A 56812-nucleotide genomic window follows, 5' to 3' on the forward strand; every position below is an offset into this window, starting at 1 on the left:
TCGTCTCTTCCCTGGCGAGGAGGGCGCGCTCCCGCGCATTCTCCCTCTCCCGCCTCGCGGTATCCGGTTCCCAAGGTACCCGCCTGCGCGGCTCGGCGCCGCGCGGCAAGGAGATATATTGCCAGAAATCCTGAGGGCTGCAAGTGTCGATTGATGCCTTCACATTTCCGTCACATATCCTCTTCTTTGGGCTTTTCCTCCGCTCGAACGTCTCTCTATATATGTTCGATCGTCTTGGCGGTGGCTCTTCGCTTCGCCCTCTTATATCTCTATGAGACCGATCTGCGATGAGCTGCACTTTTCGCGGCTTTGCCCTTGCGGCAGACGAGTAACGCCCCACTCACCCACCGCCAAGAGACGCGAGGCCTTCTTCTTTCGGCCGCTTCAGGGCCCTCGATATGAAGGTCGCCGGTTCCGGGAGGCGTTCCGCCCTGATCAGCCCTCTTTTGCGGCTGCGTGCCGCTGCAATAAAAAAGGCACCGGATCCCGGTGCCTTTTGAATCGGCCGCCCCACGGGGGCGCCGACGATACGCTGAGCGGAGCCTTAGGCCTCGAGCGCCTTCTTGGCGATGGCGGCGAGCTCGTTGAAGCTCTCGATGTCCTCGTAGGCCATCTGGGAGAGCACCTTGCGGTCGAGCTCGATGCCGGCGAGCTTCAGGCCGTGCATGAACTGGGAGTAGGAGATGTCGTTCATGCGGGCGGCGGCGTTGATGCGGGTGATCCAGAGGCTGCGGATCTCGCGCTTCTTGTTGCGGCGATCGCGATACTGGTACTGGAGCGAGTGCTGGACCTGCTCCTTGGCGTGCTTGTACGTACGGGAGGCAGCGCCGTAGTAGCCCTTGGCCTGCTTCATGATGGTGCGATGGTGCTTACGGGCGTTGAGAGCGCGCTTCACACGTGCCATATCTGATCAACTCCTAGTCTTGGTATCTAAAGGTCGGCGGGAGGTCGCGTTACGCGAGGCGCGAAGCGACGGTCTTGCGGTCAGCGGCGGAAACGGTGGTCTCCTGGCGGAAGCCGCGCTTGCGCTTGGTGGTCTTCTTGGTGAGGATGTGGCTCTTGTAGGCCTTGCCGCGGACCAGCTTGCCGGTACCGGTGAGACGGAAGCGCTTCTTGGTTCCGCTGTGCGACTTCATCTTGGGCATGTTCTTCTCCTTAATCGCTTATACGACGTTTCGTTAGTCGTTCTTGCTCTCGTCGTTTTCGGGCTTCTCGTCGAAGGCGCCCTTGATCGGGGCGAGCAGCATGAGCATGTTGCGGCCCTCGAGCTTGGGCTGCGACTCGACGGTGGCGTAGGGCTTCAGGTCCTCGGCGAGGCGCTCGAGCACGTTGAGACCCTGCTCGGGATGCGCCATCTCGCGGCCGCGGAACATGATCGTGATCTTCACGCGCGCGCCCTTCTTGAGGAAGCGCAGCACATGCCCCTTCTTGGTCTCGTAATCGCCCACGTCGATCTTCGGCCGGAACTTCATCTCCTTGACCTCGACCTTGGACTGGTTCTTACGAGCCTGCTTGGCCTTCATCGCCTGCTGGTACTTGAACTTACCGTAGTCCATGACCTTGCAGACCGGCGGGTTCGCGTTCGGCGCGATCTCGACCAGGTCGAGACCCTGCTCGTCAGCGACACGCTGCGCATCGCGGATGCCGAAAAGGCCCAGCTGGGAGCCATCGACACCGATCAGGCGGCACGTGGTCGCGGTGATCTCGTCATTGATGCGGGTGTCATCGTGCTTAGCTATTTTCGGTACCTCCTTCGTAACGAAAAGCCCGGTGCCTCAACAGCGACCGGGCTCATCAACCTCAAACCGGGAGCGGCGATGCCCTCCCGAACGTTCAGTTGTGATGACCAGACAGCTGCCGAAGCGCCGAAAGGTGGGGGCTTGCGCCCCACTTTGGCATCGCTTGCGCGACGCGGAGTGCATGTTACCACACTTCGCATGCGTCCATGACATCATCATGGAATGGTGCCCGAGGCGAGGATCGAACTCGCACGCTGTTGCCAGCGGCAGATTTTGAGTCTGCTGCGTCTGCCAATTCCGCCACTCGGGCATTATCGCGACACGACGATGCGCGGATTGCCGGGATATCGTATCACAAGGGCCTAGGGAAGCCAACGGCGATCGTCGTCGGCGTCGTCCCCTCGGCGGATGCTGATCTTGAGCTTGCCCATGGCGACGAGCACCACGAGCGCGATGAGGACGAACGGGATCAGACGGAGCGCGCCGACGATCACCACGCCGAGGAACGACAGCACGAGCGAGATGACCGCAGCCGCGACGAGCATGACGATGAGCAGGTAGAACCAGTTCATGTGGAGCCTTCCTGGGACCGGTATGAAAAAGGCCCCGAGACCGGGGCCCTATCATGCTATGGTGCGGGCGAAAGGACTTGAACCTTCACGGGGTTGCCCCCATATGGACCTGAACCATACGCGTCTGCCAATTCCGCCACGCCCGCGTAGCTTCGACTTCCGTCGAGAGCGCAGTTATCTTACCCTAGCATCGCCCGTCGCGCAAGTGCCAATCTCGCGATTCTTGGCGACAGGTGCGGGGCTACTGCGCCATGACGGCGAGGATCTCCTGCTCGGCGGCGGGACGGCCCACGCCCGTGAGGAACGGCACGCCGCTCACGTAGGGGCAGGCGAGACCCTCGGGCGCGACGGTCGTGGCGACCAGCAGGTCGGCGTCGGCGCAGGTCTCCTTGGCCTCGGAGATCGCGCACTGGACGATCTCGTACTGGCCCTCGTAACCGTTATCGTTCAGCAGGGTGGACACCTTCTGCGCCACGGCGGTCGAGGTGGCGATACCGGAACCGCACGCAAGAACGATCTTCTTCATGGGACAAGTCTCCTTTCGGGGATGCGAACCCGTTTAGTTTACTTCCCCGCCGCTGAATTTCCAAAGAGAAAATCGCGCGTTAAGAAAATGATGTTTGCTAGACTGTCCCATGGACGGGGGCGTGGCGGAATTGGCATACGCAGGAGACTTAAAATCTCTCGCCTTCGGGATTGTGGGTTCGAGTCCCACCGCCCCTACCAGTCCTTACGCCAGCCGGATTGCTACCGCGACAGCTCCGGCACCCAGCCGACCGTGGTCCGCGTGCCCGCAAGTACCTCGGCGACGGTCGCGCCGAGCCCCGCGAGGATGCTGTTCTCGCTCACGGTGAGCCGGTCGTAGCCCGCGGCGCGCATGAGCTCGCGCACGATGACGGCGCCCGCCAGGATCACATGGGCCCGCTTGGGCTGGATCCCCTCAAGCTGCTTGATCTCCTCAACACGAAGGCCGCGCATCCGCTCGATGCAGCGGTCGATCTCTGCCGCGCGGAGCTCGTGGAGATGGACGAAGGCGGGGTCGTAGACCTGAAGCCCGTTCGCCATCGCGACGAGCGTGGTCACCGTACCGCCCACCGCGAGGAGCTTGGCGCCGCTCTGGGCGAGCGAGCCCCACACGGGCGCGAACTGGTCGTAGGCCCAGGCGGCCGCGCGGGCGATGTCGTCTGCCGAGGGCGGGTCGCCGTGCAGGAAGCGCTCGGTGACGCGGCGGCACCCGATATCGAGCGAGCGCGTGCGCTCGAGCTTGAGCAGGCCCGCCGCGGCGTCATAGCATCCGACCGCGACCTCGGTCGAGCCGCCGCCCGAGTCGACGACGGCGATATGCTCGCCGGGAAGGTCGCGCGCCACGCCGAGAAACGTCAGGCGCGCCTCCACCTCACCCGGGATGACCTGCGGCACGAGGCCGATGCCGCGCAACCGCCCGAGCAGGACCTCGCCGTTCGCCGCATCGCGCGCGGCACTCGTGAGGGTCGTGCACACCGCGACCGCGCCGAACGCGCGGATCTCCTCCGCGAACCCCTCGCAGGCGGCGGCTACGCGCTCGATCGCACCGGGACTCAAGAGCCCCGTCGCGTCGACCCCCTCGCCCAGGTCGGTGATGACGGTGTGCTTGCGGACGGCGACGACGCGGTCCCCCTCGACCTCGGCGAGGGAGAGGCGCGACGACACCGTCCCCAGGTCGATGGCCGCGATCGGGATGCCGCGCCCGGCTGCGCCAACGGAATCGGCCATCATGCGGTCCTCTCGCCTATTCGCCGGTCGAGGCGACCGACTGCCCTTCGGCACCCTGGTAGAAGAAGAGCGCATCGAGCATCCTGATGTACCACGGCGCGTCCTCGACCACCGCCTGCTCGGCAGCCTCGACATCGGCCGAGGTCATCGGCTCGTCCTCGCCATCCTCGGCAGGCTGCTCCGCGGGGGCGGCGTCCTCTGCGGCATCGGCGTCCTGCGCCGCCTGGCCCTCCGCATCCGCGTCCGTGTCCGCGGCGTCATCGCCCGCGGCGGCATCCTCCGCCGGGGCGTCCGACGTGTCCGCAGAGCCCTCGGCTGCGTTCGGCGCCGCATCGTCCTCGAGCCCCACGACATCGATGACGCGCTCGCCCGGCATGACGAGCCCCAGGTCCTCGCGCGCCGCGCGCTCGATGCCCTCGGTCGAGAGCAGGCCGTCGACATGGGACTCGAGCCGCTCGTTGTACTCGTTGCGGATCTCGAGCTGCTGGTCGAGCACCATGCCCGTACGGTAGGCGGCATAGAGGTCGCGCACCGGGAAGTAGATGCTCACCAGCACGACCGCCGCGACCGCGGCATAGAAGATGGGCTTCGTGGAGCCGGTGGTGAGCGAGTAGATGAACTGGACGACGCGGTTGTCCGCCGCGTACCTCATGAACGAGGAGCGCTTGGCGGAAGATTTGGCCGCGGTGCCTCGCTTCGCGCCCGACGCGCCGCGCCCGGCGGCACCCGCCCGGCGCGCGCCGCCCGCGCCCAGCCTCGACGCGGCGGCGGAAAGGTCGCCCGTCGCGGCGGCGGAGCCGGCGCGCTCGCCCGCGCGCCCGCGAGAGGTCCGGTTGTCTCGATAGGTTCCCATAAGCGCCTTGTACGATTGAGGTGTGGTTATGCGCAGCCCTATCTTATACCAAGCGCAAGGCGGGCGGCGCCCTGAAGGGTCACCGCCCACCCAAAGATGCACCGCTTGCGCACAACCGGCTCCGAGCGGAGCCGTTAGCGCAGGTTGTAGAACGCGTCGCGGCCGGCGTACTCGGCAGAGGTGTACAGCCCGTCCTCGATGCGGAGCAGCTGGTTGTACTTCGCGATGCGGTCGCTGCGGCAGGGCGCGCCGGTCTTGATCTGGCCGGCGTTCGTGGCCACCGCGAGGTCGGCGATCGTGGAGTCCTCGGTCTCGCCGGAGCGATGCGAGACGATGCACGCGTAGCCGGCGCGCTTGGCCATCTCGATGGCCTCGAGGCTCTCGGTGAGCGTGCCGATCTGGTTCACCTTGACGAGGATGGCGTTCGCGGCGCCGAGCTCGATGCCCTTCTTCAGGCGCTCGGTGTTGGTGACGAACAGGTCGTCGCCGACGAGCTGGACCTTCTTGCCCAGGCGCTCGGTGAGCTTCACCCAGCCGTCCCAGTCCTCCTCGGCCAGGCCGTCCTCGATCGAGATGATGGGGTACTTCTCGACGAGCGCGGCCCAGTAGTCGATCATCTCGTCCGTGGTGAGCTCGCGGCCCTCGCCCTTGAGCACGTACACGCCGCGCTCGGCGTCGTAGCACTCGGTCGTGGCGGGATCCATGGCGATCATGAAGTCCTCACCCGGCTTGTAGCCGGCGGCCTCGATGGCGCGCACGATGTACTGGAGCGGCTCCTCGTTGTTGGCCAGGTCGGGGGCGAAACCGCCCTCGTCGCCCACGCCCGTCGCGTGGCCGGACTCCTTGAGGACGGCCTTGAGCGTATGGTAGACCTCGGCGCACCAGCGCAGGCCCTCGGCGAAGTTCGGAGCGCCGACGGGCATGATCATGAACTCCTGGAAGTCGACGTTGTTGTCGGCGTGCACGCCGCCGTTCAGGATGTTCATCATCGGGGTGGGGAGCGTGTGACCGTTGACGCCGCCCAGATAGCTGTAGAGCTCGAGCCCCGCGGACTGCGCGGCGGCGCGGGCGACGGCGAGCGAGACGCCCAGGATGGCGTTCGCGCCGAGGTTGCCCTTGTTGGAGGTGCCGTCGGCCGCCATGAGGTGCGCGTCCACGGCGCGCTGGTCGAAGGCGTCCATGCCGATCACGGCGTCCGCGCACTCCTTGTTCACGTGGTCGACGGCCTTGGTGACGCCCTTGCCCAGATAGCGCTCCTTGTCGCCGTCACGCAGCTCGACCGCCTCGAACGCGCCGGTCGAGGCGCCCGAGGGCACCATGGCGCGGCCGAACGAGCCGTCGTCGAGCACGACCTCGACCTCGACCGTCGGGTTGCCGCGCGAGTCGAGCACCTCGCGGCCGTAGACATCCAGAATCTCGCTCATGGGGATACCTCTCTTTCGGATCGCGGCAGTCGCCGGGCTCGGAACGCGGGCAGAGGCAGACCTTTGCTCCGGAACCCGAACGATTAGCCTCCGTAAACTTTTGAGAGTATGCCCATTTTCCCTCGTCACTAACCCGCGACTTTCTCCGACCGGATCCGGGCTCAGGCCTCGGAGGCGCTCCATGTCGGTCAAGCGCCCCTTCCGGGTAAAGGGGAGGTGCCGAGAGGCCCTCGATAGCTACGCGATTCCGGTCATGAGCAGTACGACCCCACCTGCCGCCATGGCGCAAACCGCGGCGACCAGCAGGCGGTCCACACCCGAGAACACGCGGGTCTCGCCTGCGCTCCTATGCGCCCTGTAGTAGAACGGGATGCCGACCACCCACAGGATGCTGCAGAGCATGATGTAGGAGAAGCCGGAGACGAACATGGCGAACAGGTAGTATGCGAGGCCCACAATCCCCAAGACCAGATTCCTGGTCCGTCCAGGCGCCTCGGGATGGTCGAGAGTGTACCTGATCTGATACAGGTTGATGAACACCCACACGATCAGGATGGCAGACGAGCTCAGACGGTAACCAAACTCATACGCATCGCTGGTGAAGTGCATCGAGATGTAGAGCAGCTGGCAGAGGAGCACGGTGATGAACAGCGAGAACGTCGCGACACCGTGCTTGTTCTTCCTCGCGAAGATCTCGGGCAGCGAGTGCTGGTCGGCAAGATAGGTTATGGACTCCGTCGGCATGAGGGTGTAGGCGATCCAGCAGCCGAATATCGAGATGATGAGGGCCGCCTGCACGAACGAGGCGCCGATCGGCCCTATGAAGTGAACGTAGAGCTGCCCGACCGACGGCTGGCCCAGCGCGACAAACTCCTCGGCCGGCATGATGCCGTAGGGCAGCACGGCGATGAGGAACTTCATGAGCGTCATGAGCGTGAGGCCCACGACCGTAGCGCTGCCCGCGACCTTGCGGTTCACCGCATGGCGCGAGAGCAGAGCGACGCTCTCGACCCCGATGAAGACCCAGATCAGGGAAAGCATGGAGTTGTTGACCTGGGATGCCACGGAGCGAATATCGAAACCGCCTTCCGCCGCGGCCATGTTGCCGGCGTAGTTCGTCCAGAACCCCGTCGTGAAGACGCCGAAGTTGAAGCACGTGACGGCAAGGACGATGAACAGGAGCAGCGGCACGATCTTTATGATGGTGATGACCGTGTTGACGCGCACGCTCTTCTCAACGCCCCGGCTCACCAGCGCGTAAAGCGTCCACATCACGATGCTCGCAACGATGATGGAAGGCCAGTTCGTACCGGTGTCGCCGAACACCTCGGGGAAGAACGTGCCCAGGGCGATCATCATCATGGCGGCGAACGACACGTTCCCGACCCAGCCGCTGATCCAGTAGCCCCATGCGCTCATGTACTCCGCGAAGCCGCCGAGCGCGCGACGGGCGTAGCAGAACAGGCCGTCGCCCTCGGGATCGCGCTCGAGCAGGTTCTTCAAACTGAAAGCGGATACGAGCGTCCCCACATAGCAGATGGCGAAGGCGATGATTGCGGCACCCGGGGACGCGACCGTGCCGAGCTGGTAGGAGATGTCGTACACACCCGACCCGATCATCGATCCGAAGATGGTAAGCACAAGCGTCCAAAAGCCCAAGCCCCCTTGGCGGGATTCGCTCGCGGCAGGTGCAGCGGATTTGCCCATTGCAACCATCCTTTCTGGGGAGTCGCCACCCTGAGGCGGGCGACGCACCGCGCCGCCCGCCTACGTGTTGCCGGCGCTATTTCTGGATGTTCTTCGTAGCGCAGTGGATGCCGCCACCGCGGATGTTGAGCGCCATGGAGTTGATGGGGACCACGGTACGGTCGGGGTAGGCCTCGCGCAGCACCGCCATGGCCTCCTCGTCACGCTGACGGATCGCATCGGGCTTTCCGGGGGCCCAGTAGCTCTGCGCCACCACGACGTCGTTGCACACGAGATAGTTGATGTAGCTCATGGCGGGCATCATGACGATCTCGCCTTCCGGCATCGGCGTGCCGTCATCGAGGAGGGGCTCCTCGTTCTCGGCGAATCGCTTGCCCCACGTGCGGTTCGTCCAGTCCTCGGGCGTGGTCACCACATACTCGGGAACGGGGGCGGGGATGCGGATGATCTTGATGGGGTTCCCCTCAGCATCCGTCTCGTTCTTGAGTACCTCGTACGCGGCGTCGCAGCGCTCCTTAGTGATGCGGGCGCTCTCGAGCTCGGCCGCCTCCTCGTCGCTCACCTCGAGAAGCAGGACCGTGTTCTTGTCCACGAAGCGCGCGAGCTCATCGATATGCCCGTTCGCGGACCCGGAGCGATACACCGGCTTGCCGTCGATGTAGTCGAGCACGCCGAGCGTCGAGGGCTCCTCCTCGTAATGGCACTGCGGGAGCCAGATGATCTTCTCGAGGTTGAAGACACGCTTGAACTCCTCCTCGACCTCTTCCTTGGTCATGGAGCCGTTACGCTTCGCGACCTCCGTCTCCTCGATGGCCATCATCACGCCGGCGCCGTTGAACTCCTTGTCACCGCCCTCGGAGATGAGGCAGGACTCGACGATGTCGTAGCAGCCCAGCTCTACCGCAGCATGCGGGGCGAACTTCTTGCAGAGGAGCGACATGTCGCTGTCCTCCTCGCCCATGCCGTACATGTCGAAACGGAAATGGACCAGGCGCTTCTCGCCCTCCTCGTTCTTGATGATGTCCGGGCCGTAATCGCGCATCCAGTGCATCATGTCCGGGATCTGGGTGATGGTGACCTGATCGAGGTCGATCCCGCCTTCGGTCAGGATCTCACGGCAGCGGTCATAGGTTCCCGGCCAACCGCAATTGATGACCAGGTTGTCCACATGGCCGAGCAGGGCTTTGACGACCTGGTGCATGACGGCCTCGGTGTACATGCCCTTGACCGGCTCGATGATGCGCGGCCAGCCGACGATGACGGTTTCCTGCGGCTCGAACTCGCCGGCATAGCGATAGGTATTTGCTTCCATGATGTCCTCCAAGTTCAAATGACGTTACGGATGCCCGCCAGCTCGTCGATCAGGCGACGACGAAGCCGAGCGCCAGGTAGAAGACGAGCGTGATGGCGCCCGCGATGAGCGCATAGGGGCGCGCGCTCTTGGTGAGGTCCACGGCGTTCGTGCCGAGCTCCTCGCCGATGAACATCACCAGCGCGCCGCGCGGCGACAGCACCGTGCCGAAGGTCGCGGCCGAGAAGAGCACGGCCGAGAGCACGAACGGGCTGATGCCGAGTGCATCGGTCACGGGCAGGCATGCCGCCATGAACAGCGAGGTGGCAGGCCAGAACATGCCCGTAAGGGTGCCGATGGCGGTCGCCGCGATGAAGAAGAACGCGAGCACCGCGCCGGGAACCAGGATGCCGGCGATGGCCTGGATGAGCTCGGGGAAGCCGATGAGCTTCAAGATCGTGGTGAACGTGAAGCCGACCATGAGGTACACCGTGGGCTTGAACGTCCCGAACATGCCCTTCCAGAAGCTGTCCATGAACTCGCCGAAGCTCATGATGCGGCGCGCCATGAACCAGACGCCCTCGAACACGATGACCACGAGGCACCCCATCGCGAAGTCTCCGTTGAGGTAGATGCCGACCGCGAGGAGCACGATGAGCGGGATGATGAAGTCCATCGGACGGGCCTTGCTCGCTGAGCCGGCACCGGCGGTCTCCTCGCCGTAGCAGCCGAAGTCATACGTGCCGTCACTCTTCTTGGCGATGGCGCCCTTGATGGAACCGAACGCGGGGATGATGCCGAGCGCGAAGAGGACCACGACCACGAGCAGGATAATCGGGAACACGAGCAGGGGCATGACCTGGGTTATGAAATCCCACGTCCCGTTCTGCGTGAAGCCGGAGGACTCCATGAGCTGCACGAAATAGACCGACCAGGTCGCCATGGGCGTCCAGGTGACCAGCGGAATGCACAGCGCGACGATGAGCATGCCGACGGTCTCGACGGGGATCTTGTTCTTGCGCCCGATGGTCTTGCCGTACGAATCGAGCACGGCGGCCTTCAGGAACTCGTCCGCATACACCACGATGCCGAGGATGATGATCGAGATGATCGACTTCTTCTCGTTGTTCGCGAACCGCGCGGTCACCCAATCGGTGAAGGCTCCGGTCGCGCCCGCATCGAAGAGGATTTGCGTGACCGCGCCGATGGCGAGCGTGAAGATGATGACCCACATGTTGCCCGGGTCGCTCGAGGTCTCGGCGAGGAAGTTGTAGAACAAGACGGGGATGTTCCAGTCGCCCGTCTGGGCCGAGTAGATCACGATCGCCGTCACGATGCCCAGGATGCACGATTCGAACGCGCGCTTGGACACCATGATCGCCACGAAGGCGACGACGATGGGGATAAGGCTTACGGCAAACATATTGACCTCCTATCAGTGGCCCACTTGGCGCCTACTCGACGTCATCGCCCATGACCGCGTACGTCACGGCCTTGATGGTGTGCTGGCGGTTGCCGGCCTCCTGGAAGATGTAGCGCGCGTTCTGCTCGAACACCTCATCGGTGACCTCGAATCCCTTCGCGAGATACGCCCGAAACTCGGGATCGTCGATCTGGGCGATGAGGTTGCGCGCCGCGCTGTGCCCATCGTTATGGGTGGCGGGAAGCATATGGATGAAGATGGCGTTCGGGTTGCCGGTCCGCTCCATGAGCTCGCGGTTGACCTGGTAGGGCCGGTACTTGATGATGCCGGGCAGCCACGTGATGGCGCTGTTGGTGAAAAAGCCCCAGTTCTCAGTGGAGACGACATCCGTCCCCTCGATGGCGTCGACATCCTCGGTCTCGAGGAACGAGCAGTCCGGGTTGTACTTCGCATAGAGGTCCTGGATGACCTGCTTCTGCTCGTCGGGCAGCGCGCCCGACCAACCGTCGATCGTCGAGCCGGCGGGCACCTCGCGGCGGAAGAGCTCCTGCTCCTCCGGGGTGAGCTTGGAGACGGCCTCGTCGAGGGTCATGTAGGAGGTGATGAAGCGGAAGTTCATGCCGAGCATCGCGCACGCGACGGCATAGGAATACGCGCAGCACGCCCCGCCGCGGCCGATATAGGTGAACGTCTTACCGCGATAGCCCTCGCGGCCGAACACCTCGTCGAGGGTCATGAAGTCGGCGAGCATCTGGGTCGGATGCTCATGCATCGTGTAGCCGTTGATGATGGGGATGTCGGACTCCGCCGCCATCTGGACGAGCTGCTCATGCTCCTTGCCCCGATAGGCGATCACGTCGTACATCTCCGAGAAGACGCGCATGGAGTCCTTGATGGTCTCCTTGGCCCCGAAATGCGAGTTGGACAGGTAGGTGGTGCCCATTCCCAAGTCCTGGGCAGAAGTCTCGAACGAGCAGCGGGTGCGGGTCGATTCCATCTCGAACAGCATCAGCATGTTCTGGCCGATGTTCTTCTGCTGGTTCACGCGCTCGCGCTTCTCCTTCTTGAGGCGGGCAGAGAGATCCAGCAGGTAGCGAAGCTCTTCGGGCGTGAAGTCCTCGAGCTGCAGGAAATGCCTCCCCTTAAACGACCCTTCCAACATAAGCACTCCTTTCATATTTCTAAACATACATGTATGTATGTTTTTCGGTAAGAGCAACGCCCAGCCTGGACACTTGGCTAGACCAGGCGCTGGAGCAGCAGATCGACTAGTATTTTGATTTCGTCTTCGGTGAAGAACGTGCCGTCGGGCCGAGGCGTCTCGGCAACGTTGTAGTTATCGAACCCGAGCAGGGTCATATACAGCGAGAGTGTGAGCATACGCGAGCTGATGTCGGTCCTGAACTCCCCCCGCTCCTGCCCGCGGCGGATCTCGCCCTCGATAATCGCGGTGAAGTCGCGGTCGAGCCTCGATTGGATCTCGGTGAGCTCCGGGAGGCCATCGCTGAGCTCTACCTTGTAGAGCACGATCTTGATATAGGGGTTGTCGGCGTTCTTCTTTCCCAAGTCGACCTCAAGGAAGCTCTTGAGGGTCTCATACGCCGAGTCGTAGTGCGTGTAGCTCGTGTAGATATCCCGATAGAACGCCTCGTAGCGGCGAAGGATCTCCTCGAGGATATCCTTCTTGCTGTTGAAGTTCCAATAGAAGGCGCCGCGCGTGAGGCCCACGCGCTTCACGATATCCTCGAGGGTCGTGTGGCTGTAGCCTTTCTCGATAAACGTATCGATCGCCGAGGAGATGATGAGCTCGCGCGTCTCCGCGGAATTGTGCTGCCGTGCCATCTCCCCTCCTCTCGTCGCGAACGGCTCCGACCAGGCCCTCGTTGCCGCGAAGAGCGATAGCCCGTGCCGATCGCGATCGCCGATGACTTCTGGTAGTTTGTACTATAGTCGAACCTAGGATTAAATACATACGTGTATGTATTTTACTGGCGAACGGTAGGAATGCCGCGGCGAACGTACGGCATCCCACGCATCCGGACATCGGGCCCGCATGCCCTACTCCCCTGCCTTGACCTCGTTCCAGAGGCGGTTGAGCTCCTCGGTCGACAGGTCCTCGACAGCGCGGCCTGCCCGATGGGCCAGCTCCTCCATCGCGCTCCAGCGGGCGCGGAACTTGCGCGTGCTCGCCCGGAGCGCGCTCTCGGCGTCGATCCCCTCCCGGCGCGCGACGTTCACGAGCGCGAAGAGCAGGTCACCGAACTCGAGCTCGCGCTCCGGGCTGCCCGGGGCCTCCGCCTCGAACTCGGCGCGCTCCTCGGCGACCTGGCGCCAGATATCGTCGACGGTCTCCCACTCGAACCCGGCTTTCGCGGCGCGCTTGGAGACTTTCTCGGCCTGCATGAGCGCGGGAAGCGAATGCGGGACGGAATCGAGCAGGCCCGCGGGGCGCTCGGGAGCGGCAGCGGCGCCCTCGCCGTCCGCTGACGCGCGCCCCTCGCGCTCGGCGCGCTTCACCTGGTCCCAGATGTCGAGCACCTGGGCGGCGTCCTTGGCGCCCGTGACGTCGCCGAACACATGAGGGTGCCGGCGGATGAGCTTCTCGTCGAGGTCGCTCACCACATCGGCGATCGTGAACTCGCCCGCGTCCGCGGCGATCTGGGCATGGAGCATGACCTGCATGAGCACGTCGCCGAGCTCCTCGCGCAGATGCGCGCTCTCCCCCGCCTCGATGCACTCGACCGCCTCGTAGGCCTCCTCGAGCATGTTCTTCGCGATGGACCCATGCGTCTGCACGCGGTCCCACGGGCAGCCGTCGGGCTGGCGCAGCCGCCAGATCGTCTCGGTGAGGCGGTCGAAGGCGTCGCGCGCGTCGGGGCGGGTCGAGCGGTCGCGCGCCGGCTCCGTGCCCTCCCCGGCGCGCATCCCGGAAACGTCGGCCATCGCCTACGCCTCCTCGAGCACGACGTGGCGGAACGCCTCGGCGAGCGGCAGGCCGCTCTCGTAGATGCCGTAGCTGTGCGTCCCGTCCTTGGGGATGCTCGCGCTGCCGGGGTTGAACGCCCAGATCCCCGGATGACCCGGGACCGCCTCGTTCACCTTGACGTGCGTGTGCCCGTAGACGATCGCCGACCCCTCCGCGAGCGGGGGCAGGTTGTCGACGCTGTTGTGGAAGCCGGCGCCGAAGATGTGCCCGTGCGTGAGGAAGAGCGCGCGGCCGCCCTCGTCCATAAGCACGGCGTAGTCGGCCATGCACGGGAAGTCGAGCACCATCTGGTCGACCTCCGCCTCGCAGTTGCCGCGCACGGCGATGAGCCTACCCGTCTCGGCAAGCCCGTTCACCAGCGGGATCACGCGCTTGGGATCGTAGTCGCGCGGCAGGTCGTTGCGCGGGCCGTGGTAGAGCACGTCACCCAGCAGCACGATGCGGTCGGGCTGCTCGCGGTCGATGGCGTCCGCGAGACGCCCCGCCCAGTACGCCGACCCGTGGATATCCGATGCGATGAGGACCTTCATGGCTAGTTCCCTTCCTTGTCGAACAGCCCCGCGGCATCGCGGAGCACCTCGATGATGGGCAGATGCTGCGGGCAGGCGGCCTCGCACTGGCCGCACGCGATGCACGCGGACGCCCGGGCCGAGCCCGCGTCGAGCGCGTGCGTGTACATGATATCGGAGCGGCCGTCCTGGTAGCGGCGCTGGGTGTTGAGCGCGGCGATGATGGCGGGGATGTCGATGCCCTGGGGGCAGCCGGGCGTGCAGTAGCGGCAGGCGGTGCACCCCACGGTCTCGACCGAGGTGAAGACCTCGGCGACCCGGACGAGCAGCGCGCGGTCAGTGTCGTCGAGCGACTTGAATCCGGCGGGGTCCAGAAGGTCGAGGTTCTCGGCCATCTGCGCCTCGTCGGACATGCCCGAGAGCACGACCTTCACATTGGGCAGCGACGCCGCGAAGCGCAGCGCCCACGACGCCTGCGTGGCCGCGGGGTCCGCCTCGGCAAGGAGGGCTGCCGCGTCATCCGGCAGCTTGGCGAGCGTGCCGCCCTTGACGGGCTCCATCACCACCACGGGCACGCCGTGGCGCTCGGCCGTCTCGTAGCATGCCCGCGCCTGCACCGCCTCGTGCTCCCAGTCGAGGTAGTTGAGCTGCAGCTGCACGAACTCCGCCTCGGGGTGCTCGGTAAGCAGCCGATCAAGCACGTCGGCGGTATCGTGGCACGAGAAGCCCAGGTGGCGGATGAGGCCCTCGTCCTTCATGCGGCGCGCCCACTCCCAGCAGCCGAAGTCCTCGTACATCTTGATCTGGTCGCCGGCGACGTTGTGCATGAGGTAGTAGTCGAAGTACCCCGCGCCCGTGCGCTCGAGCTGCTCGGCGAAGATGCGCTCCACATCGCCCGGCTCCTTGAGCAGCCAGCCCGGCATCTTGGTGGCGAGCGTGAAGCTGTCGCGCGGGTAGTGGTCGACCAGCGCCTCCTTGGCGATGCGCTCCGAGGCCCCGTCATGGTAGACGTAGGCCGTGTCGAAATAGGTGAAGCCGCGGGCCATGAAGGCGTCGACCATGCCCTTCACGCGCTCGACATCGACCGGCGCCCCCTCGCCCTCGCCCGCTAGCGGCAGACGCATGAGCCCGAAGCCCAGCTTGCCCTCTACCTCATCGAATGCAGCCATGCGACCACGCTCCCCTCGGCATGCGAAAACCGGCACCCGCAGGCGCCCTCTCCCCGCTTGTACCCCAACGCGACGCAAAACGACACGGCCCCGGGAGTCCCGTCGGGGCCGTGCCGTCGGTATCCGCCGTGCCACCGCGTGACTTGTCGCACGGCTCCTTGCAACAGCTGCGCGATTCGGGGAGAGAGGTTCCGGCGGCAGCGGCTGTAGGGCTATGAGGCCCCTGCGGCAGCGGAGTGCGTGCCCCCGCAGGGGAGGTACAAGGAGGGACGATGGATCGGCGCTACGCCTCCATGTGCTTCTTGGCGAGATCCGCCTCCATCTCGTCCATGGTCTTCTTGTCCAGGTTGTAGATGAACTTGATCGACACGTACTCGAGCAGGGCGGCGACCAGATAGCCGGCGGCGACCATGTAGCGCATGTTGAGCGCGACGTCGACGGGCTGGGCGGCGCCGAGCGCCTCGTTGTACCCGAGCCAGACCATGATCACGAGGCCGAGCGACGGGGCGAGGCCGTTGGTGAGCTTGCGGAAGAAGACGTAGAGCGAGTACGTGGTGCCCTCGTCGCGGCGGCCGCTCTTCCACTCGCTGTAGTCGATCGCGTCGGCGATGAGCGCGTACATGGTGCACATGAAGATGCCGAGGCCGGCGCCGTAGATGATCATGAGCACGAAGAAGATCGCGATACCCGTGGCATCCGGCGTGATGGGGGCGATAAGCATGATGGCGCTCGCGGCGATGCTCACGAGAATGCCCGCGGCGGCGCTCTCCTTCTTGCCCCAACGCGCCACGATCTTGCCGACGAAGGGGATGAACAGGAACATGGGGACCTGCGTGCACAGGTTCAGCAGGCCGGAGACCTGGGCGTTGTGGAAGTACGACTGGAACATCACGGTGCCGGCGGTCGACACGCCGAACATGCCGAGGAACATGGCGACGGCGGGCAGGGTGGCGCCGATGGCGGCGCGGTTGTGGATGAAGTTCTTGAGCGCCGCGAGATAGTTGAACTTCTGCTGCTTCTCGGCGGGCGCGGTCTGCACGCGCTCCACCGTGGTGGCGATGCAGAACTGGATCACGACGAAGCCGATGGCACCGAGCACGAGCGCGGCGATGAAGAGCCTTTCGCCCATGAGCTCGTTGTTGGCGTCATAGATGATGATGGGCAGCAGCGAGCCGGCGATGAGCGTCGCGAGGAAGGAGCCCACCTGGCGCGCGGACGAGAGCGTGGTGCGCTTGCCCGGGTCGGACGTGATGGCGGCAAGGAGCGAGCCGTACGGTACGTTCACGAGCGTGTAGGCGCAGTCGTAGAGCATGTAGCCCACGATGCAGAGGATGATCTTCGCCATATCGGGCGCACCGGGCACCGGCAGGAAGCACAGCAGGCCGGAAATGAACAGAAGGAAGCTGCCGTAGAACATGAAGGTGCGGAACTTGCCGCGCTTGAAGTCGCGGTGCGTGGAGTCCATGATGCCGCCGATGAGCGGGTCGTTCACGGCGTCCCAGATCTTCAGGAACACCATGATGCCCGCGAAGACGAGCGAGTTGATGCCCATGTACTGGGTGAAGAAGATCGTGAAGTACGAGCCGGCGAGCGTGAAGGCCATGTTGCAGCCGAAGTCGCCCGCGGCATAGGAGATGTAGTCGAGAAAGCCGACCTTCTCGCGGTTTTTCGGTATCGTTGTCGTTGCCATATCCGTGTCCTTTCTCATCGGTATGGTAGCCCGGGGCGGCCGCTACCCGCTCCGGGCGCGATCGCTGATGCTAGGCGACGGTCACCGTCGCGGTGTAGGAGCGCTTGCCCATGACGTCGACGGCGTCGCCCGCGAGCTCCGCCTGGCCGGCGAGCGGTAGGTCGTGCGCGCTCGTGCCCACCATGACGCGCAGGGTACCCGGCTCCACCACGAAGCGCATGTCCTCGTTGTAGTAGGCGAGCTGCGAGAGCTCGACCTCGAAGGAGACACGCTTCTCCTCGCCCGGGGCGAGCTCGACGCGCTTGAAGGCCGCAAGCTGCTTGTTCGGACGGGTCACGTGCGCACCGTCGAAGCGCGTGTAGAGCTGCACGACCTCGGCACCCGCCATCTCACCCGTGTTCCTCACGGTGCAGCTCGCGCGGAGCGTCCCGCCGCACGGCAGCTCGGCGTCCTCGATCTTGAGGTCAGAGACCTCGAAGGTCGTGTAGGACAGGCCGTGGCCGAAGGGGAAGAGCGGGTCTGCCGGGCAGTTGGTGTAGCCACCGGAGAAGATCGCCGCCGCGGTCCCCGCATCGGCACCGTCCGTGTAGCCGCTTCCGGTCTTATGGTTGTAGTAGATGGGGATCTGGCCCGTCTCGCGCGGGATGGTGACGGGGAGCTTGCCCGAGGGGTTGAGCTCGCCCGCGAGGATGCGCGCGACGACGTCGCCTGCGTACTGGCCGGGCATCCACGCTTCGAGGATGGCCGCGGTGTGCTCCGCCGCCCACGAGGTCGAGAAGATCCCGGGACCGTAGAGCACCACGATGACCGGCTTGCCCGTGGCGGCGACCGCCTCGAGCAGCTGCTCCTGCACGCCCGGGAGCTCCAGGCTCGCGCGGTCCTTGCCCTCGCCGCCGGTCACGTTGAACCAGCCGCAGTTGCCGCCGAGCGCCATTACGACCACATCGGCGCCCTCGGCCGCCTGGACGGCGTCGTCGAAGCCCGAGGTGTCGGGATCCACGATCTTGCAGCCCTCGACGCAGGTGACATCGAAACGGCGTTCGAGCTCCTCGGCGAGCGTCGTCGCGCCCATGCCGCGCAGGACCTCGTTCATGTTGGAGACCTTGGCGAGCGACGTGGGCGAGACCGCGGTGAACATGGCGTCGAACGGACCGGCGGGCTTCTTCTGAGCCGCCTCGTCGCCGATACCGCCGAAGGTGCCGGCGTCGCCCGCCATGAGGCCCTCGGCCATCTCGATGTACGCGGGATAGGTATAGCCGCTCACGGGATACCTAAGGCTCTGGGCGTGCGGGCCGATGAGCGCAACCTTGGAACCAGAGCGCAGCGGCAGGACTCCGTCGTTCTTGAGCAGGACGACGGAACGCTCGGCGATGTGGTGGCTGAGCCCCTGCTTTTCCGCGTTCGTCAGAGCGGCGCGCACGCCGTCGACGTCGACATAGGGGTGCTCGAACAGGCCGTAGGCGAACTTGATCGTAAGGATGCGGCGCACCGACTCGTCGATGCACGCCTCGTCGAGCTTGCCGGCACGGACGTACTCGGGCAGTTGGCGGAAGCCCGCGCCAACGGGGATCTCGGTGTCGCAGCCGGCCTTCTTGGCGAGGTAGGCAGCCTCCCCGTAGCTGTTCGCGACATGATAGAAGCCGAAGAGGCGCTGCACGCCGCCGCCATCGGAGGTGAGCATGCCCTTGAAGCCCATGGCGTCGCGCAAGAGCGTCTTGGAGATCTTGGGGTTCACGAGGACGTTCTGGCCGTCGATCTCGCCGTAGTTGGCCATGACGCCGGACACGTCGGCGAGCTTCGCCGCCGCCTCGAACGGGGTCGCGAAGACCTCGTAGAGCTCGCGGTCGTTGATGCGCGCAGCCGCGCAGTTGAGGCCGCCCTGGGTCTCGGAGTAGCCGAGGAAGTGCTTGGCGATGCACGCCGTGCCCTCCTTGTGCTCGCCCTGCATACCCTGGATGTAGTTCACGCCCATCTGGGTCACCAGGTAGGTGTCCTCGCCGAACGTCTCGTACGTGCGGCCCCAGCGCGGATCGCGCGAGACGTCGATCACCGGGCTCATGGACGAGCTGATGCCGACGGCGCGCGCCTCCTGCCCGATGACGCCCGCCATGTTCTTGGCGAGCTCGGGCTCCCACGTCGCCGCTACGTTCGTCATCGACGGGAAGAGCGTGCCGCCCGCCGCAGGGTACCCGCACAGGTCCTCCGACTGGAGCGCGACCGGGATGCCCAGCCGCGTCTCCTCCACGAAGTAGTGCTGGATCTCGTTGGTGATGTTCGCGATGTCCTCGGGGTCGGCGATACCGAGCAGGGAGTACTGCGTGAACCGCCCGTGCCCGTCAGGGAACCTCTCCTTCAGCGCTTCTCGGTCGACCTTGCCGGCATGCACGACGCTGAACGGCAGGTCGCCGCAGAGCTGGGCGACCTTCTCCTCGAGCGTCATGCGCCCGAGCAGGTCCTCCACGCGCTCCTCGATCGGCGCGTTTGCGTCCTTGTAGAGCTCCATCGTCTGTATCCCTCCTTCTCCGCAATAGCGCGGTGGTCAATCGTGTCCTGCAGAAATGGTCGTTGCGAGTGAGCTTGCACCCTTGTTTTAATCGATTAAGTTCTGTTACCCTGCCATTCTCTCGCCCTCTGCCTTCCTGGATTGCTCATTGGTTCATCGCGAATAATTAATCGATTAAGTTCTTGATCGAAATCGCCTTATCTTCTCTTGCCGTGATCGCTAGATGTCGCTGAGGAACTCTGATGGCTGGCAACGCAGCGGAAGCACGGTCGCCTCAGGCGGACGTCCCCCGATCTGCCCGACCAGCTGGGTGACGCATGCCTCGCCCGCCTCGTAGTTGGGCATGACGGCATAGGCGTCCGCGGAAAACGCACTCGAGGTGCTGCTCGCGAGGTCACCAAACAGTGAGAGCAGGTAGCCGCTTACCTGGCGCATGATGCCCGACCAGCCCGCCCAGCTGCATATGATCAGGTCTCCGTCGCGCACCCCATCGGCTAACGACGCATGCACCATATAGGCAAGCTGGGAGTAATCGGTGCGCGTGATGTCGGCGGTGGTGACCTGCCCGGCGGCATCCTGTGCAGGGCGGTCGGCGTCGTAGCTCGCAAGTGCGCTGCGCCCGATCGGCACATACCCGACGAACGGCTCGGGAGCACCGAGATCGGTGCATGCGGCGCGCACACCCTCCTCGCGCAGGCGCTCCTGGGCGGTATCCACCTCGGGTCGGATATAGGCGACGCAGCCGGCCTTGCGCTTGAGCAGATACTCCGTGACCGCATACGCTCCGCCGCGGTAGTCGAAATCGACGGTTCCGAACGGCGCTTCATCGAGCTGGCAATCGAGCGCGACGAACGGGATCCGGTCGCGCTCGACGCGCTGGACGGTCTCGGCATCGGGACCCACGTTATCGGTACCGACGAACACGATGCCGTCCACCAAACGCTCGTAGTACATGGATAGGTATTCCATCATGCCGTTATCGGCCATGCGATCGCGGCAGATGGTGATGTGGTATCCAAGCCGGGCGGCCGCCTGTACCATGCCCTGCAGCGCCCATGCGTAGCGCGGCGTGGCGAGGTTCTTCTCGATGGCGACACCGATAGTCTTGCTCTCCCGGCGACGAAGGGATTTCGCCGCCATATCGGGAACGTACCCGAGCTCGCGGGCCGCGTCGAGGACGCGCTGGCGCGTCGCATCGGAAACGGACACCTTGTCGGAACCGGAGAGCACATAGGAAACGGTCGCGGCGGTTACGCCCGCGCGCGCGGCGACGTCCTTGCCGGTAACCCGCTTCATGCGCCCTCCTCTCGTCATCTTCTAACGATACTTAAACGATTAAGTTAATCGTTTAAGTAGATTGTGCTCCTATCCTGCTCCGCATGCAATATAAACCCGAGCGTTTGCCATTCGCCCGGCCAATCCGACCGTTCACCGCCATCCCAAGGCCCGTTCACCATAATTCTTCAACGCTTCTACGATGACCGACATGGGGTGCACGCTCGAATGCGTTGAGTGCAGGCTCGAATGCGTTAGGTGCATCCTCAAACACGTTAGGTGCATACCCACTGGGAAACGCCGAATAGAACTCGTCTATTTCGCAGGGATTTTGCACCTAACACGAAATGCACCGCACCTAACGTCTGGGCCCCGCTCGATGAAGCACGCGCGGCACCTATCGCCCAATCAAGCGGGTTTTCACCTTGGCCTTTGGTCGCTCGCGCTGCCGCTGGCGGGGCGTGCCGTGCCCTATGTCCGGCGGGCGGATATGTATATCGAATGGTCTCTGACGGGCGCCCGCCGCGAACTTGTTCACCGCGAGGCAGCCCCCTCCCCCTCTACCCTCGGGCGGTGCAAATGCGGGGAGACCGCCGTGAGCAACCGGTTGGAACGCCGTGAGGTTTCGGGCAGCGATCGGCAAGACGTTGCGTCTACGCTGGAGCCGCATCGACGAAAGGAGGTCTCGATGCCGGCGAGAAGACTGTCAACCGAATCATACCTCGACGAATGCGAGCGGGCGGGGCGCCTCGCGACGCCACGCACGAGACGCGAGAACGAGCTGCTCAGGCGCCATCTGGCAACCGGGCGTCTCAGCATGCCCTTCGAGGGGTTCTTCTTGCGCACATCCGCGCTTGAGCAACTCGACCCGACGACGATCTACCTACATCTCATCAGGGCGGTGGCGCATCTCCATCCCCACTGGACGTTCTGCTCCTTCACGGCGGCGGTGCTCTATGGCCTCCAGGTGCCGCGCCCGCTCCTGAAACGTCTCCATATCGCCGTCCCGCCCAACGGAAACCGACGCCGATTGCCCGGGATTGCCGTCTGCCATCCCGTGCCGGACAACAGCCATACGTGGCAGCTGGGCATCAACGTCTGCCCCATACTCCCCACTCTTCTATCCTGCATGTGCCAGGCCGACTTCCGGTACGGTCTCGCCATCGTCGACTCGGCGCTTCGATGGCAGCTCGTCGACCGCGAGGAGCTCCGCGCGTATCTCCGCGAACACGGGAGGGGCCGGCACGGGATCGCGAGAGCCCGCAGAACCGTGGCCTATGCCGATGGACGGAGCGAGAACGGAGGGGAATCGATTGCGCGCGGCATCATGATCGATCTGGGCTTCGCCCTCCCCGAGCTCCAGGCGGAGATCGAGGACCCCCTCTGTCCTGGAGCCATGAAGCGCGTCGACTACCTCTGGCGGAGGGACGATGGGAAGGTCATCATCGCCGAGCTGGATGGTATGGGGAAATATCAACCTCAGAATTCCAGAGGTGGCGGGGGCCTCGACCATGCGGTCAGCGTACTCGCCGCGGAGCGGCGGCGCGAGTCGCGTATCAACCTGACCGGCGCCACCGTCGTCAGGTTCTCCCTCGCCGAAGCGCTGGATGAAGGCTACTTCTTCCGGCTTCTCTCGGAAGCCGGGGTGCCCCTGGACGCGATGGGCGCACGAAGCTGATGAAGGGCCTTGGATGACACCGCCGCTTGTAGACAAAAGACGCCGCATGCGGCCTCGCCTAAGCGAGCACGTTGACGTTGCGTGCACAAAAAAGAGCGTTAGGTGCAGAGCGGCAGGGAAATAGAATTCGGCGTTCCGCCATCCCCCTGCGGTTCTGCACCTAACGATAAAACGGATGCACCTAACAGCGCGAGCGCACCCGGTTACGCGACGATGCGGGGCGGCTACCGTCCCAGCGCCGCCGCGGCGGCGTCCTGCACGGCGCGCAGACTGATGCCCTCGCGCTCGGCGAGCGCGGCGCAATCGTCGAACTCCGGCTTCTCGTGACGGGTCCCGTCGGGGAGGGTGACCGCCTTGGTCCGGACGGTGCCCCACGGCGTCTCGGCCGTCCCCGTCTCGCGCCGGAGCACGCTGCGCTCGCACGGCCAGCGGCGGATGCCGATGGTAGCGGTCTCCGCGAAGATGATGGCCTCCAGGCGGTCGACGTCCTCGGCCGTGCAGATGACCTGGAGCTGCCAAGCGGGACGCCCCTTCTTGGTGAAGACGGGGACCCAATGCACCTCGCGCGCACCGGCGGCGCGCAGGGCGTCGGCGGCATAGCCGAGCTGCTCGCCCGTCGCGTCGTCGATGTCGCACTCCAGGCGCACGATGCGGTCCTGGGGGACCGGGGTGGCGTCCTCGATCACGAGCGCGCGCAGGACAGACGGCGTCTCGTAGGCGCGCTTGCCCGCGCCGAGCCCGACGGCCTTCACCGTGAAGCGCGCCGGCAGCTCGCGCTCGGCGTCGAGCGCGGCGACGATGGCGGCGCCGGTGGGCGTGACGAGCTCGCCCTCGGTGTCACCGATCGTGAGCGGCAGCCCCTGCTGCTCGACGATGTTGAGCGTGGCAGGCACCGGCACCGGGATGATGCCGTGCTGGCAGCGAATGGTCCCGTGCCCGTCGACGAGGCGCGGCACGATCACGCGGTCGATATCGAGGTCGTCGATGAGCACCGCCACCGAGACGATGTCGACGATCGAGTCGACGGCGCCGACCTCGTGGAAATGCACCTCGTCGAGGGGGACGCCGTGGGCCTTGGCCTCGGCCGCGGCGATGATGGCGACCATGCGGTGCGCGAGATCGCGGGCACGCGGGGCGAGCTGCCCCGCATCGATGATGCGGTCGATGTCCGCCGGGCCGCGGTGCTCGTGATGGTGGTGGCCATGGGTATGCCCATGATCGTGGTCGTGCTCGTGGACATGATCGTGGTCGTGCACGTGGTCGTGGCCGTGCCCATGCTCGTGGGCGTGCTCGTGGTCGTGGCGATGCCCGCCATCGTAGGCGTGCCCATGGCCGTGCACGTGCCCCTCATGGCAGCTTCCCGCCCCGGCGTCCATCCCGTGCAGGTAGGCCATGTCGTGGTCGTGGTTCTCGTGCGCGGGGTCGAGCACCACGTCGAAGTCGCAGCAATCGAGGCCGGCTTTCGCGACGCGCGACACCCGCACCTCGTACCCGTCGACCGGAAGCGACGCCAGCGCATCGCGCAGGCGCGCCTCGTTGCCCCCGAGGTCGAGCAGGGCGGCAACGGTCATGTCACCGCTGATGCCGCAGGTGCAGTCCAGATAGAGCGTCTTGCTCATGGTGGTATCCCTCTCCCGCGACCCAGCCGAGCGCCGGCCAGTCGCCCTGTAACGAAAAGCGGGGACGCACCAGGCGCCCCCGCGATCGTGCGTATCGTCCCGTCGCTAGGCGAGCTCGCGGTTGATCTGCGCGATGATGGCCTCGGCGTCCATGTTGGCGAACGCGTCGGCGGAGAGCACCGCGATCTTGGTGTCGGGGCAGCTCATCTTCACGACATCGAGCTTGAACTCGACCTGCGGGGTCAGAAGCAGCAGGTCGGCGTCGTTCGCAGCCTCCTCGAGCGACGAGATCGCGGCGGCGGAGACCTTCATCTCAAGGCCGAGGCGGTCGGCGGTCTCCTGGACCTTGGCGGCCAGCATCGTCGTCGACGTACCGGCAGCGCACAGCAGCTTTACATTCTTCATGTGGGGGTTTCCTCTCTCTACTTTCCCAGAGCCTGGAACATCAGGCGCTTATATGCCTCCACGCCGGGCTGGTCAAACGGGTTGACGCCCAGCAGCTCGCCCGAAAGATAGCAGGCGAACGCGAACCAGTAGAACATCATACCCATATGTTCCGCATCGAGGTGGTCCAACTCCAAGGTCATCACAGGAAGTACCTCAGCGTGCGCGGCGCGCGTCGCCGAGAAGCTCGCCTTATTGATGTCCCAGAAGTCCTTGCCGTCCAGATACCCGAAGGCATCGGCGACGTCGGTCCCGCCGAGCACGAGGCTGTCGCCCTCGCCGGGGTTCAAAAGGTCGATGAAGGTCTCGAACAGCTGGTGGGTGCCGTCCTGGGCGTACTGGCCGAGCGAGTGCATCTCCTCGGAGCACTCGATGGACGACGGGAAGATGCCGCGCCCGTCCTTGCCCTCGCTCTCGGCGAAGAGCTGCTCCCACCACTTCGAGAACCAGCGGAAGCGCGGCTCGAAGAAGCCGAGCAGCTCGACGCGATACCCGCGGTCCCACAGGATGTTGCGCAGGCACGCGTAGCGCCAGGCGGAGTTCGCCGTGCCCGAGATGCCGCGGCAGATGCCCTGCATCTCCTTGGCGCCCGCGACGAGGCCGCGGATGTCCGCGCCGGCGACGGCGAGCGGCAGCAGGTGCACCTCGGTGAGCGCGGTGTAGCGGCCGCCCACGTTGGTCGCGAACGGCACGAAGGTGTAGCCCTCCGCGCGGCAGAGGTCCTCGAGCGGCGAGCCGATGGTGCCGGTGCACACGATGCGGCGCGCCGCCTCCTCGGTGCCGTAGCGCTCGACGAGGTACTGGCGGAGCAGGCGGAACGAGGAGCCGGGCTCCAGGGTCTCGAAGTTCTTGGCGATGCAGTCGATCACGACGTCGTGCCCGTCGAGCTCGCGCAGGACGCGGTTGAGCTCGAAGGCGGACAGGGTGTTGCCCGCGTAGACGATGCGCGCGCCCTCGGGCGCCAGGGCCTTGATGACGGCGCGTGCCGAGTTGTTCGAGCCGCCGACGCCGATGATCACGAACGTGTCGGCGATGCCGCGGATCTTGCGCGCGAGCTCCTCGATGCGCGCGAGGGTCTCCTCCCCCGCCCACTCATCGACATCGAGCCATCCCTGCGAGTCGGCATAGCGCTCCTCGCCCGCTTGGCAGCGCGCGAGCACGTCCGCGTGCGCGGCGGCATAGGCCTCGAGCTCGTCGCGCGCGACGAACTTCTCGGCGAAGGTGATATTCAGGTCGAGCATAAATCAGCTCCCATCGGGATAGCAAAAGCCCGGGCAGGGCGCGAGCCCCGCCCGGGTGCCGGGATCGCTAGCAGCCGCAGGGATGCGCCGGGGCGTCATCCATGAAGGTGCTGTTCTGGGACGGGTCCTTCATGCACAGGTGCGGCACGGCGCGGTTGTACGCGTGCGGCAGCGCCAGGATATTGGGGTTGCCGTCGGTGTACTTGCGCGTGGCGTCGGCGATGGCCTCCTCGAAGGTCGGACGCGTCTTGAGGCCCATGGTGCGGGCGATACCGGGCTTCTGGGCGCCCACGATGTAGGTGGCCGCGAGGTACTTCTCGGCGAGGTTGCCGCAGGTCATCATGCTGAAGCCGTGGAACGGGTGGAAGGCGTTGGCGAAGCGGTACTTGCGGATGTACTCCTCGTTGGTGGCGAAGTACTCGCCGTACTTGATCATCTCGTCGAGGGTGTTCATCTTGTCGGACTGCCACAGCTCCCACTGCTCGCGCAGGTACGGCCAGCGCTCGTCGTGGAACCAGCCGTTGCAGTAGCTCGCGATCACGAAGACACAGTGGTCGGAGAGGATGCGCTTGTGGCGGATGACCTGGGCCGAGACGGCCTGCATCATCTGGATGGGGTTCGTGCCCATACCGTCGCCGTAGTGGAAGTTCGTGGGCATGCCCATGACCACGATGTCGTACTTCTTCTCGGCCCAGTGCACGTAGGTGCGCTTGTCGGCCACGGCCCAGGAGACGGGCTGCATCTCGGCGGCGTAGCCCGAGAAGATGGCGATCTGGCGGCTCCAGGTGTCGAGCACCGCATCGCAGCAGAAGAACTTCTTGCCCATCTTCTCTTCCATGAACATGCCCTGCTGGTCGAACTTGTCGCGCATGAGCGAGGACGTGGACACGGGCACGAAGTCGGGGCGGCTCATGACGCGCGGCACGTGGTGCGCGCTGATGGAGCGCCAGTGGGTGATGCCGGTGGCGCAGTGCTTGTAGCCGCCCGAGTAGCCGCCGTAGGGGTTGCCCTGCGTGTGGCCGATGAGGATGGCGATGTCGGCGTCGTAGACGTACTTGTTCATGATCACGTGGTCGCCCTGCGGCGTGAAGCCGAGGTCGACGAGGTGGTCGTAGTCCTCGGAGTCGTGGCTCGTGATCTGGCCGGTGCCCTCGAACTCGTTGTAGAGCTCCTCGCCGAGGATCTGCTTGGCCTCGGCGGTGGAGGTGCGGGGGTGCAGGCCGTTGGAGAACAGCAGCAGCACGTCATCGTGCTTGACGCCCTGGGCGAAGAGCTCGTCCAGGCAGGCGCGGATGGCGACCTTGCGGTGCGCGGTGGGCTGCGTGCCGCCCTTCACGATGTCGGGGATGACGATGACGACCTTCGCGCCCGGGTGCGCGTAGGAGGCCAGCGGGTCCATGCCGATGGGGTTGCGGATGCTCTCGAGCGTCGCGTTGTAGAGGCTGTCCCAGTCCTGCGGCAGGCACTCGGGGTCCTTGACGGTCTCGCCGGTGACGAAGACGTCGGTCGTGTCGGGGAGCTCGGCTCCCATCATGCCGGTGCCCCACTCGAAATCAAGATGCATTGCGGTTCCTTTCTGTCAAACCGTATGGTGCCCTGCGTTGCGGCTTTCGATCTACACGCCCAGGTACAGGCGGACGATCTCGAAGTACTCCTCCGGGTAGAAGCCGATCTCGCCGGTGAAGCGCGTGAGCGCGATGAGGCCGCCGTCGATCGCGTCGATGCTGGCGAGCATCTCGGCGTTGTCGCTCTTGAGGCCGCCGCCGTAGACGACGGGCAGGCCGCCCGATGCCTGCTTGGCGAGCTCGGCCACACGCGTGATGTGCTCCTTGCCCGCCGGCGTCTTGCCCGGGCCGATGCTCCACACCGGCTCGTAGGCGAGGGCGACCTTGGAGGTGTCGACGCCCGCCAGTCCGCGCTCGATCTGCGCCGAGATCACGTCGTGCCACGCGTCGGCCTCCTCCTCGCGCTCGCCGATGCAGAACAGCACGTCGAGCCCGGCGTCCACGGCGCATTTGAGCTCCTCGTTGAGCAGGCGGTCGACCGCGGGCGCGGCGTCGGTGCCCTCGACGCCCACGGCGGCCATGACCTCGCGCAGGGCGTTGCGCTCCTCGCAGTGGCCGACGAGCACGCTGTCGACGCCCAGCTGCACCATGGCGGAGGCGGGGCGCAGGCTCGTGAAGGCGCCGAAGTTGCCGCCCGGGGCGGTCGTGGCGCGGTGGATGCCCTGGCAGCCCACGTGCAGCGCCGAGCCCTCCTTGAGCGCGCCGGTCGCCGGGATCAGATGGGACTCGGGCAGAAACGCCGCGAAATGCGCCTTGTCGGCGAGCTCCGTCACGCCGTCCTGCAGCGCCTCGACGACGGCGGTACCCCACGTGCGCGGGTCGGCGAGGCGGTTGACGCCGCCGAGCTCGGGCTTCACGTCGAAGCGCTTGAGGTTGAGGTAGATCCGTTTCATATGCATCGCTCCTTCTAGGTCGCTTGAAGCCTTACGGGTGGCAGGCGCCGGGCGCGCGCTACGCGAAGCTCACGAGGCGCGGCAGGGGCTCGCCGATGAGCGGGCGGCACCAGGTGCGGAAGGCCTCGGTGACGCCGTTGCCCCGCTCGTTGATGAACTCGTCGGGCAGGTGCTGCTCGTCGAGCATCACCTGCTCGATGGGGATGCGCACGCAGCGGACAGCGTAGTCCGCGCCGCCCTCGCGCTCGAAGCCGATCATCTTGCCCGAGTCGCCCTCGAGCGCCGCGCGCACGGCCTCGCTGCCGGCGCGGATGGCCTCGTCGCGGTCGACCGAGCTCTGGTAGGCGATCGAGGCGCGGCCCACGAGGCCCGGCTTCTCGGAGCGCGCCTTGTAGCCGAGCTTCTTGATGATGAGGTTCGCGAGGTGCGCGGAGACGTCGCCGAAGTACGTCGCGCGGCCGACCGTCATGACCGGCTCGACGATGGGCGTGCCGTCGGCGTAGTGCAGGCCCTCGCTCGCCACCACCACGCCGGAGCGCTTCTCGTCGATGAGCGCCTGGACGTCTGCCAAAAACTCGTCCTCGTTGAAGGCGCGCTCGGGCATGTAGATGAGGTCGGGCCCGGCGATGCCCGCGTCGGCGGCGAGCGCGGACGACGCCGCTACCCAGCCCGCCGAGCGGCCCATGACCTCGAGGACCACGATATGGATGGGAAGGCCCTTCACGTCGCAGCAGACCTCGGAGGTCGTCTGCGCCACGAAGCGCGCGGCGCTGCCGAAGCCCGGCGCGTGGTCGGTCACGGCGATGTCGTTGTCCATCGTCTTGGGGATGCCCATGACGCCCACGTCGACGCCCGCCTCGCAGCACGCGTGGTAGATCTTGCCGCAGGTGTCCATCGAGCCGTTGCCGCCCGTCATGAGCACCCAGCGGATGCCGTGCCGGGCGATTGCCTCAGCGAGGCGGCGGTACCCCTCCTCGTCCACGGCGTCGCGCCCGGTGCCGATCGCCGAGGACGGCGTGGACGGCAGCAGGGCGAGGTCGCTCTCGGGCACCGCGCGGAAATCGACGAAGTCGCCCGCGGCAAGTCCCGCCACGCCCCCGCGGGCGCCGAGGACCGCACCCACGCCGGGCGCGCCGAGCGCGGTGCGCACCGCGCCGTAGAGCGACGCGTTGATGACCGCCGTCGGCCCCCCTCCGTGGATGACCAGCAGGTTATCGCCTTGCGTTGCCATGTTCGACCACCTTACCTGAGACGTGCCCCGAAGGGCTCCCTACCGTACCTGGCTGCTTCCCCCGTCATAGCACCTCGCCCGCGGGCCCCGCGTCGCGGCGCGGTCGGCGCCCCGCCGAGGGGCTCATGATATTGGTGAGGCGCATCAGCCGCGCCGAGGCGGGCTTGCCCTCGATGCGCGACAGGATCTCATCCGCGCAGGCGACGCCCGCGTCGAAGTTGGGCATGCGCGTGTAGTAATCGGGATGGAACTGGCTCTCGCCGTTGTTCGCGAGCTCGGCGGTGATCACGCCGCGGTAGCGGAACAGGTGCCTGATGGGCTCGGTCCACCCCGACCAGCTCGCTATGAAGGCGTCGCCGGGCTCCAAGGGCTCGCTCGCGCGGCGCAGCGTGTCCATGAAGGCGTCGGTCAGCCGCTCGCCCTCGTCGGTGATGCCCACCGAGTAGCGCAGATCCCAGGTGTCGAGGTTGCCGAGCGTGATGGGCGCCTCGACCTCGATGAGCTCGATGGCGGGATAGCCGTCGAAGACGTCGTGCAGACCGGCGCTTCGCTGCTCCTCCTGCGCGGTCGCCATCTGCGGCTTGACGTAGAGGACGCGGCGCGGGGCGCGCGCGGCGACCCGCTCGGCAAGCAGGCGCGCGCCGCCGCGGTAGTCGAAGTCCACCGAGCTGAAGGCGTCGGAGGACTGCTGGCAGTCGAAGGTGACGAAGGGAATCCCGTCGCGCTCGATGCGCTCGACGCTCGCCTCGTCCGGGCCGACGTTGTCCTTGCCCAGAAAGATCACGCCGTCGACGCGGCCCTCGTAGTAGGCGAGCAGGTAGTCCGAGAGCCCTCCGTCCTTCATCTTGTTGGTGCAGAGCAGGACCATGAGGCCGTTGCGCTCGAGTTCGCTCTGGATGCCCTGGATCGTCTGGCTGAAGCGGGGCACCGCGAGGTTCTTCTTCGCGACCACGCCCACGCACCCCGTGCGCTTGCGCCTGAGGGCGCGGGCGGCGCTGCTGGGGATGTAGTGGAGCTCGCGCGCGGCGCGCAGGACGCGCTTGCGCGTCTCGGGCGCGATCTTCTGCCCGGGGGTGTCGTTGATGACATACGAGACGGTCGCGGTGGTCACGTTCGCGGCCTGAGCGATGTCCTTGAGCGTGACGCGCTTGCCCATCTCCACTCCTTCCCCAGCCCGATGATGCCCGCACACAGGCATCCACGTTTCGCGATACCACCCATAGCATATAACTTATACGTTTAAGTAAGAAGCACCATTTTCATATTCCTCAACACAGGCTGACGAGAGCTGGAATTTGACCGTTTGCCCCCCGTTCTCAACCGTTCGCGGATTGCAGCCCCCGCGGCAAGGGTAGCGTCCAATGCTATCTACCTGCTGATTGAGGTTTGAACGGTCGTTCTCGCCCGCTGAACGGTAGGTCAACACCCCTACCAATTCGTTTTACAGAACTTTAAACTTTGGTTACCTGAGTTTTGCGCGTCCACTTAAACGTATAAGTGAACACGGAGACACTCTGGAACCGCGTGAGGAAGGAGTCCCATACGATGGATCAAAAGAAAGTGCCAATCTGGGCGAAGATCCCCAACATGGTTTGGGTGCTGATCTCATTCGCCTGCGCCATCGCGCTCTGGCTGGTCGCCTCCAGCCAGATGCCCGCGGTGTTCGCGCCTCCCGCCGAGGTCCTGGATGCCCTCGTGACCCAGTGGAACAGCGGCCGCCTCGTGCAGCACATCGCCGCGTCCCTCTCGCGCGTGCTCATCGGCTTCGGCATCGCCTTCGTGACCTCCATCCCGGTCGCGTTCCTCATGGCGTGGTACGAGCCCATCCGCCACATCATCGAGCCGTGGATCCAGTTCGTGCGCAACATCCCGCCGCTGGCCTACGTCTTCCTGCTCATCGCCTGGCTGGGCATCGGCAACGAGTCCAAGATCGCGGTCATCTTCATCGCGGCCTTCCTCGTGCAGGTGGTCACCATCTACCAGGGCGTCAAGGGTGTCGACACCACGCTCATCAAGGCCGCCCGCGTGCTCGGCGCCAAGCAGCGTGACATCTTCTTCAAGGTCACCATCCCCGCGACGACCCCGTTCATCCTCGTCGCCGCGCGCCTGGGCCTGTCCACCTCGCTCACGACGCTCATGGCTTCCGAGATCGTCGGCGGCGACCGCGGCCTCGGCATGATGATCCAGCAGGCGAGCGGTTACTACGACATGGCTACCGTGCTGCTGGGCATCATCCTGCTCGGCGTCATCGGCATCTGCTTCGAGAAGATCGTTCGCTTCCTTGAAAGGAGGTTCACCGGATGGCAGGAAACGATGCAGTAAAGGTCAAGATCGACCATGTGGTGAAGAAGTTCCAGACGCGCAAGGGCGAGATGACCGCGCTCAACGGCGTCGACCTCGATATCCACGAGAACGAGTTCATCACGGTCGTCGGCCCGTCCGGCTGCGGCAAATCCACGCTTCTGAACATCATCGGCGGCCTCGAGACCCCCACCGAGGGTCAGGTCCTCGTCGACGGCAAGCCCGTCGACGGCCCGAGCCCCGAGCGCGGTATCGTGTTCCAGCAGTACGCGCTCTTCCCGTGGCTCACGGTCATCAAGAACGTCATGTTCGGCCTGAAGCTCCAGGGCAAGTCCAAGGAGGAGGCCGAGGAGATCGCCCACAAGTACCTCAAGATGGTCGAGCTCGAGGACTTCGCCAACCACTACCCCAAGGAGCTCTCGGGCGGCATGAAGCAGCGCGTCGCCATCGCCCGCGCCTACGCCACCAACCCCAAGGTCCTGCTCATGGACGAGCCCTTCGGCGCCCTCGACGCCCAGACCCGCACCCAGCTCCAGCAGGAGCTCATCGAGACCTGGGAGAAGGAGCGCAAGACCTGCTTCTTCATCACCCATGACGTCGAGGAGGCCATCATCCTGGGCCAGCGCTGCGTGATCATGAGCGCGCGTCCCGGCCGCGTGAAGGACATCATCGACATCGACATCCCCTACCCGCGCGACCAGGCCACCAAGATGAGCCCGCGCTTCCTGGAGCTCAAGAACGAGATCTGGAGCCAGGTCTACCAGGAGTACCTGTCCGTCCGCAAGTAACGGATGAGACCCGTCCCGCATCGCATCGCCCCGGTGCGATGCGGGTATCACTAAGGTAATCATGCGTTCCCGATCCGCGGGACGCACGAAGAGAAGGAGTGCCTTATGAAGTACCTCAACGATCTCATGGTCAGCCGCCGCGGCATGCTCGCCGGCACCGCCGGTCTCGGCGTCGCCGCCGCGCTCGCCGGCTGCACCGGTGGCACCACGACCGGCGGCAGCACCGCCGGCAGCGCCGCCGCCGAGTCGAGCTACGAGCCCGTCACCCTGCGCGTGGCCTACATGCCCAACCTCGGTTCCGCCTCCTCCCTCTTCACGGCCATCGACCAGGGCTACTTCGAGGAGGTCGGCATCACCGTCGAGCCGCAGCAGTTCGAGGCCGGCCCGGCCGAGATCACCGCTATGCAGTCCGGTGACATCGACATCGCCCAGATCGGCCACGGCGCCCACTCGCTGTGCATCGGCGGCGACGCCGTCGTGTTCCAGTTCGACCAGCTCTCCCAGGCCGACGCCGTCGTCGTCGACAAGAGCCGCGTCGCCTCCGCCGAGGAGCTCGCCGGCAAGACCGTCGGCGTGTCCTCCGGCACCTCGTCCGAGATCATCCTGCAGTACGTGCTGCGTGACGCCGGCCTGACCATGGACGACATCAACCCCGTCGAGATGCAGGTCTCCGGCATGACCACCGCTCTGCTCTCCGGCCAGATCGACGCCGCCGCCACCTGGTCGCCCAACACCGTGACCATCGCCAACGAGCTCGGCGACAACTACCTCGTCCTCGGCACCAACACCGACTACTCCGACGAGGTCGCCTTCCCCTCGAGCTTCGTCTGCCTGCCCGACTACGCCGAGGAGAACGCCGAGGTCCTGGCCCGCTTCGGCGCCGCCATCGAGAAGGCGCAGGTCTACCGCGCCGAGAACATCGAGGAAGTCGCCACGCTGCTCGCTGACGAGCTCGGCGTGCCCGAGGACACCCTCCAGCAGGCCACGGGCGAGGGCGACTGGCAGGGTGCCGCCGACGCCATCGGCGACAACGAGACCATCCTCGGCTACTACAGCGCCCAGCAGAAGGTCTTCCTCGACAACGGCACCGTCGAGGCGGAGGTCCCCGTCGAGGACTACGTCAAGACCGATGTCATGGACCAGGCCTACGAGATCTACCAGACCATCGCGTAACGCCCACGCGTACAACCTGGTGGCTCAGGTCTGACCTGTAGCGACGAACGACAGCCGGACCATGCGACCAACGCAGCGTCCGGCTGTCTTATATCGAGAGGAGAACCCATGATCCACGACTACTACCGCATCCCGGCCGACAAGCTCGGCGAGGGTGCGAAGATCCCGCTGATGGTGCTCGGCGACTCCGGCGAGGTGTTCTACGAGATGGCCCTCGAGATGGTGAACGCCATCGAGGAGCACAACGCCCGCGGCGAGAAGACCGTCTTCATCTGCCCGGTGGGCCCCACGGGCCACTACCCCATCTTCGTCCGCCTCGTGAACGAGCGGAAGCTCTCGCTCAAGGACTGCTGGTTCATCAACATGGACGAGTACCTGACCGATGACGGCGAATGGATCGACCACGACGACCCGCTGTCGTTCCGCGGCTTCATGGACCGCGAGGTCTACGGCAAGATCGCGCCCGAGCTGCTCATGCCCGAGAGCCAGCGCGTCTTCCCCGACCCCAACGACCCCGCCCACGTGCCCGCCCTCATCGACGAGCTCGGCGGCGTCGACATCGCCTTCGGCGGCATCGGCATCACGGGGCACCTGGCCTTCAACGAGCCGCAGCCCGAGCTTTCGGCCGACGAGTTCGCCGAGCTCAAGACCCGCGCCCGCGAGATCCTCCCCGAGACCCGCGCCGTCAACGCCATGAACGACTCGGGCGGCGTCCTCGAGGATATGCCGAGCCGCTGCGTGACCATCGGCATGCACGAGATCCTGCATGCCCGCAAGGTGCGCTTGGGCGTCTTCCGCGTGCTGCACCGCGCCGTCGTGCGCCGCGCGGCCTACGGCGACGTCACGGCCGCCTTCCCCGTCACCATCCTGCAGAACCACCCCGACGCGCTCATCTACGTGAACGCCGTCGCCGCCGAGCAGCCGCTCTAGCCACCGCGTGAAAGGACGTTTCCATGGATAGGTCCCTGTACATCACCGGTGGCAACGTGCTCACGCCCGACGGCATCGAGCGGCGCGACGTGGTGGTCGAGGACGGCCGCATCGTCGGCCTCCCCTGCTCCTACGCGAACCTCCACGGCCTGCCCGAACTCGACGCCTCGGGCCTCACAGTGCTCCCCGGCTTCATCGACGTGCACACGCACGGCGCCGCAAACGTCGACGTCAACGCCGCCGACGAGGAGGGCCTGCGCACCATCGGCCGCTTCTTCGCGAGCCAGGGCGTGACCGGCTGGCTGTGCTCGGTGCTCACCGACACGCCCGAGCAGACGCTCTGGTGCATGGAGCAGGCCCGCAAGGTCATCGAGGGCGGCCCGTACGACGGCGCCGCGCTCCTGGGCATCCACCTGGAGGGCCCGTGCCTCTCGAGCGAGTACAAGGGCGCCATGCCCGAGCACCTGCTCATGCACGAGGCGAGCGTGGAGCTCTTCCGCCAGTACCAGGAGGCCTCGGGCGGGCACGTGCGCTACACGACCCTCGCGCCCGAGGTCCCCGGCGTCGAGAAGCTCATCCCCGAGCTCAACGCCATGGGCATCACCTGCGCGATCGGCCACAGCGGCGCGGGCTACGACCAGTCGATGGCCTGCGTGAGGGCCGGTGCCGCGAGCGCCACGCACCTCGGCAACGCCATGCGCCTCTTCCACCAGCACGACCCCGCCATCTGGGGCGTCGCGCTCGAGACCGACCTCTTCGTCGAGGCGATCTGCGACGGGCGCCATCTGCATCCGGGCAGCGTGCGCCTCTACCTCAAGGCGAAGGGCTTCGACCGCGTCGTGGCGATCACCGACTCCATCATGGCGGCCGGCCTCCCCGACGGCAACTACAAGCTCGGCGTGAACGACGTCGTGGTGGAGGACGGCGACGCCAAGCTCGCCACCACCGGCGTGCGCGCCGGCTCCACGCTGACGCTCGCCCAGGCGCTCCGCAACATCGTGAAGTTCGCCGACACGGATGTCGAGCACGCAGCGCGCCTCATGACCGCCAACCCCGCGAAGCTCATCGGCCTGCCCACCAAGGGCAGCGTCGCCCGCGGCTTCGACGCCGACCTCACGCTCGTCGACGGCGACCTCGAGGTCGCGCGCACGATCGTGGGCGGCCAGACGGTCTACACGCGCTAGAAGCGCGCGGGCGCCGGGCACGCGGCCGGCGCTCAGACGCATGGGACGGCCCCACGGACCGGCACGCCTCGAAGAGGCTGCGGTATCGTGGGGCCGTCCCCCGTTTCATTCGGTGCGGGAGCGACGGGGCCCATCCGGTATCCGCCGGGGGCGGGGGCGTCGCGACATCCCACGGGCGGCCGCGGCGCCAAGACGCCTAGGCTTGCCTGCCCGGCAGATGGTTGATGAGCGACGCCTGGAAGGCCGCCCCGAAGCCGTTGTCGATGTTCACGACCGAGATGCCGCTCGCGCAGCTGTTCACCATCGCAAGCAGCGTGGTGAGCCCGCCGAGGTTCGCGCCGTAGCCCACGCTCGTGGGCACCGCGATCACGGGGCACGAGGCGAGCCCGCCCACCACGCTCGGCAGCGCGCCCTCCATGCCGGCGATCGCGATGATCACCTGGGCGCGTGCGATCTCGTCGCCGTGCCTGAGCAGGCGGTGGATGCCTGCCACGCCCGCGTCGTGCACGCAGGTCACGCGGTTGCCCAAAAAGCGCGCCGTGAGCGCGGCCTCCTCGGCGACCGGGACATCGCTCGTGCCCGCCGTGAGCACCAGGATCTCGCCGTTGCCGTCCGGCTCGGGGAGCTCCCCCACCACGCCGGCGCGCGCGACCGCGTGGTAGGTGAAGGCGCAGCCGAGCCGCTCGAGCTCGGCGGCCTTGTCGGCATCGAGGCGGGTGATGAGCACGCGCCGCTGGCCGGCTTCGCGCATGGCGCCCACGATGCCCGCGATCTGCTGGGCCGTCTTGCCCGCGCCGTAGATGATCTCCGAGACGCCGCAGCGCACGCCGCGCTCGGTATCCACCTGGGCGTATTCCAGCTCGGCCACGGAATCGATGCGCACCCGCTCGACGAGCTCGCGCGGGGCGAGCCTCCCGTCGGCCACCGCCTGCGCCAGCTGCTCCAACTCGGTCGCGTCCATGTCCCGCCTTTCCGTTCGTTTTCCGACTTCTATGGTACCCGCTTTGCGCGCGAGAGGGGATGCACTATCCTGAGGGGAACTGGAGCGCCCGCCGCGCGCGGGCAGGACGGAAGGCGGTTCGCATGGGCGAGCTCGACAGGAACACGGCAGACGGGACCTATGAGGGCACGGGTGCCAGGCACCGCGCCGCCACCCCGGCAGGGCCCGCCCTCCCCATCGCCGCGCTCGCGCTCTGCGTCGTCGGGGCGGCGGTCGGCTACTTCGCCAGCTGGCCGGTCGGCGCCGTCCTCGTCATCGCGAGCATCGTCTGCGCGATCCTGGCCATCCGCAAGCGCGCCGCGCTGCGCTGGCTCGCCATCCTGGCGCTCGCGCTCGACATAGCGTGCATCGTCGCCGTGGGCGCCGTCATCGCGATGCTCCTGAACCAGATCAACCAGATGAACGAGCTCATGGGGACGATCTCGTAGCAGCCCCGATGCGCGGGCGCGCCGGCGTCGGCGAGCCCGGTGCGCGCTCGCTAGAGCAGCGCCGCCTCCCATTCCTTCTCGCGAAAGCCCACGAGCACCGTGTCGCCCGCGACGACGATCGGGCGCTTGACGAGCATGCCGTCGGTCGAGAGCAGGGCGCGCGCGTCGTCCTCTGACATGCCGGCATCGAGCTGTGCCTTAACGCCGAGTTCGCGGTACTTGACCCCGCTCGTGTTGAAGAAGCGGCGCAGGGGCAGGCCGGATGCCCGCTGCCAGGCGGCGATCTCGTCTGCGCGGGGATGGTCCTCGACGATATGGCGGTCGGTGTGGGCGATGCCGTGGTCGTCGAGCCAGCGCTTGGCCTTCTTGCAGGTCGAGCAGGGCGGGTACTCGATGAAGAGCACCGAATCGCTTGTGGCCATGGGGTCCTCCTTCGGAATCGGTCGACGATGCCAGTATGCCCAAAAGCGCCCGCGCATGACACGCGCCGGCGCGGTACCATACCGTCATGCCCAGCACTGCGAAGGAGCGCCCATGAGCGACCGCACGCCGCCCCTCATCGACTGCCACACCCACACGGGCTTCTCGGACGGCACCTCCACGTTCGAGGAGAACGTCCGGGCCGCCGCCGCGCGCGGCTGCCGCGTCATGGTCGCGAGCGACCACCTCACGCTGCCCGCCTCCATGGACCCGCTCTGCGAGGCGTCGGTCGCCGAGGCGGACCTTCCCGCCCACCGCGCCGCGTTCGAGGCGGCACGCGCGCTCGCCGCCGAGCTCCAGCCCGCGCTCGAGCTCGTCTACGGCTTCGAGTGCGACTGGTACGAGGGCTGCGAGGGGTACGTCGAGCGCTGGGCCGCGGGAGCCGCGGTGCGCCTGGGGAGCGTGCACTGGCTCGGCCCGGCGGGCATCGGCGGAGCCACCGGCGCCCCCGCGGGCGACATGGCGGGCGCGCCGCACGGCTGGATCGACGACAGCGGTGACATGCATCTCTGGGAGGAGCTGGGCGCGGACGGCATCTGGCGCCGCTATGCCGCCACGTGGTGCCGCGCGTGCGAGAGCCCGCTCGCCTTCGACGTCATGGCCCACCCCGACCTGCCCGCCCGCTTCTCCCGCGAGGGATGGGCGCCCACGGGCGACCTCGCGCCCCTCTGGGACGAGATGGCCGCCTGCGCGCGCGATACCGGCCGGCGCATCGAGCTCTCGACGGCGGCGCTGCGCAAGGGTATTGGCGACTACTACCCCTCCGCGGGGCTGCTCGAGCGCTTCGTCCGCGCCGGGGTGCCCGTCACCTTCGGGTCCGACGCGCACCGTGCCCAGGATGTCTGCCACGGCATCGAGGAGGCGCGGCGGCACGCGTGGCGCGCGGGCTACCGCACATTCGACATGCCGCACGCGGACGGCTCGTGGGAGACGGTCGCGCTCGGTTGATTGAACTCAGGCTCGCCCGACTGATCGCGCCCGGGCTACCTCATGCGCGCGTCGAGCTCGCCCGCGAGCTCCTCGACCGTGACGCCGTAGCGCTCGAGCACCACGAGCAGGTGGTAGACGAGGTCCGCCGCCTCGTAGCGGATATGGTCGTGGTCGCGGTCCTTGGCCGCCATGACCACCTCGCCCGCCTCCTCGATGACCTTCTTGAGGAGGCTGTCCTCCTTGCCCGTGAGCAGGCGCGCCGTGTAGCTCCGCTCGGGCGACGCGTCGCGGCGCGCATGGATCGTCGCGGCCAGGCCGCCTATGGTGGCGCCGATGTCCCCGTCGTGCACGTGGGCGGTTCTCTCCCCCATGGTTCCCCCTTGCTGATGGCGGCGCGGTGAGGGCCCTGTCGAGCGGCCCCGGCGCGCCGGGATGTGACATGTCCTTAAGCGTCGAGCCGCCTGAAGAAGCAGCTGCGGTTGCCGGTATGGCAGGCAGGGCCCGGCGAGTCGACCTTCACGAGCAGCGTGTCGCCGTCGCAGTCGGCCCAAAGCTCGACCACCCGCTGCATGTTGCCGCTCGTCGCCCCCTTGTTCCAGAGCTCCTGGCGGCTGCGGCTCCAGAACCATGTGGTCCCGGTCTCGAGCGTGAGGCGGAGCGATTCGGCGTTCATCCAGGCGACCATGAGTACCTCGCCGGTGTCGTGCTGCTGGACCACCGCCGGGATGAGGCCGGCCGCGTCGAACGTGAGCTTGTCGAGATCCATCGGCGTCCTTTCGACCGGGGCGGGCGCCATTCGGCGGCCCCGCGCGCTGAAAGCTAGAAATCGAGGCGCATGGGGATGCCCTGCGCCGCCATGTACTCCTTGACCTGGCGGATGCTGAACGTGCCGAAGTGGAACACGCTCGCGGCGAGCACCGCGTCCGCCTCGCCCTCGATGATGCCCTCGGCGAAGTGCTCGAGTGTGCCCACGCCGCCGGAGGCGATGACCGGGATGCCCACCGCGCGGGCGACCGAGCGGGTGAGCGCGAGGTCGAACCCCTCCTTGGTGCCGTCGCGGTCCATGCTCGTGAGCAGAATCTCGCCGGCGCCGCGGCGCGCGGCCTCCTCGGCCCAGGCGACGGCGTCGATGCCCGTCGGCGTGCGGCCACCCGCGACGTAGACCTCCCAGCGGTCGGCACCGGGCGCACCGGGCGCGCCCACGCGCTTGGCATCGATGGCGCAGATGACCGCCTGGCTGCCGAAGGCCTGGGCCGCAAGGGTGATGAGGCCCGGATCGCGCACCGCCGCGGAGTTGAGCGAGATCTTGTCGGCGCCGGCGGCGACCATGCGGCGCATGCCCGCCAGGTCGCGAAAGCCGCCGCCCACGGTGTAGGGGATCGAGAGCTCCTCCGCCGCGTGCGCGGCCATGTCGATGGTCGTCGCGCGGTCGTCGCTCGTCGCCGTGATGTCGAGGAACACGACCTCGTCGGCGCCCGCGGCATCGTAGGCCGCGGCGAGCTCGACCGGGTCGCCCGCGTCGCGCAGCTCGACGAAGTTCACGCCCTTCACGACGCGCCCGTTCTTCACGTCAAGGCAGGGTATGACCCGTTTGGTAAGCATGGGGCTCCTTTCAGCGCGCGGCGGCCGCGAGCGCGGCGGCAAGGGTGAAGGCGCCCTCGTAGAGGGCTCGCCCGGTGATGGCGCCCTCGATCGCCTGGGGGCCCGCCGCGGCGAGCGCGCGGATGTCGGCGAGCGACGAGATGCCGCCCGATGCGACCACGGGGAAGCCGGCGACCTCGGCGATGTGGCGGTAGGCGTCCACATCGATACCCGTCTGCATGCCGTCGCGCGAGATGTCGGTGAAGACCAGGTGCTTAAAGCCCAGGCCGGCGAGCTCGCCGACCACGTCGTCGGCCGAGCGCGAGACCCCCTCGCGCCAGCCGTTGACCTTCACCTCGCCGTCGCGCGCGGCGACGTCGGCCACGAGCAGCTCGCCGAACGCGCGGGCGGCCACCTCGGCGAAGCCCGGCTCGCGCACGAGCACCGTGCCGAGGGCGATGCGCTCGGCGCCGAGCGCGGCGAGCTCGTCGATGCGCGCGAGCGAGCGCACGCCGCCGCCGACATCGACCCGGATGCCCTCCACGTCGCAGATCGCGCGGATGGCGGCCGTGTTCGCCGCCCGGGCGTCATCGTCTTCCTCGAGCGCGGCAGAGAGGTCCACGACGTGGACCCACGTGGCGCCTTGCTCGGCGAAGCCGCGCGCGACGGCCGCCGGGTCGTCCGCGTAGACCTTCATGCGGGCGCGCTCGCCCCGCTCGAGGCGGACGACCCTGCCGCCCACGAGGTCGATGGCCGGAAAGAGTATCATGCGCGCAACCCCCTCTTGCGCTCGACGATGCCCACGAAGTTCCTCAGGATCTCATGGCCATGATGCGAAGACTTCTCCGGGTGGAACTGGCAGCCGTAGATGTCGCCGTGCCACACCACCGACCCGAAGTTGCGCCCGTAGTGCGTGAGGGCGGCGATATCGCCGGGAGCGACATCGTCGTCCAGGGCGTACGAGTGGGTGAAGTACACGTTCGTGCCCTCGGCGAAGCCCTGAAGCAGCGGGCACGAGCGGCCGCGCTCGGTCAGGTGCACCTGGTCCCAGCCCACGTGCGGGACCTTGAGGCGGCGCGCGGGCAAAACCGTGCAGGAGCCGGGAAGCACCCCGAGGCCGCGGACCCACATGCGCCCGTCCGCGGAGAACACCTCCCCGGGGGCGCCGGTAACACCGGCAGGGGCCGCCTCGTCGGCGGGCACGCCCTCGTCGCCGCGCTCGAACAGGAGCTGGAGTCCCAGGCAGATACCCAAAAAGGGCGTCCCCTCGCCGGCAGCCACGGCGTCTCTCACCGCGACGTCCTGCCCATGGTCGCGCATGAACGCGATGGCGTCGTAGAACGAGCCCACGCCCGGCAGCACGATGCCGTCCGCGGCGCGGATGCGCTCCGGGTCGTCGGTGACAAGCGCCGTGGCACCCGCGCGCGCGAGGCCGCGCGCCACGCTCGACAGGTTGCCCTTGTGGTAGTCGACCACCGCGACGACGGGACGGTCCATACCAGCCTCCCTTGCGCCCATGCTAGAGCGACCCCTTGGTCGAGGGGACGCCCGTCACGCGCGGGTCGAGCTCGCAGGCGTAGCGCATCGCGCGGCCCACGGCCTTGAACGCCGCCTCGATGATGTGGTGCGAGTTGGCGCCCGCGAGCTCGCGCACGTGGAGCGTGATGCCCGCGTCGCGCGCGAAGGCGTAGAAGAACTCGACGGCGAGCTCGGTATCGAAGGCGCCGACGCGCTCGGTGGGGCACGGCAGGTCGCAATACGCCTGGCCGCGGCCGGAGATGTCGATGGCCGCCATCACGAGCGTCTCGTCCATGGGCACCGCCACGTCGGCGAAGCGCGTGATGCCGCGCTTGTCGCCGAGCGCCTGGGCGAAAGCCTGACCGAGCACGATGCCCGTGTCCTCGACCGTGTGGTGGGCGTCGACCTCGGTGTCGCCTAGGGCCTCGACCTTGAGGTCGAAGAGGCCGTGGCGCCCGAAGGCGTTCAGCATGTGATCGAAGAAGGGCACGTCGGTCGCGATGTCGCAGTGACCGGTGCCGTCGAGCCCGAGCGTGAGCGAGATGTCGGTCTCGCCGGTCACGCGGTGCACGCTCGCCGTGCGCGGCTCGCCGATGGACAGGCTCGACCCCTTGAAGAGCGAGGTCAAGCCGGCGCTCTGGCGCGCGGTGCTCTCCGCCACCGTGGCCTGCGACGTCTCCTCGAGGTTGCGGGGCTGCTTCTTGTAGATGGTCATCGTGCCTCCTCCTCGATCAGGGCCGCAAGCGCGGCGATGACCTCGTCGTTCTCCTCAGGTGTGCCCACGGTGATGCGCAGGCAGTCCGCAAGGCCGGGCGCGTAGCTGAAGTCACGCACGAGGATCGAGCGCTCGTCGCGCAGGCGCTCGCGGATGCGGCTCGCGTGCGGAAGGCGCACCAGGATGAAGTTGCCCTCGCTCGGCCAGGTGCGCGCGGGCGCGGGGAGCCCGGCGACCAGCCTGGAGACGACCTCGTGCAGCCGCGCGCGCTCGCGCCGAATCGTCTCGATGACGGGCGCGAAGTCGTCGCGGTGCCTGAGCGCGGCAAGCGCCGCCGCCTGGGTGAGCGCGCCCACCGAGTAGATCTGGCGCACGGCGGCGTAGACGTCGATGATGTCGGGTGCCGCCACCACGTAGCCGCAGCGCACGCCCGCCTCGGCGAAGGCCTTGGAGAACGTCCGCAGCACGACGAGGTTGTCGTGCTCGGGCAGCAGCGCGAGCGCCGAGGTGCCGGGTTCGGCGAACTCCATGTACGCCTCGTCGATCATGACGAGGCCCGGGCACGCGTCGCAGAGCCGACCGACGAGCTCGAGCGGCATGAGGTCGCCCGTGGGGTTGTTGGGCGAGGTGAGGATCGCGAGGTCGGCGCGCGCGACGGCGGCGACAAGCGCGTCCGCGTCGGGAAGCATCGTGTCGGGATCGCGGAACACCTGCTCGACCGCCGTCTGGGTGAGGCCGGCGAACTGGGCGTACTCGCTGAAGTCGGGCGGGCAGGTGACGAGCGTGCGGCCCGCCCCGCCGAAGGCGAACAGGAAGTTGAAGATCCCCTCGTCGCCGCCGTTGCCCACGCAGATCTGCGCGCGGTCGAGCCCCAACCAGGACGCGAGCTCATCGCGGAGCGGGTTGGCCATGGCATCCGGGTAGCGGTTGAGCACGGACGCGGAGAGCGCCTCGTCCACGGCGCCGCGGGCCGCGGGCGGCAGGCCGTAGGTGTTCTCGTTCGCGGACAGGTTGATGCGCGTGGGCGAGAACATGGGGTCGTAGGGCTCGGTATCCACCAGATGCGCCTGGACGAGGGCGCGCATGCGATCGGAGAGCTGCATCGTTACGCCTCACCGCCTTCCGCGCTGCCCCGTTGGGCGTCGCTCGCGGGGCCCGCGGGCGCACCCGCCCCGATGGTCCGTGCGTCGTCTGAGGGCCAGGCGATCGCCGTGAGGTCGGCGTCGGCGAGGCGCGCGGCATCGAGCGGCTCCCCGGGCCTCTCAAGCATGCGGCGGCGCAGCCCGGCCGAGAGGGCGTGCGCCCAGAGCCCCTCGCCCTGGGCGAGCGTCTGGGTCGCCGGGGCATCGGCCATGAGGCCCTCCGGGGTGTAGCAGATCACCGACGAGCGCTTCTGGAAATCGGATACCGAAAGCGGGCTCGAGAAGCGCGCCGTGCCGCCGGTCGGCAGGGTGTGGTTGGGCCCGGCGACGTAGTCGCCGAGCGGCTCGGAGCTCCAGGCGCCCACGAAGATGGCGCCGGCGTTGCGGATCTGCCCCAGAAGGCCGATCGCGTCGGCGCAGTGGAGCTCCAGGTGCTCCGGCGCGACGGTGTTCACGGCATCCACAGCGCAGGAGAGGTCGGGGGCGATGACGATCGTGCCCTCGTTATCCAGCGAGGCGCGCGTGATGTCCGCGCGCGGGCTCTGGGCGCAGAAGAGCGCGAGCGCCCGCTCGACCTCGGCGGCGAGGCCCGCATCGCAGGTGATGAGGTAGCATGCGGCGAGCGGGTCGTGCTCCGCCTGCGCCATGAGGTCGGCGGCGACCACGGCGGGCTCGGCCGAGGCGTCGGCGAGCACGCAGACCTCGGACGGCCCGGCGATCATGTCGATGCCCACGTCGCCCGACACGAGCTGCTTGGCCGCCGCCACGTAGGCGTTGCCGGGCCCGGTGATGACGTCCACCGGGGCGATCGACTCGGTGCCGTAGGCGAGCGCGGCGACCGACTGCGCGCCGCCCACGGTGTAGATCTCGTCCACGCCCGCCACGGCCGCGGCGGCGAGCGTGTAGGGCGAGAGCCCGCCCGTCTCGCTCGCCTGGGCGTCCTTCTGGGGCGGCGTGACCATGACGATGCGCTCCACGCCCGCGACCTTGGCCGGCAGGGCGTTCATGAGCACGGTCGAGGGGTACTGCGCGCGCCCACCGGGCACGTAGATGCCCGCGGCGGCCACGGGTGTGACCTTCACGCCGAGGAGCGTCCCGTCGGCGCGCGTGGTGAACCAGGACTGCTCGAGCTCGCGCTCGTGGAAGGCGCGGATCTGGCGCGCGGCGCGCTCGAGGGCTGCGCGGAAGGCGTCGTCGACGAGGTCGAGGGCGCGTTCCAGCACCGTGCGCGGCAGGCGCAGGCTCGAGAGCTCGACGCCGTCGAAGCGGGCGCTGTAGTCGCGCAGGGCCGCGTCGCCGCGGGCGCGGACGTCGGCCACGATCTCGCGCGCCGAGGCGACGACGGCCTCGGGCAGCACGCCCTTGCGGATGAGCTGCGCGCTCCGGAGCCGCTCGCCGGGTTCGAGGACGATGGTCTTCATGCGGGAGGTCTCCCCTCTAGGATGGCCGGCGGGCGCCGCGGGCGCGCCCGCAACATCCACTCAGCCCGAAAGGGCGCACGGCGAAACCGTACGCCCCAAGCTGCGATTCTCGGGTCAACTTTAGCATGATAAAGCGTCCCGCACAAACCGCGGGGGCTCCCGTAACACGCCCGTCACCGTCCGGGCCGGGTGCGCGGGCCGGCGCGCGCCTGCGGTCTAGCGGCCGTCGAGCGCGGCCTCCAGGCGCCGTGCGAGCGCGAGCACGCGTGGGTCCAGGCGCGCGCGGCCGGGGTTGGCGAAGAAGCGCGCCGTGCACTCCATGATCTCGCCGGTGACGACCAGGTCGTTCTCGGCGAGCGTCGTGCCCGTCGCCGTGATGTCGACGATGCGGTCGGTCATCCCCACGATGGGGCCGAGCTCGATGTTGCCGTGGAGCGTCACGATATCGGCGGCGACACCGCGCCGCTCGTACCACGCGCGCGCGATGCGCGGGTACTTCGTGGCCACGCGCAGCGTCCCGCGGCGGTCGTCGGCGCGCTCGGCGGCGCCCGCGCGCCCCGCCGGCTCCGCCTCGATGAAGCGGCAGGCGCCGTAGCCCATGTCGATGAGCTCGAGCAGCTTGAGGTCCGCCTCGATGAGCGAGTCCCTCCCGCAGAAGCCGCAGTCCGCCCCGCCGCCGGCGACGAAGGCGGGCGCGTCGGTCGCGCGGACGATGACGAACTCGACGTCGCCCACCGCGTCCGGCCCCATGCCGTCGCGCCTGTCGGCACCGCGCACGATGAGCCGCCTGCCGGGATCGCGCAGCTCGGACGCATCGAAGCCCGCGGCCTCGAGCGCCTCGACGGTCCCGCCCTTGAGCGAGCCCTTGGGCACCGCGATGCGCAGCAGCGCACGCGGGGCCGTGCCCGCGGCCGCGCCCACCGCCGTACCCGCGTCCCCGCCGGACGTGCAGGCGTCGGCCAGCCGCTCGAGCGAGAACGCGAAACCGGCTGCCGGCACGCACGGCGCGGCGGCGAGCGCGCCGTCGAAGGTGGCGTCGTAGCGGCCGCCCGAGCCCACCGGGTCGGCGGACCCGGCCGCATAGGCCTTGAACACGAGGCCGGTGTAGTAGTCGAACGAGTTCATGAGAGAGAAGTCGAAGCGGATCGCCTCGTCCACGGCGGGCGCGCCGGCAGAAGAGCGGGCCGCCGCGGACGACATCCCGTCCAGAAGCGCGCGGAGCTCGGCGGTCTGCGACTCCTCGATACCGGCCCCGGCCGTGAGCTCGTCCACCCGATCGAGCGTCTCCCGGCCGCCCGAGAGGCGCGGCAGCGCGGAGAGCGCGCGGCGCAGCGGTTCGGGCACGGCGCTCTTCGCGAGGCGGGCATCCAGGTCGACGAAGTTGTTGGCGTGCACGAGCGCGAGCGCGTCGCGCGCGAGGGCGTCGTCCGCGCAGCGCGCCAAGAGCTCCAGAAACGGGCGGACGCTCCCGCACACGATGCGCCACGAGGGCAGCTCGAGCGCGCGGAGCACGTCGGCGACGAGCGAGACCATCTCCACATCGCCCGCGGCGCCGCCGCACCCGATGAGCTCGAACCCGAGCTGCGTGAACTGGCGGGCGGCCCCGCTGTCGCGCGCCTGCGCGCGCACCACGGGGGCCTCGTAGCGCAAGCGGAGCGGAAGCTCGGCGGCGCTGAGGCGCGTCGCGACCAGGCGCGCGATCGGCGGCGTGTTGTCGGGCCTCACCACGAGCAGGCGCCCGTCGTCGTCGAACAGCTTGAAGGGCGCATCCACCTCGCGGCCCTCGGTGTCCAGAGATGAGGGGTCCTCGATGAGCGGCGTCTCGACGGGAAGGTAGCCATGGTCCCGCATGTGCGCGCGGAACGCCTCCTGGATCCGCTCGCGCACGAGCGCCTCTTCCGGCAGGATGTCCCTGAAACCCCACGGCGTCGCCTTCATCCGGCATGCCCCTTCCCTCGCGGCCGCTCTTCCGCGCCATCGCCGTCCCGGCGATGGCGGGCCCACCCAGTTGGCAGTCGAACTACTTTACCACAGTGGAGTGTTCCGTCGGCGGCAACGGACCGTTCCGTTCATCGAGATACAGCGGGATGGACGGTTCTCGAAAAATGATCATGATCAGTGTCCATATCCATGTACCTCGATGAATCGGCTGACGCAGAGGGAGGGCTCGATGCGGCCACAGGTCGCCGCCTACGAAAACGGGCCCCGAAGTCGCCTTCGGGGCCCGTTCCAAAGCCGGGTGGCTATCGGTCGACCGCGAGAGCGGCAACGTGCTCTACGCCTTGTTGACGGAGCCGAACTCCTCCATGAGGGCCTTGGTCTTCTCGACGATGGCGTCACGACCGGGCTTGAGCACCTTGCGCGGGTCGAAGCCCTTGCCCTCGAGGTCCTTGCCGGCCTCGATGTAGGCGCGGGTGGCGGCGGAGAAGACGAGCTGGAGGTCGGTGTTCACGTTGATCTTCGCGACACCCTGCGAGATGGCCTTCTTGATCTGGTCCTCGGGGATGCCCGAGCCGCCGTGGAGCACGAGCGGCAGGTCGCCGACCTCGGCCTTGATCTCGGCGAGGCGCTCGAAGGAGAGACCCTGCCAGTCGGCCGGGTACACGCCGTGGATGTTGCCGATGCCGCAGGCCAGGAAGTCGACGCCGAGCTCGGCGATCTGCTTGCACTCGGCGGGGTCGGCGAGCTCGCCCGCGGAGGTCACGCCGTCCTCGGTGCCGCCGATGCCGCCGACCTCGGCCTCGATGGAGAGGCCCTTGGCGTGGGCGAGCTCCACGAGCTCCTTGGTGCGGTCGAGGTTGAGCTGGAAGGTCTCCTCATGGGAGCCGTCGTACATGATGGAGGTGAAGCCCGCCTCGATGGCCTTGAAGCAGTCCTCGTACGAGCCGTGATCGAGGTGCAGCGCCACGGGGACGGTCACGCCGCTGGCCTCGACGCAGGCCTTGACCATGTCGGCCACGACCTTGAAGTTGCCCATCCACTTGGCGGCGCCGGCGGTCGCCTGGATGATGAGCGGGGACTTGGCCTCCTCGGCGGCCTGGAGCAGCGCGAGGGTCCATTCCAGGTTGTTGGTGTTGAAGGCACCGAGGGCGTAGTGGCCGGCCTCGGCCTTCTTGAGCATGTCGGCAGCGTTGACGAGCATGTGAACCTCCAAGCGATTGGATGTGCCGATTACGCCATAAGGATACCACGCCAGGCGTCGGCGGGGCTAAACGTTGGCGCAAGCGCCCGGCACGTGCCGGGGATATGCCGCAGGGGCGAGGCTAGCCGTTCTTGAGCGCGAGCTGCATGAACGGGTTGGTCTCGCGCTCGCGGGCAATGGTCGTCACCGGGCCGTGCCCCGCGCAGACGAGGGTGTCCACCGGGAGCATCCGGCCGAGCTTGCCGAGCGACGCCATGATGGCGGTGTCGTCGCCGCCGTCGAGGTCGGTGCGGCCGTGGCTCCCCGGGAAGAGCGTGTCGCCCACGAAGGCGGTGTCGCCGTCTCGCGTGGCCGCGAAGAGCACGATGCCGCCGCGCGTGTGCCCGGGCGTCTCGATGACCTGGAGCCGGACCGAGCCGACCTCCACCACGTCGCCCTCATGGAGCAGGCGGTCGGGCGCGGGCGGCTGCTCGACGTTGAGCCCCCAGCCCCGCATGTGGGTCACCGCGGCCTCGAGGTAGGGCGCGTCGATGGCCGAGATGACGAAGGGCACCCCGTCGCCGAGCTCGCGGCGCATGCCGGCCACACCGCCCACATGGTCGCCGTGGCAGTGCGTGCACACGATGGCGCGGATACGCACGTCGGGGTGCTCCTCGGCGATGCGGGCGCAGATCCGCTCGCCCTTCCAGGCGGGGTCGATCACGATGGCCTCGCCCTCGGACATGACGAGGTAGGTGTTCGTGGAGAGCGGGCCCTCCTCATGGCTCTCGACCTGCATGGAGCCGGTCGGCGTGAGATCGAGTTCAAACGGCATGCGTCTTCCTTTCCAGCACGCGGCGCCCGCGCGGCCGCGAGCGGCAGGCGGGACCCGCGGCGTCTACGCGATGGGTTTCAGGGTCTTGTTGCCCTCGCCCGGCATGAGGCGGCGCGCGTCGTAGACGCTCTCCACCCTGCCGATCGTCGCGAGCAGCGGGTCGAGGCCGCTCGCGTCGGAGATCTCGACCAGGAAGCGCAGGATGGCCCCGCCCTCGCCGTCGGTCGAGGTGCTCGCCGAGAGGATGTTGCCGCCCGCGTCGCCGATCGCGATGGTCACGTCCTTGAGCAGGCCCATGCGGTCGAGGCACTCGACGACGATCTCGACCTGGAAGGTCGCGTCGGCGGCGTTGTCCCACTCGACGTCGATCATACGCTCGGCATGCTCCATGAGGCCCTTCACGTTGGGGCAGTTCGCCCGGTGCACCGAGACGCCGCGGCCGCGCGTGATGAAGCCCACGATCTCGTCGCCCGCGACCGGGTTGCAGCAGTGGGCCAGGCGCACGAGCAGGCCGTCGCCCGACTGCCCCTTGACGATGACGCCCGAGTTGCGGCGCTGCCGGCGCTGCGGCTTGCGGTTCGAGCCGCGGGCGGGCTGCTGCGGGGCCTCAGCGGGCTGCGGGCGGGGCGCGTCGATCGGCTTGGGGTCGAGGATCTGCTCCACGCGGTTGCCCACCATGCGCGGCGGCACCCTGCCCGAGCCGATCGCGGCGAACAGGTCCTCGATCGTGCGGTAGTTGAGCTGCTCGCACACGGTGCCGAGAGCGCGCGTGGACCGGGGCGTGGAGATGCCGTACCCGCGCTTGCGCAGGTCCTTGGCCAGGATGTCGCGGCCCGCGGCGGCGTCCTCGTCCTTGGTCGCGGCTGAGAAGTAGCGCTTGATCTTGGAGCGCGCGGACGGCGTCTTCACGATGTTCAGCCAGTCGCGCGACGGCTTGGCGTTCTTGTTGGTGAGGATCTGCACCTGGTCGCCCGTGAGCAGCACGTGGGTGAGCGGCGCCACCGCGCCGTTGACCTTGGCGCCGATGCAGTGGTTGCCCACCTCGGTATGGACGGCGTAGGCGAAGTCGAGCGGCGTAGCGCCGGCGCGCAGGCTCATGACCTCGCCCTTGGGCGTGAAGACGAAGATCTCCTGATCGTAGAGGTCGACCTTGAGGGAGTGGAGGAACTCCTTGGGGTCGTCGATCTCGTCGGAGGCTGCCCAGTCGAGCGAGTGCTTGAGCATGTTGATCTGGTCGTCCAGGCGCTGGGCGTCCGTGGACTTGGTGGCGGTGGAGCCGCCGGACTTCTTGTACAGCCAGTGCGCGGCGATGCCGTACTCGGCCTGCTCGTGCATCTCGTACGTGCGGATCTGGATCTCGAGCGGGCGCGCCGTGGGGCCGATGACCGTCGTGTGGAGCGACTGGTAGTTGTTGGACTTGGGCATGGCGATGTAGTCCTTGAAGCGCCCCGGCATGGGGTGCCACAGCGAGTGGACCGCGCCGAGCGCCGAGTAGCAGTCGCCCACGGACCGGCAGATGACGCGGAGCGCCACCAGGTCGTAGATCTCGGAGAACTCCTTGCCCTTGCGCTTCATCTTCTGGTAGATGGACCAGTAGTGCTTGGAGCGGCCGTTGACTTGGAAGCCCTCCATGCCCAGGTCGTGAAGCTCGTCGGTGAGCACGCGGATCGTCTCGGCGAGGAAGCGCTCGCGGACCTCGCGGCTCTCGGCGACCATGCGCGCGATGCGCTGGTACGCCTCGGGCTCGAGGTAGAAGAACGAGAGGTCCTCGAGTTCCCACTTGATGGAGCTCATGCCCAGGCGGTCGGCGAGCGGCGCGTAGACATCCATGGTCTCGCGGGCCTTGAACAGGCGCCGGTCCTCGCGCAGCGCCGCGAGCGTGCGCATGTTGTGCAGGCGGTCGGCGAGCTTGACGATGATGACGCGCATGTCCTTCGACATGGCGAGGAACATCTTGCGCAGGTTCAGCGCCTGCTTCTCGTCCATGTTGTCGACTTCGATGTTGGTGAGCTTCGTGACGCCGTCGACGAGCTCGGCGACCGTCTCGCCGAAGATCCCAGCCACGTCGGCGAGCGAGGTCTCGGTGTCCTCGACGGTGTCGTGCAGAAGGGCCGCGCACACCACGTCGCAGTCCATGTTGAGCTCCGCCAGGATGATGGCAACCTCGACCGGGTGGTTGATGTAGAGCTCGCCCGAGCGGCGCTTCTGGGCCGAGTGCTTCTCGGCGGCGAAGCAGTACGCGCGCTCGACCATGGCGCTGTCGGCGTCGCTCATGTACTTGCCGCACAGCTGCTGCAGGCGGTCGAAGTTGTCGGCGCAGATCTCGGGCGGGAGGTCGTCGGCAGAGGTGTAGTGCACCATCTGCGAGAACGAGGTGAGCGACGCGTCGTGCGCCGCGCGAGTTGCAGCATCCATCGAGATCCCTACCCTTCACGACCTTCCGCGAGCCGCCCCGGCCGCGGGACGATCGGACGGTTTACCTGTGCAAGCATATCACGAGCGGACGCGGTGAGCGCCCAGCTGCGGAACGACGTGAACGCCGAGCGCGTGCGCAGGCCCTCGAGGTACCTGATCGAGCGCGTGAGCGCCATGTGCCCCGGCTGCTCGGCCATGCTGATGCGCCGGGTGCCCGAGCGGTCGCGCACCTCGGCGAAGCCGAGCTCCTCGAAGATCGCGATGCCGCTCGAGACCGACCGCTCGTCCACCGGCGTGCGCGCGTCGATGGCGAGGCACATGTTCGCGATGTCCACATCGCTCGCCGGGAAGCTCTGCTCGCCGGTCTTGCCGCGGTGCGCGCGCCACATGGTCTGCAGCGCCCGGTAGAGCGTCACGAGCTCCTCGCGCTCGGGGGCGGCCGCATCGAGCATGCGCTCGTTGATGCGCGCGTCGCGCGTGGAGTAGAGCAGGTGTATGCACGCGGGCTCGCCGTCGCGGCCGGCGCGGCCGCTCATCTGGTTGAACTCGGTCGCCGAGAACGGCATGTGGTAGAGGACCACGTGCCTGATGTCGGGCAGGTTCACGCCCTCGCCGAACGCTGAGGTCGACACGATGCAGGTGAGCGCGCTCGCGCGGAAGGCCTCCTCGACGCGGGAGCGCTCCTCGCGCGAGAGCCCGGCGTGGTAGAAGGCGATGCGCCCGGCGAGCTCGGGCACGCGCTTGCGCAGGGTCCTGACGAGCGCCACCGACTGGTCGCGCGAGTTCACGTACACGACGCACTTCTCGCAGGTCGCCACGATCGACACGAGGCGCATCTCGCGCGCCGCGGAATCGCGGTCGTCCTCGAGCTCGAGGTTCTCGCGCACCGTGCCGTCGACGACCGTCCGCTCGATGCCGAGCAGCCGGCCGATCTCGTCGGCGCAGGCCGCGTCGGCCGTCGCCGTGACGGCGAGGACGGTCGGGTTCCTGAGGGCGCGGATCACCTCGGGCAGGTCGAGGTAGGCGGAGCGCTCGCCGGCGCGGGCGCGTGCGGCGTGGTGCGCCTCGTCGATGACGAGGAAGCCCGTGCGCCCCGCGCCCACGAAGCGGACGCGGTGGATCGAGAGGAACTCCGGCGTGGTGAGCACGATGTCGAGCTTGCCGGCGGCATAGGCCGAGAAGGCCCGCTCGCGGGCGGCGTCGACCGTCTCGCCAGTGAGCACGGCCGCCCGGATCCCCAGGCGCGCGCACGACGAGACGAGGTGGAACGCCTGGTCCGCCACGAGCGCGCGCAGCGGGTAGACGAGGATGCTCCCCCGATGGCGCGCGATGGCCTCGCGCGCGGCGTGCACCTGGAAGATAAGCGACTTGCCGCGCCCGGTCCCCATGACCGCGAGCGTGCTCTCGCCCGCCGCGAGCGCGTCGAGCGCCTCGCGCTGGGCGGGATGCGGGGAGGCCTGGCCTATGAACTCATGGAGCAGGGTGCGGGTGAGCTCGTCGTAGGAGAGCGTCTCGAGGAGCGCGCGACGGCGTGCCGCGGCATCGGGGCCGTCTGCAGCCGACGGCGGGAGCGGGGCGTCCTCGAGCACGGGGTCGCCGCCGTCGGCGCCAAGCGGGGCGCCGTCGGATTCGGCGAAGGCGTCGCGGTCGGACGCCGCCCCGTCGTCCCCGGGGTCCGTCGGGGCGCCGTCGCCGGCGGTACGGCAGAGGATGTCCCTCACCATGAGCTTGGGCTTGACGCGGCCCTGCCAGTGCTCGGCGACCGCCTCGAACACGAGGTCGACCACCGAGTCGCACGCGCAGAGCGCATCGACGTCGGGGGCGCGGAACATGATGGCCGCCACGCTCGCCACCCCGTCCGTCGCCGTGAAGCGCATGTGGTCGCCGGTCTTGCCCACGCAGAACCGGTCGGTCATCGAAACGCCCGTCGCCGCGAGCAGGGGCACCTTGTTCCCCTGGCCGAAGGGCTCGAGCAGCGAGATCTTCTCGATGGTCTCGACATCGAGCTCGGAGAGCCTCACCGTCGCGGCGACCTCGCCGGTGTCCTCGAACGCCTCCTCGGGAAGCTCCGAGAGCACCGCGTCGAGCCGCGAGCGCAGCTCGTCGAGGCGGTCGGCGGGCAACGTGACGCCCACGGCGTCCGCGTGCCCGCCGAAGCGCGTGAGCAGATCCGAGCAGCGCTCGACGGCATCGAACAGGTTGACGGCGCCCACCGAGCGCCCCGAGCCGCGCGCGACACCGTCCTCGATCGAGAAGAGGAGCGCCGGCACGTGGTAGCGGTTGACGAGCCTGCTCGCGACGATGCCCTTCACGCCCTCGTGCCAGCCCTCGCCGCCCACCACGATCACGCGGCCGCCGGTATAGGTCTCCTCCACGCGGCGGGCGGCGTCCTCGGTGAGAGCCGCCTCGATGTCGCGCCGCTCCTGGTTGATGGCCTCGAGCTCGGAGGCGAGCCGTCCCGCCTCGATGGGGTCGCGCTCGAGCAGGAGGTCGAGCGCCAGGGTGGGGTCGGCCATGCGGCCCGCGGCGTTGAGGCGCGGGATGAGCGAGAACGAGAGCGCATCGGCCGTGATGGTCGCGAGGTCGGTGCGGGTGAGCGCCGCGAGCGCGATGAAGCCGGGCCGCTCGGTCGCGCGCATCTGCGCGATGCCCTCGGCCACGAGCGCCCGGTTCTCGGGCGTGAGCAGCATCATGTCGGACACGGTGCCGAGCGCCGCCACCTCGAGGTAGCGCCGCCACAGGTCCGGAGCGCCCAGCGCGGCGCCGAGCGCCTGCACGAGCTTGAGCGCCACGCCCGCGCCCGCGAGCTCGTGCGAGGGGCCGTCGGCGACGAGCTTGGGGTCGGTCAAGGGAATGCCCTCGGGGACCATGTCCGCCGGCTCGTGATGGTCGGTCACCACCAGGTCGACCCCGCGCTCGCGCAGATGCGCCACCTCGTCGCGGGCCGCGATGCCGTTGTCCACGGTCACCACGAGCGACGGGTCGCACTCCGCCGTCACGCGGTCGAGCGCCGCCGCGGAGAGGCCGTAGCCCTCATCGAAACGGTGCGGGATGATGGGATGGACCGAGGCCCCGAGCTCCCGGAGCGCCTCGGTGAGCAGGCAGGTCGAGGTGATGCCGTCCACGTCGAAATCGCCGAACACCGCAATGCGCTCGCCGTCGCGCACGGCCCGCGCCACGCGCTCGACCACCTGGGGCATGCCCGGGATGGCGAGCGGGTCCGCCCAGTCGCGCTCGAGCGAGGGGGTGAGGAAGGCGCGCCCCTCCTCCACCGAGGAGATGCCGTGCGCGACCATGATGCGCGCCACAAGCGAGGGCACGCCGAGCCCCACGGCGAGGTCGTCGGCGAGACGGGGGTTCTCGGGCGCCACAGCCCAACGGTGACTCGTCCTAAGCGATGCCATGGCGCATCACCTCGACGGGCGTAAGGCTTACGGGTACGGGAGATAGGGGTGCACGGGCACGGTCGCGAACACGGCGACCGCACGCACCGGGGATGCGTTTCATGGCGACGTCCTTGTGAGATGCGCCCGCTGCGGCGGGCTAGGCTGTTGTCCGCTATCCAGTATACGCGGCGCGCGGACAAAGAAGGCGGACGCATCGGCCGACGGTCATACGGCCCGGTCGCGCATGTCCCTAGGAGCGCGCCTGAAGATAGCGAACCCCGTACGGGGGGAGCTCGAGCGCACCCGTGAGCTCCACCGGCGCGCCCCCGTCGAAAAGATCGGCAAAGACGCCCACAAGCTCGGCCGCCTCGATACGCGCCGGCTCCCGCGAGGCGTTCACCGCGATGAGCACCCGCACGCCGTCCAGAGCGCGCTCGAAGAGCAGCTGCTCGCTCGCGATGACCACGTTGCGGTAGCCGCCATACGCAAGCGCGGCGGCCGCCGGCGCAAGGGCGCCCGTCTGGGGATCGCGCGCGGTGCGCGCCGCGATGAGGCGCTCGATGAAGGCGGTGAGGTCGGTGCGTTCCGGCATGTCGAGCGCCGGCCTGAGCGACCAGTCACTGCCCGCGCCCTTGACGCCTTCCATGCCCCACTCGCTGCCGTAATACAGGCAAGGGATCCCCGGCATGCCGAAGAGCGCGCCGTATGCGCAGGGTATGTGCCCGGGGTCCGCGAGGATGCTCGCGAGGCGGGTCACGTCGTGGTTGTCGGCGAACGAGAGCAGGTGCAGCCCCCGGTAGATGCACCAGGGGTCGCTCCCGAACTGCCGATGCAGCGAATGGGCGATCTCGAACATGTTATGGGAGTTGAAGCTCGAGTACAGGCCCTTATAGCACTCGTAGTTCGTGCACGAGTGCAGCATGCCGTCGCGCACGAGCTGGCTGTAGTCGCCGTGGAGCGTCTCGCCGATGAGCGCGAACTCCCGGCCGGGGCCGCCTTGGGCGCCGAACTCGTCGGCAAGGCCGCGCAGGCGCCCCATGAAGCCTCGGTCGAGCGAATAGGCCACGTCGAGCCTGAGGCCGTCGATATCGAAGGCCTCACGCCAGAAGCGCACACAATCCAGCAGGTAACCGGCCACCTCGGGGTTGGCGAGGTTGAGCTTCACGAGCTCGAAGTGCCCCTCCCAGCCCTCGTACCAGAACCCGTCGCCATACGGGGAGTCGCCATCGAAGTTCGTGATGAACCACTCGCGGTAGCGCGCGTCCCACCCGTGGGCCTTAAGGTCCTGGAACGCCCAGAAGCCGCGGCCCACATGGTTGAAGACCGCATCGAGGACCACGCGGATCCCCCGGTCATGCAGGGCGCGCACCACATACGCCAGATCCTCGTTCGTGCCGAGGCGGCAATCGACGCGCCGCAGGTCGCAGGTGTCGTAACCGTGCGTCCCCGACTCGAAGACGGGGTTGAGCAGCACCGCGCCGATCCCCAGCTCATGCAGATAGTCCGCCCAGTCGGCGATATGGCGCACGCGCGGCACGCAAACGCCGTCGTTTACCTGCGGTGCCCCGCACATACCGAGCGGGAAGATCTGGTAGAAAACGCTCTCATATGCCCACATGGCGCCCCCTCGCGACCGCATCCAAGACGCTCCGCCTCCCCCGCCGGGCTCCGCACCCGCGGCTCCCCGGATCGGACGGTTCGTGCGCCCTATTTTGACGCTTCATCAACAAGGTCTCAAGCGCCCGCATCGACCGCGCCCCGACGGCACAATCGGAGCCGTGATCCATGTATGCCGTTCCCCCTACGGACGCTCAAGAGACCGCAACGGTCCTGCGCCCCCAAATCCACCGTCGTATCATGCGGATTATGCCTACCGCATTACTATCGTAAGATTTCTTCA

The 56812-nt window shown here is 67.6% G+C and carries 50 protein-coding genes and 3 tRNA genes; 9 read left to right on the forward strand and 44 right to left on the reverse strand.

The genetic code is table 11. The annotated features are described in order from the left end of the window. Positions 1-544 precede the first annotated feature (544 nt). The 7 genes from rplT to FS885_RS04035 form a co-directional block, all read right to left on the reverse strand. Entirely contained in the window at positions 545-904 is a 360-nt protein-coding gene (gene rplT / locus FS885_RS04005) for a 50S ribosomal protein L20 (protein ID WP_144743719.1), read from the reverse strand. A gap of 49 nt (positions 905-953) precedes the next feature. After that, positions 954-1145: a 50S ribosomal protein L35 gene (rpmI, locus tag FS885_RS04010; protein ID WP_144743720.1), complete on the reverse strand. Its 192-nt coding sequence runs from the start codon at positions 1143-1145 to the stop codon at positions 954-956. 33 nt (positions 1146-1178) lie between these two features. Next, positions 1179-1739, reverse strand: a complete 561-nt coding sequence (gene infC, locus FS885_RS04015; protein ID WP_144743721.1) for a translation initiation factor IF-3 — start codon at positions 1737-1739, stop codon at positions 1179-1181. A gap of 223 nt (positions 1740-1962) precedes the next feature. Continuing rightward, positions 1963-2049, reverse strand: a tRNA-Leu gene (locus FS885_RS04020). A gap of 52 nt (positions 2050-2101) precedes the next feature. Then, the gene (locus FS885_RS04025) at positions 2102-2311 is read right to left on the reverse strand and encodes a hypothetical protein (RefSeq protein WP_144743722.1); all 210 of its coding nucleotides are present in this window, start codon (positions 2309-2311) and stop codon (positions 2102-2104) included. A 59-nt stretch (positions 2312-2370) separates the two neighbouring features. After that, a tRNA-Leu gene (locus FS885_RS04030) sits at positions 2371-2457 on the reverse strand. A gap of 95 nt (positions 2458-2552) precedes the next feature. After that, positions 2553-2837, reverse strand: a complete 285-nt coding sequence (locus FS885_RS04035; protein ID WP_144743723.1) for a PTS sugar transporter subunit IIB — start codon at positions 2835-2837, stop codon at positions 2553-2555. Positions 2838-2952: 115 nt separating this feature from the next. On the opposite strand from FS885_RS04035, the gene FS885_RS04040 reads away from it, so the two are divergent. Next, positions 2953-3037 (forward strand) — tRNA-Leu (locus FS885_RS04040). Between the two features lie 21 nt (positions 3038-3058). On the opposite strand, the gene FS885_RS04045 is transcribed toward FS885_RS04040, so the two are convergent. From FS885_RS04045 to FS885_RS04110, 14 genes are all read right to left on the reverse strand, one after another. After that, positions 3059-4063: a Ppx/GppA phosphatase family protein gene (locus tag FS885_RS04045; RefSeq protein ID WP_144743724.1), complete on the reverse strand. Its 1005-nt coding sequence runs from the start codon at positions 4061-4063 to the stop codon at positions 3059-3061. Between the two features lie 16 nt (positions 4064-4079). Beyond that, positions 4080-4916, reverse strand: coding sequence for an FtsB family cell division protein (locus FS885_RS04050; protein ID WP_246060766.1), 837 nt, complete (start codon positions 4914-4916; stop codon positions 4080-4082). Positions 4917-5050: 134 nt separating this feature from the next. Further along, positions 5051-6340: a phosphopyruvate hydratase gene (gene eno / locus FS885_RS04055; protein WP_144743725.1), complete on the reverse strand. Its 1290-nt coding sequence runs from the start codon at positions 6338-6340 to the stop codon at positions 5051-5053. Between the two features lie 237 nt (positions 6341-6577). After that, positions 6578-8056, reverse strand: coding sequence for an amino acid permease (locus FS885_RS04060; protein ID WP_342777732.1), 1479 nt, complete (start codon positions 8054-8056; stop codon positions 6578-6580). Between the two features lie 67 nt (positions 8057-8123). Beyond that, complete coding sequence (locus FS885_RS04065) at positions 8124-9359, reverse strand: agmatine deiminase family protein (protein ID WP_144743727.1); 1236 nt, start codon at positions 9357-9359, stop codon at positions 8124-8126. Between the two features lie 49 nt (positions 9360-9408). Continuing rightward, positions 9409-10761, reverse strand: a complete 1353-nt coding sequence (locus FS885_RS04070; RefSeq protein WP_144743728.1) for a Na+/H+ antiporter NhaC family protein — start codon at positions 10759-10761, stop codon at positions 9409-9411. Positions 10762-10792: 31 nt separating this feature from the next. Next, positions 10793-11923 carry a Rossmann-fold NAD(P)-binding domain-containing protein gene (locus tag FS885_RS04075; RefSeq protein WP_222419876.1) on the reverse strand — a complete coding sequence of 377 codons (1131 nt, stop codon included), beginning with the start codon at positions 11921-11923 and terminating at the stop codon, positions 10793-10795. Positions 11924-12000: 77 nt separating this feature from the next. Continuing rightward, complete coding sequence (locus tag FS885_RS04080) at positions 12001-12603, reverse strand: TetR/AcrR family transcriptional regulator (RefSeq protein ID WP_144743729.1); 603 nt, start codon at positions 12601-12603, stop codon at positions 12001-12003. 216 nt (positions 12604-12819) lie between these two features. After that, positions 12820-13704, reverse strand: coding sequence for a nucleoside triphosphate pyrophosphohydrolase (gene mazG, locus FS885_RS04085; RefSeq protein WP_246060769.1), 885 nt, complete (start codon positions 13702-13704; stop codon positions 12820-12822). 3 nt (positions 13705-13707) lie between these two features. Beyond that, complete coding sequence (gene yfcE / locus FS885_RS04090) at positions 13708-14277, reverse strand: phosphodiesterase (RefSeq protein WP_144743730.1); 570 nt, start codon at positions 14275-14277, stop codon at positions 13708-13710. A gap of 2 nt (positions 14278-14279) precedes the next feature. Further along, positions 14280-15425 carry an aldo/keto reductase gene (locus FS885_RS04095; RefSeq protein ID WP_144743731.1) on the reverse strand — a complete coding sequence of 382 codons (1146 nt, stop codon included), beginning with the start codon at positions 15423-15425 and terminating at the stop codon, positions 14280-14282. Between the two features lie 283 nt (positions 15426-15708). Beyond that, on the reverse strand, positions 15709-17115 hold the full coding sequence (locus tag FS885_RS04100) for an MFS transporter (protein ID WP_144743732.1): 1407 nt from the start codon (positions 17113-17115) through the stop codon (positions 15709-15711). Positions 17116-17185: 70 nt separating this feature from the next. Further along, positions 17186-19618 (reverse strand): glycoside hydrolase family 3 N-terminal domain-containing protein, encoded by a 2433-nt coding sequence (locus FS885_RS04105; RefSeq protein WP_144743733.1) that lies wholly within the window; start codon positions 19616-19618, stop codon positions 17186-17188. Positions 19619-19837: 219 nt separating this feature from the next. Then, the gene (locus FS885_RS04110; RefSeq protein ID WP_186365777.1) at positions 19838-20914 is read right to left on the reverse strand and encodes a LacI family DNA-binding transcriptional regulator; all 1077 of its coding nucleotides are present in this window, start codon (positions 20912-20914) and stop codon (positions 19838-19840) included. A gap of 667 nt (positions 20915-21581) precedes the next feature. On the opposite strand from FS885_RS04110, the gene FS885_RS04115 reads away from it, so the two are divergent. Next, complete coding sequence (locus FS885_RS04115) at positions 21582-22571, forward strand: hypothetical protein (protein ID WP_144743735.1); 990 nt, start codon at positions 21582-21584, stop codon at positions 22569-22571. Positions 22572-22795: 224 nt separating this feature from the next. Here the strand turns inward: FS885_RS04115 and larC are convergent, their stop codons facing one another. The 7 genes from larC to FS885_RS04150 form a co-directional block, all read right to left on the reverse strand. Beyond that, positions 22796-24190 carry a nickel pincer cofactor biosynthesis protein LarC gene (gene larC, locus FS885_RS04120; RefSeq protein WP_144743736.1) on the reverse strand — a complete coding sequence of 465 codons (1395 nt, stop codon included), beginning with the start codon at positions 24188-24190 and terminating at the stop codon, positions 22796-22798. A gap of 105 nt (positions 24191-24295) precedes the next feature. Then, positions 24296-24595 (reverse strand): PTS sugar transporter subunit IIB, encoded by a 300-nt coding sequence (locus tag FS885_RS04125; protein WP_144743737.1) that lies wholly within the window; start codon positions 24593-24595, stop codon positions 24296-24298. Positions 24596-24612: 17 nt separating this feature from the next. Next, positions 24613-25875: a glucose-6-phosphate isomerase gene (locus tag FS885_RS04130; RefSeq protein WP_144743738.1), complete on the reverse strand. Its 1263-nt coding sequence runs from the start codon at positions 25873-25875 to the stop codon at positions 24613-24615. 67 nt (positions 25876-25942) lie between these two features. Next, entirely contained in the window at positions 25943-27439 is a 1497-nt protein-coding gene (locus FS885_RS04135; RefSeq protein WP_144743739.1) for a lactate racemase domain-containing protein, read from the reverse strand. A 51-nt stretch (positions 27440-27490) separates the two neighbouring features. After that, positions 27491-28333 carry a triose-phosphate isomerase gene (locus FS885_RS04140; RefSeq protein WP_144743740.1) on the reverse strand — a complete coding sequence of 281 codons (843 nt, stop codon included), beginning with the start codon at positions 28331-28333 and terminating at the stop codon, positions 27491-27493. Between the two features lie 58 nt (positions 28334-28391). Beyond that, positions 28392-29564, reverse strand: a complete 1173-nt coding sequence (locus FS885_RS04145; protein WP_144743741.1) for a diphosphate--fructose-6-phosphate 1-phosphotransferase — start codon at positions 29562-29564, stop codon at positions 28392-28394. Between the two features lie 64 nt (positions 29565-29628). Beyond that, a complete protein-coding gene (locus FS885_RS04150; protein WP_186365778.1) occupies positions 29629-30720 on the reverse strand; it encodes a LacI family DNA-binding transcriptional regulator in 1092 nt (363 codons plus the stop codon). A 389-nt stretch (positions 30721-31109) separates the two neighbouring features. Here FS885_RS04150 and FS885_RS04155 point away from each other — a divergent pair, with 389 nt between their 5' ends. The 5 genes from FS885_RS04155 (at position 31110) to nagA (ending at position 35940) form a co-directional block, all read left to right on the forward strand. Next, positions 31110-31886, forward strand: coding sequence for an ABC transporter permease (locus FS885_RS04155; protein ID WP_144743743.1), 777 nt, complete (start codon positions 31110-31112; stop codon positions 31884-31886). After that, positions 31865-32653: an ABC transporter ATP-binding protein gene (locus tag FS885_RS04160; protein ID WP_144743744.1), complete on the forward strand. Its 789-nt coding sequence runs from the start codon at positions 31865-31867 to the stop codon at positions 32651-32653. Before FS885_RS04155 ends, FS885_RS04160 begins: the two co-directional genes overlap by 22 nt. A gap of 105 nt (positions 32654-32758) precedes the next feature. After that, positions 32759-33826, forward strand: coding sequence for an ABC transporter substrate-binding protein (locus tag FS885_RS04165; RefSeq protein ID WP_144743745.1), 1068 nt, complete (start codon positions 32759-32761; stop codon positions 33824-33826). 108 nt (positions 33827-33934) lie between these two features. Then, positions 33935-34756: a sugar phosphate isomerase family gene (locus FS885_RS04170; protein WP_144743746.1), complete on the forward strand. Its 822-nt coding sequence runs from the start codon at positions 33935-33937 to the stop codon at positions 34754-34756. A 23-nt stretch (positions 34757-34779) separates the two neighbouring features. Beyond that, a complete protein-coding gene (gene nagA / locus FS885_RS04175; protein WP_144743747.1) occupies positions 34780-35940 on the forward strand; it encodes an N-acetylglucosamine-6-phosphate deacetylase in 1161 nt (386 codons plus the stop codon). Positions 35941-36136: 196 nt separating this feature from the next. Here the strand turns inward: nagA and larB are convergent, their stop codons facing one another. Then, a complete protein-coding gene (gene larB / locus FS885_RS04180) occupies positions 36137-36901 on the reverse strand; it encodes a nickel pincer cofactor biosynthesis protein LarB (protein WP_144743748.1) in 765 nt (254 codons plus the stop codon). A gap of 122 nt (positions 36902-37023) precedes the next feature. Between larB and FS885_RS04185 the strand changes: the two genes are divergently transcribed. Next, a complete protein-coding gene (locus FS885_RS04185; protein WP_144743749.1) occupies positions 37024-37368 on the forward strand; it encodes a hypothetical protein in 345 nt (114 codons plus the stop codon). 50 nt (positions 37369-37418) lie between these two features. Here the strand turns inward: FS885_RS04185 and FS885_RS04190 are convergent, their stop codons facing one another. Beyond that, a complete protein-coding gene (locus FS885_RS04190; protein ID WP_144743750.1) occupies positions 37419-37790 on the reverse strand; it encodes an arsenate reductase family protein in 372 nt (123 codons plus the stop codon). A 112-nt stretch (positions 37791-37902) separates the two neighbouring features. On the opposite strand from FS885_RS04190, the gene FS885_RS04195 reads away from it, so the two are divergent. Next, the gene (locus FS885_RS04195) at positions 37903-38796 is read left to right on the forward strand and encodes a PHP domain-containing protein (RefSeq protein WP_144743751.1); all 894 of its coding nucleotides are present in this window, start codon (positions 37903-37905) and stop codon (positions 38794-38796) included. 35 nt (positions 38797-38831) lie between these two features. Here FS885_RS04195 and hisE read toward each other — a convergent pair whose 3' ends face one another. The 14 genes from hisE to FS885_RS04265 all read right to left on the reverse strand — a co-directional run bounded on the left by hisE (position 38832) and on the right by FS885_RS04265 (position 56530). Continuing rightward, positions 38832-39149, reverse strand: coding sequence for a phosphoribosyl-ATP diphosphatase (hisE, locus tag FS885_RS04200; RefSeq protein ID WP_144743752.1), 318 nt, complete (start codon positions 39147-39149; stop codon positions 38832-38834). Positions 39150-39223: 74 nt separating this feature from the next. Then, positions 39224-39544, reverse strand: coding sequence for a phosphoribosyl-AMP cyclohydrolase (gene hisI / locus FS885_RS04205; RefSeq protein ID WP_144743753.1), 321 nt, complete (start codon positions 39542-39544; stop codon positions 39224-39226). Positions 39545-39597: 53 nt separating this feature from the next. Then, positions 39598-40380: an imidazole glycerol phosphate synthase subunit HisF gene (gene hisF, locus FS885_RS04210; RefSeq protein WP_144743754.1), complete on the reverse strand. Its 783-nt coding sequence runs from the start codon at positions 40378-40380 to the stop codon at positions 39598-39600. 10 nt (positions 40381-40390) lie between these two features. After that, on the reverse strand, positions 40391-41128 hold the full coding sequence (locus FS885_RS04215) for a 1-(5-phosphoribosyl)-5-[(5-phosphoribosylamino)methylideneamino]imidazole-4-carboxamide isomerase (protein ID WP_144743755.1): 738 nt from the start codon (positions 41126-41128) through the stop codon (positions 40391-40393). Then, positions 41125-41856 (reverse strand): glutamine amidotransferase-related protein, encoded by a 732-nt coding sequence (locus tag FS885_RS04220; protein WP_144743756.1) that lies wholly within the window; start codon positions 41854-41856, stop codon positions 41125-41127. Before FS885_RS04220 ends, FS885_RS04215 begins: the two co-directional genes overlap by 4 nt. Positions 41857-41878: 22 nt before the next feature. Then, a complete protein-coding gene (gene hisB / locus FS885_RS04225) occupies positions 41879-42592 on the reverse strand; it encodes an imidazoleglycerol-phosphate dehydratase HisB (protein ID WP_144743757.1) in 714 nt (237 codons plus the stop codon). Then, positions 42589-43695, reverse strand: a complete 1107-nt coding sequence (hisC, locus tag FS885_RS04230) for a histidinol-phosphate transaminase (RefSeq protein WP_144743758.1) — start codon at positions 43693-43695, stop codon at positions 42589-42591. The genes hisB and hisC overlap by 4 nt, the downstream gene beginning before the upstream one ends. Before the next feature lie 2 nt (positions 43696-43697). Then, entirely contained in the window at positions 43698-45155 is a 1458-nt protein-coding gene (hisD, locus tag FS885_RS04235; protein WP_144743759.1) for a histidinol dehydrogenase, read from the reverse strand. Between the two features lie 216 nt (positions 45156-45371). Continuing rightward, positions 45372-47093, reverse strand: a complete 1722-nt coding sequence (gene hisG, locus FS885_RS04240) for an ATP phosphoribosyltransferase (RefSeq protein ID WP_144743760.1) — start codon at positions 47091-47093, stop codon at positions 45372-45374. Between the two features lie 337 nt (positions 47094-47430). Beyond that, on the reverse strand, positions 47431-48297 hold the full coding sequence (gene fba / locus FS885_RS04245) for a class II fructose-1,6-bisphosphate aldolase (RefSeq protein WP_144743761.1): 867 nt from the start codon (positions 48295-48297) through the stop codon (positions 47431-47433). A 121-nt stretch (positions 48298-48418) separates the two neighbouring features. Continuing rightward, positions 48419-49111 carry an MBL fold metallo-hydrolase gene (locus FS885_RS04250; RefSeq protein WP_144743762.1) on the reverse strand — a complete coding sequence of 231 codons (693 nt, stop codon included), beginning with the start codon at positions 49109-49111 and terminating at the stop codon, positions 48419-48421. Between the two features lie 63 nt (positions 49112-49174). Then, positions 49175-51526, reverse strand: coding sequence for a RelA/SpoT family protein (locus tag FS885_RS04255; RefSeq protein WP_144743763.1), 2352 nt, complete (start codon positions 51524-51526; stop codon positions 49175-49177). An 8-nt stretch (positions 51527-51534) separates the two neighbouring features. Then, the gene (gene recJ, locus FS885_RS04260) at positions 51535-54930 is read right to left on the reverse strand and encodes a single-stranded-DNA-specific exonuclease RecJ (RefSeq protein ID WP_144743764.1); all 3396 of its coding nucleotides are present in this window, start codon (positions 54928-54930) and stop codon (positions 51535-51537) included. A 232-nt stretch (positions 54931-55162) separates the two neighbouring features. Next, positions 55163-56530 carry an alpha-amylase family glycosyl hydrolase gene (locus FS885_RS04265; protein WP_144743765.1) on the reverse strand — a complete coding sequence of 456 codons (1368 nt, stop codon included), beginning with the start codon at positions 56528-56530 and terminating at the stop codon, positions 55163-55165. Positions 56531-56812 lie beyond the last annotated feature (282 nt).

Source organism: Enorma burkinafasonensis (assembly GCF_902150035.1).
Taxonomy (GTDB): domain Bacteria; phylum Actinomycetota; class Coriobacteriia; order Coriobacteriales; family Coriobacteriaceae; genus Enorma; species Enorma burkinafasonensis.

What these genes read in the sequence shown, in the direction of transcription:
- rplT (WP_144743719.1), bottom strand. Translation starts at nt 904, where the DNA reads ATGGCACGTGTGAAGCGCGCTCTCAACGCCCGTAAGCACCATCGCACC.
- rpmI (WP_144743720.1), bottom strand. Translation starts at nt 1,145, where the DNA reads ATGCCCAAGATGAAGTCGCACAGCGGAACCAAGAAGCGCTTCCGTCTC.
- FS885_RS04025 (WP_144743722.1), bottom strand. Translation starts at nt 2,311, where the DNA reads ATGAACTGGTTCTACCTGCTCATCGTCATGCTCGTCGCGGCTGCGGTC.
- FS885_RS04035 (WP_144743723.1), bottom strand. Translation starts at nt 2,837, where the DNA reads ATGAAGAAGATCGTTCTTGCGTGCGGTTCCGGTATCGCCACCTCGACC.
- FS885_RS04045 (WP_144743724.1), bottom strand. Translation starts at nt 4,063, where the DNA reads ATGGCCGATTCCGTTGGCGCAGCCGGGCGCGGCATCCCGATCGCGGCC.
- FS885_RS04050 (WP_246060766.1), bottom strand. Translation starts at nt 4,916, where the DNA reads ATGGGAACCTATCGAGACAACCGGACCTCTCGCGGGCGCGCGGGCGAG.
- eno (WP_144743725.1), bottom strand. Translation starts at nt 6,340, where the DNA reads ATGAGCGAGATTCTGGATGTCTACGGCCGCGAGGTGCTCGACTCGCGC.
- FS885_RS04060 (WP_342777732.1), bottom strand. Translation starts at nt 8,056, where the DNA reads ATGGTTGCAATGGGCAAATCCGCTGCACCTGCCGCGAGCGAATCCCGC.
- FS885_RS04065 (WP_144743727.1), bottom strand. Translation starts at nt 9,359, where the DNA reads ATGGAAGCAAATACCTATCGCTATGCCGGCGAGTTCGAGCCGCAGGAA.
- FS885_RS04070 (WP_144743728.1), bottom strand. Translation starts at nt 10,761, where the DNA reads ATGTTTGCCGTAAGCCTTATCCCCATCGTCGTCGCCTTCGTGGCGATC.
- FS885_RS04075 (WP_222419876.1), bottom strand. Translation starts at nt 11,923, where the DNA reads ATGTTGGAAGGGTCGTTTAAGGGGAGGCATTTCCTGCAGCTCGAGGAC.
- FS885_RS04080 (WP_144743729.1), bottom strand. Translation starts at nt 12,603, where the DNA reads ATGGCACGGCAGCACAATTCCGCGGAGACGCGCGAGCTCATCATCTCC.
- mazG (WP_246060769.1), bottom strand. Translation starts at nt 13,704, where the DNA reads ATGGCCGACGTTTCCGGGATGCGCGCCGGGGAGGGCACGGAGCCGGCG.
- yfcE (WP_144743730.1), bottom strand. Translation starts at nt 14,277, where the DNA reads ATGAAGGTCCTCATCGCATCGGATATCCACGGGTCGGCGTACTGGGCG.
- FS885_RS04095 (WP_144743731.1), bottom strand. Translation starts at nt 15,425, where the DNA reads ATGGCTGCATTCGATGAGGTAGAGGGCAAGCTGGGCTTCGGGCTCATG.
- FS885_RS04100 (WP_144743732.1), bottom strand. Translation starts at nt 17,115, where the DNA reads ATGGCAACGACAACGATACCGAAAAACCGCGAGAAGGTCGGCTTTCTC.
- FS885_RS04105 (WP_144743733.1), bottom strand. Translation starts at nt 19,618, where the DNA reads ATGGAGCTCTACAAGGACGCAAACGCGCCGATCGAGGAGCGCGTGGAG.
- FS885_RS04110 (WP_186365777.1), bottom strand. Translation starts at nt 20,914, where the DNA reads ATGAAGCGGGTTACCGGCAAGGACGTCGCCGCGCGCGCGGGCGTAACC.
- FS885_RS04115 (WP_144743735.1), top strand. Translation starts at nt 21,582, where the DNA reads ATGCCGGCGAGAAGACTGTCAACCGAATCATACCTCGACGAATGCGAG.
- larC (WP_144743736.1), bottom strand. Translation starts at nt 24,190, where the DNA reads ATGAGCAAGACGCTCTATCTGGACTGCACCTGCGGCATCAGCGGTGAC.
- FS885_RS04125 (WP_144743737.1), bottom strand. Translation starts at nt 24,595, where the DNA reads ATGAAGAATGTAAAGCTGCTGTGCGCTGCCGGTACGTCGACGACGATG.
- FS885_RS04130 (WP_144743738.1), bottom strand. Translation starts at nt 25,875, where the DNA reads ATGCTCGACCTGAATATCACCTTCGCCGAGAAGTTCGTCGCGCGCGAC.
- FS885_RS04135 (WP_144743739.1), bottom strand. Translation starts at nt 27,439, where the DNA reads ATGCATCTTGATTTCGAGTGGGGCACCGGCATGATGGGAGCCGAGCTC.
- FS885_RS04140 (WP_144743740.1), bottom strand. Translation starts at nt 28,333, where the DNA reads ATGAAACGGATCTACCTCAACCTCAAGCGCTTCGACGTGAAGCCCGAG.
- FS885_RS04145 (WP_144743741.1), bottom strand. Translation starts at nt 29,564, where the DNA reads ATGGCAACGCAAGGCGATAACCTGCTGGTCATCCACGGAGGGGGGCCG.
- FS885_RS04150 (WP_186365778.1), bottom strand. Translation starts at nt 30,720, where the DNA reads ATGGGCAAGCGCGTCACGCTCAAGGACATCGCTCAGGCCGCGAACGTG.
- FS885_RS04155 (WP_144743743.1), top strand. Translation starts at nt 31,110, where the DNA reads ATGGATCAAAAGAAAGTGCCAATCTGGGCGAAGATCCCCAACATGGTT.
- FS885_RS04160 (WP_144743744.1), top strand. Translation starts at nt 31,865, where the DNA reads ATGGCAGGAAACGATGCAGTAAAGGTCAAGATCGACCATGTGGTGAAG.
- FS885_RS04165 (WP_144743745.1), top strand. Translation starts at nt 32,759, where the DNA reads ATGAAGTACCTCAACGATCTCATGGTCAGCCGCCGCGGCATGCTCGCC.
- FS885_RS04170 (WP_144743746.1), top strand. Translation starts at nt 33,935, where the DNA reads ATGATCCACGACTACTACCGCATCCCGGCCGACAAGCTCGGCGAGGGT.
- nagA (WP_144743747.1), top strand. Translation starts at nt 34,780, where the DNA reads ATGGATAGGTCCCTGTACATCACCGGTGGCAACGTGCTCACGCCCGAC.
- larB (WP_144743748.1), bottom strand. Translation starts at nt 36,901, where the DNA reads ATGGACGCGACCGAGTTGGAGCAGCTGGCGCAGGCGGTGGCCGACGGG.
- FS885_RS04185 (WP_144743749.1), top strand. Translation starts at nt 37,024, where the DNA reads ATGGGCGAGCTCGACAGGAACACGGCAGACGGGACCTATGAGGGCACG.
- FS885_RS04190 (WP_144743750.1), bottom strand. Translation starts at nt 37,790, where the DNA reads ATGGCCACAAGCGATTCGGTGCTCTTCATCGAGTACCCGCCCTGCTCG.
- FS885_RS04195 (WP_144743751.1), top strand. Translation starts at nt 37,903, where the DNA reads ATGAGCGACCGCACGCCGCCCCTCATCGACTGCCACACCCACACGGGC.
- hisE (WP_144743752.1), bottom strand. Translation starts at nt 39,149, where the DNA reads ATGGGGGAGAGAACCGCCCACGTGCACGACGGGGACATCGGCGCCACC.
- hisI (WP_144743753.1), bottom strand. Translation starts at nt 39,544, where the DNA reads ATGGATCTCGACAAGCTCACGTTCGACGCGGCCGGCCTCATCCCGGCG.
- hisF (WP_144743754.1), bottom strand. Translation starts at nt 40,380, where the DNA reads ATGCTTACCAAACGGGTCATACCCTGCCTTGACGTGAAGAACGGGCGC.
- FS885_RS04215 (WP_144743755.1), bottom strand. Translation starts at nt 41,128, where the DNA reads ATGATACTCTTTCCGGCCATCGACCTCGTGGGCGGCAGGGTCGTCCGC.
- FS885_RS04220 (WP_144743756.1), bottom strand. Translation starts at nt 41,856, where the DNA reads ATGGACCGTCCCGTCGTCGCGGTGGTCGACTACCACAAGGGCAACCTG.
- hisB (WP_144743757.1), bottom strand. Translation starts at nt 42,592, where the DNA reads ATGACCATCTACAAGAAGCAGCCCCGCAACCTCGAGGAGACGTCGCAG.
- hisC (WP_144743758.1), bottom strand. Translation starts at nt 43,695, where the DNA reads ATGCAGCTCTCCGATCGCATGCGCGCCCTCGTCCAGGCGCATCTGGTG.
- hisD (WP_144743759.1), bottom strand. Translation starts at nt 45,155, where the DNA reads ATGAAGACCATCGTCCTCGAACCCGGCGAGCGGCTCCGGAGCGCGCAG.
- hisG (WP_144743760.1), bottom strand. Translation starts at nt 47,093, where the DNA reads ATGAAGGCGACGCCGTGGGGTTTCAGGGACATCCTGCCGGAAGAGGCG.
- fba (WP_144743761.1), bottom strand. Translation starts at nt 48,297, where the DNA reads ATGCTCGTCAACGCTGCCGACATGCTCAAGAAGGCCGAGGCCGGCCAC.
- FS885_RS04250 (WP_144743762.1), bottom strand. Translation starts at nt 49,111, where the DNA reads ATGCCGTTTGAACTCGATCTCACGCCGACCGGCTCCATGCAGGTCGAG.
- FS885_RS04255 (WP_144743763.1), bottom strand. Translation starts at nt 51,526, where the DNA reads ATGGATGCTGCAACTCGCGCGGCGCACGACGCGTCGCTCACCTCGTTC.
- recJ (WP_144743764.1), bottom strand. Translation starts at nt 54,930, where the DNA reads ATGGCATCGCTTAGGACGAGTCACCGTTGGGCTGTGGCGCCCGAGAAC.
- FS885_RS04265 (WP_144743765.1), bottom strand. Translation starts at nt 56,530, where the DNA reads ATGTGGGCATATGAGAGCGTTTTCTACCAGATCTTCCCGCTCGGTATG.